The 57,671-nt window shown below is 37.0% G+C and carries 53 protein-coding genes (2 of these 53 cut by a window edge); 22 read left to right on the top strand and 31 right to left on the bottom strand.

From position 1 onward, the window contains the following. From pgaB to ACZ5QH_RS04575, 6 genes are all read right to left on the bottom strand, one after another. Positions 1-110, bottom strand: partial view of a poly-beta-1,6-N-acetyl-D-glucosamine N-deacetylase PgaB gene (gene pgaB, locus ACZ5QH_RS04600; RefSeq protein ID WP_004819455.1) — the 5' end (the start) only. The gene continues 1,924 nt to the left of window position 1, outside the view; only the first 110 of its 2,034 coding nucleotides appear in the window; the start codon lies at positions 108-110; its stop codon lies off the left edge, out of view. Positions 111-596: 486 nt separating this feature from the next. Continuing rightward, positions 597-935: an FKBP-type peptidyl-prolyl cis-trans isomerase gene (locus tag ACZ5QH_RS04595; RefSeq protein WP_004722677.1), complete on the bottom strand. Its 339-nt coding sequence runs from the start codon at positions 933-935 to the stop codon at positions 597-599. A 16-nt stretch (positions 936-951) separates the two neighbouring features. Next, positions 952-2,211 carry a DUF2252 domain-containing protein gene (locus ACZ5QH_RS04590; RefSeq protein ID WP_244015240.1) on the bottom strand — a complete coding sequence of 420 codons (1,260 nt, stop codon included), beginning with the start codon at positions 2,209-2,211 and terminating at the stop codon, positions 952-954. 101 nt (positions 2,212-2,312) lie between these two features. Next, the gene (locus ACZ5QH_RS04585) at positions 2,313-2,936 is read right to left on the bottom strand and encodes an MgtC/SapB family protein (RefSeq protein WP_004819450.1); all 624 of its coding nucleotides are present in this window, start codon (positions 2,934-2,936) and stop codon (positions 2,313-2,315) included. A gap of 107 nt (positions 2,937-3,043) precedes the next feature. Continuing rightward, complete coding sequence (locus ACZ5QH_RS04580; protein WP_004722682.1) at positions 3,044-3,574, bottom strand: YaeQ family protein; 531 nt, start codon at positions 3,572-3,574, stop codon at positions 3,044-3,046. Between the two features lie 56 nt (positions 3,575-3,630). Next, positions 3,631-4,644 carry a CobW family GTP-binding protein gene (locus ACZ5QH_RS04575; RefSeq protein ID WP_034610915.1) on the bottom strand — a complete coding sequence of 338 codons (1,014 nt, stop codon included), beginning with the start codon at positions 4,642-4,644 and terminating at the stop codon, positions 3,631-3,633. A 448-nt stretch (positions 4,645-5,092) separates the two neighbouring features. Between ACZ5QH_RS04575 and ACZ5QH_RS04570 the strand changes: the two genes are divergently transcribed. Further along, entirely contained in the window at positions 5,093-5,320 is a 228-nt protein-coding gene (locus tag ACZ5QH_RS04570) for a hypothetical protein (protein ID WP_004722685.1), read from the top strand. Positions 5,321-5,574: 254 nt separating this feature from the next. Here the strand turns inward: ACZ5QH_RS04570 and ACZ5QH_RS04565 are convergent, their stop codons facing one another. Next, positions 5,575-6,183 (bottom strand): glutathione S-transferase family protein, encoded by a 609-nt coding sequence (locus ACZ5QH_RS04565; RefSeq protein ID WP_034611110.1) that lies wholly within the window; start codon positions 6,181-6,183, stop codon positions 5,575-5,577. Between the two features lie 429 nt (positions 6,184-6,612). Between ACZ5QH_RS04565 and ACZ5QH_RS04560 the strand changes: the two genes are divergently transcribed. Continuing rightward, positions 6,613-6,954, top strand: coding sequence for a hypothetical protein (locus ACZ5QH_RS04560; protein WP_004819444.1), 342 nt, complete (start codon positions 6,613-6,615; stop codon positions 6,952-6,954). Positions 6,955-7,138: 184 nt separating this feature from the next. Here the strand turns inward: ACZ5QH_RS04560 and ACZ5QH_RS04555 are convergent, their stop codons facing one another. Then, positions 7,139-7,660 (bottom strand): acyl-CoA thioesterase, encoded by a 522-nt coding sequence (locus ACZ5QH_RS04555; protein ID WP_004722691.1) that lies wholly within the window; start codon positions 7,658-7,660, stop codon positions 7,139-7,141. A 434-nt stretch (positions 7,661-8,094) separates the two neighbouring features. Further along, on the bottom strand, positions 8,095-9,081 hold the full coding sequence (locus ACZ5QH_RS04550; protein WP_004819441.1) for a patatin-like phospholipase family protein: 987 nt from the start codon (positions 9,079-9,081) through the stop codon (positions 8,095-8,097). A gap of 137 nt (positions 9,082-9,218) precedes the next feature. Here ACZ5QH_RS04550 and chrA point away from each other — a divergent pair, with 137 nt between their 5' ends. Next, positions 9,219-10,427, top strand: a complete 1,209-nt coding sequence (chrA, locus tag ACZ5QH_RS04545) for a chromate efflux transporter (RefSeq protein ID WP_303577104.1) — start codon at positions 9,219-9,221, stop codon at positions 10,425-10,427. Positions 10,428-10,464: 37 nt separating this feature from the next. On the opposite strand, the gene gltS is transcribed toward chrA, so the two are convergent. Together gltS and ACZ5QH_RS04535 are read right to left on the bottom strand one after the other, a co-directional pair. Continuing rightward, positions 10,465-11,700, bottom strand: a complete 1,236-nt coding sequence (gene gltS, locus ACZ5QH_RS04540) for a sodium/glutamate symporter (protein ID WP_303577103.1) — start codon at positions 11,698-11,700, stop codon at positions 10,465-10,467. Between the two features lie 548 nt (positions 11,701-12,248). Next, positions 12,249-13,493: a DcaP family trimeric outer membrane transporter gene (locus ACZ5QH_RS04535; protein ID WP_244015231.1), complete on the bottom strand. Its 1,245-nt coding sequence runs from the start codon at positions 13,491-13,493 to the stop codon at positions 12,249-12,251. Positions 13,494-13,911: 418 nt separating this feature from the next. On the opposite strand from ACZ5QH_RS04535, the gene ACZ5QH_RS04530 reads away from it, so the two are divergent. The 3 genes from ACZ5QH_RS04530 to ACZ5QH_RS04520 all read left to right on the top strand — a co-directional run bounded on the left by ACZ5QH_RS04530 (position 13,912) and on the right by ACZ5QH_RS04520 (position 17,608). Next, on the top strand, positions 13,912-14,616 hold the full coding sequence (locus ACZ5QH_RS04530; protein WP_004819434.1) for a nitroreductase: 705 nt from the start codon (positions 13,912-13,914) through the stop codon (positions 14,614-14,616). A gap of 583 nt (positions 14,617-15,199) precedes the next feature. Beyond that, positions 15,200-16,093 carry a phosphoribosyltransferase family protein gene (locus tag ACZ5QH_RS04525; protein ID WP_303577102.1) on the top strand — a complete coding sequence of 298 codons (894 nt, stop codon included), beginning with the start codon at positions 15,200-15,202 and terminating at the stop codon, positions 16,091-16,093. Between the two features lie 18 nt (positions 16,094-16,111). Then, positions 16,112-17,608: a nicotinate phosphoribosyltransferase gene (locus ACZ5QH_RS04520; RefSeq protein ID WP_034610939.1), complete on the top strand. Its 1,497-nt coding sequence runs from the start codon at positions 16,112-16,114 to the stop codon at positions 17,606-17,608. A 50-nt stretch (positions 17,609-17,658) separates the two neighbouring features. Here ACZ5QH_RS04520 and ACZ5QH_RS04515 read toward each other — a convergent pair whose 3' ends face one another. After that, the gene (locus ACZ5QH_RS04515; protein ID WP_034610942.1) at positions 17,659-18,879 is read right to left on the bottom strand and encodes a hypothetical protein; all 1,221 of its coding nucleotides are present in this window, start codon (positions 18,877-18,879) and stop codon (positions 17,659-17,661) included. Positions 18,880-19,017: 138 nt separating this feature from the next. Between ACZ5QH_RS04515 and ntrR the strand changes: the two genes are divergently transcribed. Next, positions 19,018-19,758: an ADPR responsive transcriptional repressor NtrR gene (gene ntrR / locus ACZ5QH_RS04510; RefSeq protein WP_034610947.1), complete on the top strand. Its 741-nt coding sequence runs from the start codon at positions 19,018-19,020 to the stop codon at positions 19,756-19,758. A gap of 151 nt (positions 19,759-19,909) precedes the next feature. On the opposite strand, the gene ACZ5QH_RS04505 is transcribed toward ntrR, so the two are convergent. Next, positions 19,910-20,539 carry a hypothetical protein gene (locus ACZ5QH_RS04505; protein ID WP_303577101.1) on the bottom strand — a complete coding sequence of 210 codons (630 nt, stop codon included), beginning with the start codon at positions 20,537-20,539 and terminating at the stop codon, positions 19,910-19,912. A gap of 106 nt (positions 20,540-20,645) precedes the next feature. On the opposite strand from ACZ5QH_RS04505, the gene ACZ5QH_RS04500 reads away from it, so the two are divergent. The 3 genes from ACZ5QH_RS04500 to ACZ5QH_RS04490 all read left to right on the top strand — a co-directional run bounded on the left by ACZ5QH_RS04500 (position 20,646) and on the right by ACZ5QH_RS04490 (position 26,091). Next, on the top strand, positions 20,646-21,023 hold the full coding sequence (locus ACZ5QH_RS04500; RefSeq protein WP_303577100.1) for a VOC family protein: 378 nt from the start codon (positions 20,646-20,648) through the stop codon (positions 21,021-21,023). 208 nt (positions 21,024-21,231) lie between these two features. Continuing rightward, positions 21,232-22,485 carry an exonuclease SbcCD subunit D gene (locus tag ACZ5QH_RS04495; RefSeq protein WP_303577099.1) on the top strand — a complete coding sequence of 418 codons (1,254 nt, stop codon included), beginning with the start codon at positions 21,232-21,234 and terminating at the stop codon, positions 22,483-22,485. A gap of 9 nt (positions 22,486-22,494) precedes the next feature. Beyond that, on the top strand, positions 22,495-26,091 hold the full coding sequence (locus tag ACZ5QH_RS04490; RefSeq protein ID WP_303577098.1) for an AAA family ATPase: 3,597 nt from the start codon (positions 22,495-22,497) through the stop codon (positions 26,089-26,091). Positions 26,092-26,137: 46 nt separating this feature from the next. Here ACZ5QH_RS04490 and ACZ5QH_RS04485 read toward each other — a convergent pair whose 3' ends face one another. The 6 genes from ACZ5QH_RS04485 to ACZ5QH_RS04460 form a co-directional block, all read right to left on the bottom strand. Further along, positions 26,138-26,488, bottom strand: a complete 351-nt coding sequence (locus tag ACZ5QH_RS04485) for a hypothetical protein (protein ID WP_303577097.1) — start codon at positions 26,486-26,488, stop codon at positions 26,138-26,140. Between the two features lie 149 nt (positions 26,489-26,637). Beyond that, positions 26,638-27,393 carry a hypothetical protein gene (locus ACZ5QH_RS04480; RefSeq protein WP_270382692.1) on the bottom strand — a complete coding sequence of 252 codons (756 nt, stop codon included), beginning with the start codon at positions 27,391-27,393 and terminating at the stop codon, positions 26,638-26,640. Between the two features lie 167 nt (positions 27,394-27,560). Further along, a complete protein-coding gene (locus ACZ5QH_RS04475; RefSeq protein ID WP_303577096.1) occupies positions 27,561-28,352 on the bottom strand; it encodes a hypothetical protein in 792 nt (263 codons plus the stop codon). A gap of 295 nt (positions 28,353-28,647) precedes the next feature. After that, the gene (locus tag ACZ5QH_RS04470) at positions 28,648-29,451 is read right to left on the bottom strand and encodes a thioesterase family protein (protein WP_244015210.1); all 804 of its coding nucleotides are present in this window, start codon (positions 29,449-29,451) and stop codon (positions 28,648-28,650) included. Between the two features lie 204 nt (positions 29,452-29,655). Next, positions 29,656-30,489: an undecaprenyl-diphosphate phosphatase gene (locus ACZ5QH_RS04465; RefSeq protein WP_244015208.1), complete on the bottom strand. Its 834-nt coding sequence runs from the start codon at positions 30,487-30,489 to the stop codon at positions 29,656-29,658. Between the two features lie 122 nt (positions 30,490-30,611). Then, positions 30,612-31,304, bottom strand: coding sequence for a YggS family pyridoxal phosphate-dependent enzyme (locus ACZ5QH_RS04460; RefSeq protein ID WP_004819403.1), 693 nt, complete (start codon positions 31,302-31,304; stop codon positions 30,612-30,614). Between the two features lie 444 nt (positions 31,305-31,748). Here ACZ5QH_RS04460 and ACZ5QH_RS04455 point away from each other — a divergent pair, with 444 nt between their 5' ends. Together ACZ5QH_RS04455 and ACZ5QH_RS04450 are read left to right on the top strand one after the other, a co-directional pair. Beyond that, positions 31,749-32,786 (top strand): type IV pilus twitching motility protein PilT, encoded by a 1,038-nt coding sequence (locus tag ACZ5QH_RS04455; RefSeq protein WP_004722735.1) that lies wholly within the window; start codon positions 31,749-31,751, stop codon positions 32,784-32,786. Positions 32,787-32,811: 25 nt separating this feature from the next. Continuing rightward, positions 32,812-33,930 (top strand): PilT/PilU family type 4a pilus ATPase, encoded by a 1,119-nt coding sequence (locus ACZ5QH_RS04450; protein WP_004722736.1) that lies wholly within the window; start codon positions 32,812-32,814, stop codon positions 33,928-33,930. Between the two features lie 79 nt (positions 33,931-34,009). Here ACZ5QH_RS04450 and fur read toward each other — a convergent pair whose 3' ends face one another. Continuing rightward, entirely contained in the window at positions 34,010-34,447 is a 438-nt protein-coding gene (gene fur / locus ACZ5QH_RS04445; RefSeq protein ID WP_004722737.1) for a ferric iron uptake transcriptional regulator, read from the bottom strand. A gap of 112 nt (positions 34,448-34,559) precedes the next feature. Between fur and ACZ5QH_RS04440 the strand changes: the two genes are divergently transcribed. After that, positions 34,560-34,958 (top strand): outer membrane protein assembly factor BamE, encoded by a 399-nt coding sequence (locus tag ACZ5QH_RS04440; RefSeq protein WP_004722739.1) that lies wholly within the window; start codon positions 34,560-34,562, stop codon positions 34,956-34,958. A gap of 84 nt (positions 34,959-35,042) precedes the next feature. Here the strand turns inward: ACZ5QH_RS04440 and ACZ5QH_RS04435 are convergent, their stop codons facing one another. The 10 genes from ACZ5QH_RS04435 to ACZ5QH_RS04390 all read right to left on the bottom strand — a co-directional run bounded on the left by ACZ5QH_RS04435 (position 35,043) and on the right by ACZ5QH_RS04390 (position 46,518). Further along, a complete protein-coding gene (locus ACZ5QH_RS04435) occupies positions 35,043-35,363 on the bottom strand; it encodes an RnfH family protein (RefSeq protein WP_244015206.1) in 321 nt (106 codons plus the stop codon). A gap of 16 nt (positions 35,364-35,379) precedes the next feature. Continuing rightward, positions 35,380-36,462 (bottom strand): hypothetical protein, encoded by a 1,083-nt coding sequence (locus ACZ5QH_RS04430; protein WP_464016776.1) that lies wholly within the window; start codon positions 36,460-36,462, stop codon positions 35,380-35,382. A gap of 203 nt (positions 36,463-36,665) precedes the next feature. Beyond that, positions 36,666-37,121: a bacteriohemerythrin gene (locus ACZ5QH_RS04425; RefSeq protein ID WP_004819397.1), complete on the bottom strand. Its 456-nt coding sequence runs from the start codon at positions 37,119-37,121 to the stop codon at positions 36,666-36,668. Between the two features lie 1,072 nt (positions 37,122-38,193). After that, positions 38,194-39,042 carry a class II glutamine amidotransferase gene (locus tag ACZ5QH_RS04420; RefSeq protein WP_016539214.1) on the bottom strand — a complete coding sequence of 283 codons (849 nt, stop codon included), beginning with the start codon at positions 39,040-39,042 and terminating at the stop codon, positions 38,194-38,196. Positions 39,043-39,227: 185 nt separating this feature from the next. Continuing rightward, positions 39,228-40,013: a GNAT family N-acetyltransferase gene (locus ACZ5QH_RS04415; protein ID WP_004819394.1), complete on the bottom strand. Its 786-nt coding sequence runs from the start codon at positions 40,011-40,013 to the stop codon at positions 39,228-39,230. 175 nt (positions 40,014-40,188) lie between these two features. Beyond that, complete coding sequence (gene argB, locus ACZ5QH_RS04410; RefSeq protein ID WP_224964865.1) at positions 40,189-41,094, bottom strand: acetylglutamate kinase; 906 nt, start codon at positions 41,092-41,094, stop codon at positions 40,189-40,191. Positions 41,095-41,152: 58 nt separating this feature from the next. Further along, positions 41,153-42,592 (bottom strand): phosphomannomutase/phosphoglucomutase, encoded by a 1,440-nt coding sequence (locus ACZ5QH_RS04405; protein WP_303577094.1) that lies wholly within the window; start codon positions 42,590-42,592, stop codon positions 41,153-41,155. A gap of 230 nt (positions 42,593-42,822) precedes the next feature. Then, complete coding sequence (dut, locus tag ACZ5QH_RS04400; RefSeq protein WP_004722748.1) at positions 42,823-43,275, bottom strand: dUTP diphosphatase; 453 nt, start codon at positions 43,273-43,275, stop codon at positions 42,823-42,825. 101 nt (positions 43,276-43,376) lie between these two features. Continuing rightward, positions 43,377-45,416 carry a UvrD-helicase domain-containing protein gene (locus ACZ5QH_RS04395; RefSeq protein WP_004722749.1) on the bottom strand — a complete coding sequence of 680 codons (2,040 nt, stop codon included), beginning with the start codon at positions 45,414-45,416 and terminating at the stop codon, positions 43,377-43,379. A 451-nt stretch (positions 45,417-45,867) separates the two neighbouring features. After that, entirely contained in the window at positions 45,868-46,518 is a 651-nt protein-coding gene (locus tag ACZ5QH_RS04390) for a YiaD family glycine zipper/OmpA-like lipoprotein (protein WP_004722751.1), read from the bottom strand. 382 nt (positions 46,519-46,900) lie between these two features. On the opposite strand from ACZ5QH_RS04390, the gene ACZ5QH_RS04385 reads away from it, so the two are divergent. From ACZ5QH_RS04385 to ACZ5QH_RS04360, 6 genes are all read left to right on the top strand, one after another. Further along, a complete protein-coding gene (locus ACZ5QH_RS04385) occupies positions 46,901-47,818 on the top strand; it encodes an acyltransferase (protein WP_004722754.1) in 918 nt (305 codons plus the stop codon). 36 nt (positions 47,819-47,854) lie between these two features. Continuing rightward, on the top strand, positions 47,855-48,907 hold the full coding sequence (locus ACZ5QH_RS04380) for a hypothetical protein (RefSeq protein ID WP_004819389.1): 1,053 nt from the start codon (positions 47,855-47,857) through the stop codon (positions 48,905-48,907). A 140-nt stretch (positions 48,908-49,047) separates the two neighbouring features. After that, positions 49,048-49,767 carry a septum site-determining protein MinC gene (minC, locus tag ACZ5QH_RS04375; protein ID WP_004819387.1) on the top strand — a complete coding sequence of 240 codons (720 nt, stop codon included), beginning with the start codon at positions 49,048-49,050 and terminating at the stop codon, positions 49,765-49,767. A gap of 66 nt (positions 49,768-49,833) precedes the next feature. After that, the gene (minD, locus tag ACZ5QH_RS04370) at positions 49,834-50,646 is read left to right on the top strand and encodes a septum site-determining protein MinD (protein WP_004722761.1); all 813 of its coding nucleotides are present in this window, start codon (positions 49,834-49,836) and stop codon (positions 50,644-50,646) included. A gap of 2 nt (positions 50,647-50,648) precedes the next feature. Continuing rightward, a complete protein-coding gene (minE, locus tag ACZ5QH_RS04365; RefSeq protein WP_004722763.1) occupies positions 50,649-50,921 on the top strand; it encodes a cell division topological specificity factor MinE in 273 nt (90 codons plus the stop codon). Positions 50,922-51,143: 222 nt separating this feature from the next. After that, positions 51,144-51,431: a PA4642 family protein gene (locus tag ACZ5QH_RS04360; protein ID WP_004722766.1), complete on the top strand. Its 288-nt coding sequence runs from the start codon at positions 51,144-51,146 to the stop codon at positions 51,429-51,431. A 357-nt stretch (positions 51,432-51,788) separates the two neighbouring features. On the opposite strand, the gene ACZ5QH_RS04355 is transcribed toward ACZ5QH_RS04360, so the two are convergent. Further along, a complete protein-coding gene (locus ACZ5QH_RS04355; RefSeq protein ID WP_004722767.1) occupies positions 51,789-53,393 on the bottom strand; it encodes an isocitrate lyase in 1,605 nt (534 codons plus the stop codon). Between the two features lie 625 nt (positions 53,394-54,018). On the opposite strand from ACZ5QH_RS04355, the gene ACZ5QH_RS04350 reads away from it, so the two are divergent. The 3 genes from ACZ5QH_RS04350 to ACZ5QH_RS04340 all read left to right on the top strand — a co-directional run. Further along, positions 54,019-55,008 carry a LysR family transcriptional regulator gene (locus tag ACZ5QH_RS04350; RefSeq protein WP_004722769.1) on the top strand — a complete coding sequence of 330 codons (990 nt, stop codon included), beginning with the start codon at positions 54,019-54,021 and terminating at the stop codon, positions 55,006-55,008. Positions 55,009-55,136: 128 nt separating this feature from the next. Continuing rightward, entirely contained in the window at positions 55,137-56,465 is a 1,329-nt protein-coding gene (gene paeA, locus ACZ5QH_RS04345; RefSeq protein ID WP_303577093.1) for a polyamine export protein PaeA, read from the top strand. A gap of 395 nt (positions 56,466-56,860) precedes the next feature. Beyond that, positions 56,861-57,671: the 5' portion of a CitMHS family transporter gene (locus tag ACZ5QH_RS04340; RefSeq protein ID WP_034611001.1), read on the top strand. It continues 530 nt past the right edge of the window; 811 of the gene's 1,341 nt are visible here — the first part of the coding sequence; it begins with the start codon at positions 56,861-56,863; the stop codon falls past the right edge of the window.

The following is a 57,671-nucleotide window of genomic DNA, read 5'->3' as shown; positions in this document are numbered from 1 at the left end:
GGAGTTTCAGTAGCAACTTGGTCTACTTCTGCCATTGCACTATTATAAAAGGACGAAAACAATAGTGTTACGCATATCATCGCTGAAGGAGAAAAGTAACGGCTTAGCATATATTTAAATACTCGATCATCATTGTTTTAAATCTGAATCCGTCCGTAGTACATCAATATTGAAATACTAAAATCCTTTTTCAAGACGAATTGAGCCAGAGGTTTTACAACGATGATTTAAAAGAATAAAACTGAAACGAACCTTAAAAAATAACTCTGAGCAGAATTATTTATTTATGACATTTAAACACTTTTAAGACAAAAGTATTGTAGATGATTGTTAAGTATTGAGCAAATAATAAACAAAAAAATAAAACGATTGTGTTTAAAATCACACTATTAGCTAAATATTAAGCGCATAAAGTCGGATTCGAATGATACTTTTATCTGAGTAATATATACAGAAATCAAGAAGACTCTCTCAACATCACTAACATAAGACAGTGTAGTCAATAGATGCTTCATTAGACATAAAAAATAGAGATCAATTGATCTCTATTTTTGCGTCCATGTTGAGGGCTAAATTAGCTCAGACATTTCACAGATTTAATCACGTGTTTTGACATCAAAAAGTTCAATTTCAAAAATCAGATTAGAATTTGCTGGAATAATTTTGCCCATTTTACGCTCGCCATACGCCAAGTGTGCAGGAACGATCAATTTACGTTTACCGCCCACTTTCATCCCCATAATGCCTTGATCCCAGCCCTTGATTACACGCCCTGTTCCAATCACTGTTTCAAAGTAATTGCCACGATCAATTGAAGAATCGAATTTGGTTCCGTCTTCCAACCAGCCAGTATAATGAGTTGTAATCAAAGCACCTTTTACTGCTTCTTTACCTTCACCAACTTTTAAGTCGATAATTTCTAATTCATTTGACATACATTATTCCTATTCATCATTCGGGTTTGTGCAAAGCTTTACTCAGCACTGTCTTTTGTTCAGTACGATATTCGGCATAACTTTTACAAAAACTTTGATAATCTTGCTCAACTTGTTGGGCGTAATTATACGTGTATTTCAACAATTGCGTTTTCCAAAGTTCTGCTTGTTCTGCGAAATTGATTAATTCATCTGCTGTTGAAGAACCTTTACGCCCTGCCGAACGCAATTGAGCATAAGCAATTAATCGGGCCATGTTATAGCAGGCATCGGTAAATTTTTTAGGTTTATCTACACACTGTTTAAAATCAATTTTATCTTGTTCGGGTTGTAATGCTTTGACAATATACGCTTGTCCTTGAAAGTCTAGCCGTGATAACTGAGCCGGGATTTGGTACTGCATGAGTGTTTGGATGAATTGAATGCGTTGCGCTTGATCATCCCATTCTGGTTGCTCTATTTTTAGAAATGGAGACAAGCTTAGAGAGGAAGCTTGGGCCTGTTTCATATCGAATAACGTATAGGTTTTATTTTCACGATGATAAACTAAAAATACATAGCGATTTAAACCGATACTTCCTGTTCCCGCAATGCGTACTGCAACATCTAATACTTGAAAATTTGATTGATTTTTCGTATTGAGTTTTTGTAAATTCTCAGAAAATGTTTTTATCAGCGCCGTATATAAGCTTTTGGATTCTATTTTAAAATATTTTTTCTGATCAATCACCAAATAGCGTCGATCACTTGTTTTATCTAAAGAACAACGCGCTTCAATAAATGCCACAGGATCACGTTCAGAAACGGTTGCAATATATTTCTTTAAAATACCATCGACGGTTTCTTTTTCTACTGCATAAGCTTTCCCTATACGAAGTGCATTTAAATACTCATCTAGCAGTTGTGCTGCAATCGTTTTTAAATCATCGTTGCCGATATTCAGCTCTTTGCCAGCTAAAAATATACTACAAATAAAACGCGACACATCCCACGTTGGATGGGCCAAAATCGCCTCGTCGAAATCGTTTAAATCAAAATAAACCACCTGATGTCGACTACGATAACTGCCAAAATTTTCGACATGCAAATCACCACAAATCCAAGTGATGGTTTGATCTTTCCATGTTTGTTGGCTTGCCAAATCTTCATAATATAAATGACATGAACCACGGAAAAAACGGAAAGCACTACTCGCCATTAATTTATATTTGATTGCTAGAAATCGCTCATCTCGCGACTGATTAAAATGGATAACACGTTCATAAGGATCTCGCATCGGTTTACTCCAATACTTTATACAATTGCTTAGATTAAATCGTTAAGCTGAAAATTTGATGAATAAAAGATTGAATAAATCAACCACACTTTTTTCTTATTTTAGAAACTTAACTCTTTAATCTCTTGATCTAAAAGCAAATAGTTTGTGAGTTTTTTATGATTTTGTGCAGATCCAATTAACACCCAGCGCCCAACAATCTGTTTTTCAGTTTTATTTTGTACACCACGTAAAATTTTCATATTGTATTGCTTAAACAATTCTTCATATTTATCTAAGGTCTCTTGCTGATAATCACATAAAATCCTGTAATTACGAGCTTGATGAATCGCTTCAATTTTTTCTTGAAAATAGACGAGAAATACTAAAACAACCAGTACCAGTAGCGTTCCAACAAATGCTAAATATTCATAACCTGCACCAGCGGCCATACCTAATGCAGCCACCATCCAAATTGTTGTTGCAGTGGTAATCCCTGAAATTCGGTTATCATCTTTAAAAATAACCCCAGCACCTAAAAACCCCAAACCCGTCAGAATATTTGCTGCCAAACGATCAGGATTTTGTACCCCAATTTTAATTGAAAGTATGGTGAATAAGCAGGATGCTAAACTCACCATAATCATGGTACGTAACCCTGCGGACTTACTGCGATACTCACGCTCTGCACCAATAATCGCACCAATCGCTAAAGCCATCAGTAAATGGTAGATGTCATTATTCATTGATTTTCTACATAACTATTTTTATCCCTCTAGGTATACGAAATTTGAGCAAAAAAAAGCAAGCGATTCGCTTGCTTTTCTTGTCAATTTTTATTGAGCAACAATGATTACTGTAACTGAGTCCATTCAATCACAGCTTGAGCATCATCACCAATCAAGGTCCACTCACCATCCATAACATTTAATTGCAATTGCATGGTGCGTTGACATAAAGCTTGAATTGCAGTTGTCGTCGCCTCAGACAATTGCCATACCTGAACATTTGACAATGTTTTGAGTTTAGAACTTCTTTTATACCATTCTGCAACGGCTGAACCATAGGCGATGACAGCCACTTCTTTACAACGCGCTGCCGCTTTTTTAACTTTGTCTTCGTCAGGCAAACCAACTTCAATCCATTTAATCAACTGCCCGGTTAAATCCTTTTCCCATAAAGCAGGTTCATCAGTTTCAAATAAATCTTTGGTAAATTCCAAACGTTCATCTGCAAAACGAGCATATGCCAATACACGCACCATTAAGCGTTCAATCGTTTCAGACGGATGTAATGCCATCGTGAATTGATAATCACCATATTGATGCACATCCATATTGGCAATATTGAGATCAGCCTTATAAATTGTTGCTTTTAATGCCATGAAAGTTCCAAAAAGTTCTTAAATATGGCGCACAGTCTATAAGATTTTCAAAAGGATTACTGCGTTTTTTCCGCCTGATCAATTCGACAATTCAACAAAGCCGTTTCTAAACTTTCCCAATCACGATTGTGCTGGCTAATGAGTTCAATCCGATTATCCAAGCTTTCTTCACCCGATTTATAATTCAAATTTTCGGGATTAAAATTAAATGTCATCCAACCTTGATTGGTATTGAATATCCCTTTGATCCGCAACCAATCTTTTTGCTCACATAAGACATCTAACAAGTCATAAAAATCGAATTGCCAACGCTTTGAAAATTTCCAACCTGCCACAGTATATCCATTAGACGTTTCAACATAGTGATAAGGCAATTGTTTAACCACAGGCAGTACTTCATCGAGGTTAAATTGCTTTTGCACTTGAATCAGCGGTACAACTTTTCTCTCAACCCCTTGATGGGATAGATCCAGCTGTTGAATATCAAGATTACCCTGCTCTGCCAATACCCAAGTTTGAATATAAGCAAAGTAATCATTTTTAAACTGGTTTAATACCTCATGATCAGACGCAGACATACTATCTGCATGCGAAACCACAACAATTTGTGCAGCTTTTAACTGATCTTGATAAAGCTCTTGATTCACCCATTCAGAATCATGTAAGCGACTCCCATCAATTACTGTCACCAATGCACGCATATCAATTTGCGCTTGCCATTGTGGTTCAGTCAATTGTGCCAAAAGTTGAGCGGGATGACCTAAGCCTGTGGGTTCTATAAATAGTCGATCGGGTTGTTTATCATAAATCAATCGAGACAAGGCAATTTGCATAGGCAATTGTCCTGCACAACATAAACAACCACCGAGTAATTCTTTTACTTCATAGCCTGAGTCTTGTGGTAACAATTGCTGATCTACACCAATCTGTCCAAACTCATTCATCAGAACCGCCCACGTTTCATTTTCTGGCTTCTGTTGAAGCAAATGCTGTAATAAGGTGGTCTTTCCAGCCCCTAAAAAACCAGAAATAATATGAGTTTTGACTGTTTTTTGGCTTAAAATCTTCAAAGGATCGACTCAGCAGATTAAATGAAAGAAATTGACGGTTATCGCGGCGCTTCTTATTATTACTGAAAATGTGCCAATAATTTCAGGTTTTAAATCTATTTTTTAAATTAAAATTACAAAAACAATCCAAAACTCCAATACACCATTCATAAAGATTGCATCGTGAATGTTAATTGTAAGTAACAATGTAGTGTATTTTTTAATCAACTTTTCATATTTACATACATTTTTACCTATTGGTAAAAGTCAATGAGTCACAAAAAAGCAACATAATACAATGATTTGTTTTAAACATGTAAACCTGTCTGTTACGCTTTGTTGCTTAGGTTGCCCATTTTTTCATCTGCACTTAGCATGACACTACTCCCTGTGATCAGCAACGCATTTAACAACTGACGCTCTCACAGGTCGTTATACGATCAATTCAATGAATTAAGGATGCCAAAAAATGAAACTCGTTAAAACACTTTTAGCTACTACACTTGCTTTCACTGCTTTCTCAACTTTTGCTGCTACTGATACAGCTGCAACTGAAGCTGAACAAGTTGTTGTATCAACTCAAGAACAACCAGCTGCAGCTGAAGATACTCAAGCTGCTGGTCAACCTACAGCTCAACCTGCGACTGAAAGCGCTGCTGAAGCTCCAGCGACTTCTGCTCCTCAAGCAGGTCAATAAGATTTAATACTCCTCCCGAGTTAGCAATTGGGTTGTCTGAAAAGACGATCTGAATAAAAAGACTAGATCATGCTGCGATTTAGTCTTTTTATTTTTTCTGATATTATTAACTTAAGCTGATGATCATAAATGTATTTTTCAGCAGCTACTTTATCTGTAAAACAACCAATAATATTTAAATTGTCACTATTCTGAATCATCCAGATAAATTTAAAATCCATTTTTAAACCATATTCATCCTTGAACAAACTCCGCTAAACTGCCTGAATCCAAGCGACACCTTTTACGGTATCACGCTGTTGAATCAACTGAATAAACGGTTTAAATTCGTCTAGATATGGCACAATTTTAAAAGAGATGGCGAAGATCAGCCAGTATGCTAAAAACAAATCTGCCGCAGAAATTTGATGCCCCAGCAAATAAGGATTTGCTTGCTTTAGCCCAATTTTAATAAAGTTATAAATTGTTTCTTCTGTACCAAAGCCTAGACTTCTTCTCCGTTCCTGAATTTGTTCTGTTGAAATACCTAAGCTTTTAATATCCATAAACTCAGTCAAAGGTCCGTGGCAAAAGAATAACCATTTTAAATATTCTCCACGCTTAGGATCATTCAATGCGGGTGCGAAACCTTTCTCAATATATTTGTCTGCTAAATATGCAAAGATTGCAGGCGTCTCAGAAATGACAGAACCTTGATCCACTAAAAAAGGAATCTTAGCCATCGGATTCAGTACCAAATATTCAGGCTGATTCAAGTCTTTATAATCCACTTGAATAATTTCGACTTGATCTTCGATATCTAATTCTTTTAATAAAGGTAAAATGGTATTTCCACGAGAATGAGCATTGGTATAAAGTTTCATTGTTTTTAAATCCATTTTTATCGTGCTTTGAGTATAATCAAAATATCACTAAGAATGATTAATTTATATGCAAAAGCAAAGTGCTTCCTTTCTAAAAAAATAAATTCCATCCTTTCATAAAGGCTCTAAACTACAGAAAAGATTAAATGTGGTTTACCCACAGTATCGCGATTGATCCAAACCAATAATTTAGAATGTTTTTTATATAAATCGCACTTTTAAAAAAATTTAAAATCATCATAACAACATTATTTTTCTGAACTTTAACCTTTAAGATAACTCGTACATATGCCCATTATGCCCCCTGAGTGCTTTTCTAATTCGAATTATTGAATTATTCAGCTATACTATTTTGCACTTAAATCAGTTTGTAAAATTGATAAATTTATAATTAAAACCTGACATATCAAGACTAACGAGGAATTTAAAATGTTAAAAAAACTGATCGGTTTAGGCGTCATCAGCACCCTACTTGTTGCATGTAGCAAACCGTTACCGACAGATAAGCAAAACTACTCAGGCACATGGCAAAGTGAGGATGGCAGTGTAAATTTGATGATTACACCTGAAGGCCGCGTTGAATATAGCAATAAACAACCTAATTCAAGTTCATCTGTATCTGCCCCAATTTCTAAATTTGAAGGCAATAACTTTAGTGCTGGCATTGGACCACTTTCAACTGAGTTTAAAGTTTCTCAAGCACCGCAACAAACTGCCAATGGGACATGGAGCATGACTGTAGATGGACGTGTTCTTAACAAAGTCAATTAAAAGTACTGCTCTGTCTTTATCAAATTTTTATCGTTTGAATTTATGTTTAAGCGTCCATACATTAAGCTTAGTGCTGTCAAAAAGGTCGTATCACGCTGACTACATTTCATTTAAATTTTGAGACTATCTAATATTAATATCTACAACTCCCCCCTCATTGGCAACGAGGGGGCAATGCAATCAATTAACCATTTGAAGCTTTTTTATAGATACTGCAAGAAGGATGATGATTTTCTTGTAAACGTGCCACTTTACGTTGCTCAGCCGCTTCAAAACGACAGCGTTTCCAATCATTATCCAGATTTAAAGCTGGAATTTGCTGTGGCTTACCATTTTCATCTACGGCCACCATGGTGAAATAGCAACTGTTGGTATGGCGTACTGTACGTTTTTGGATATTTTGTGCTTCAACACGAATCCCGATTTCCATGGAGGTACGACCAACATGGTTGACACTGGCAAGGAAGCTGACCATTTCACCCACATGAATTGGCTCTTTGAAATTCACTTTATCGACTGAAAGTGTTACAACATAACTACCTGAATAACGACTTGCACATGCATAAGCGACTTGATCAAGCAACTTAAGGATGGTTCCACCGTGTACATTACCTGAAAAGTTTGCCATATCTGGGGTCATCAAAACGGACATGGTTAATTCTGACTGGTCATCTGTAGCTGGGATCATTTGATCTAATGGAGACATCGTATTCTAGACTCTATTTTGGCAGGAGATTTAAGTCTATTATTATATATCTTTTCAGCTAAAAAACATGTTTAATTCGGCAATTGACCATTCTCTCAATTTATGATTATGACTATAGTCATTTATTTGAGGTATATCTTATTGGTTTATCAATCATTTTCTATTTTTTACAATATTCGCGCTGCAATCTTGCCATATCTAAGTCTTTGCTGATCCGATAATTGGTGTTGAATTTGATAACAATGATCAATGTTTACAGGGATGATTCCAAAAATAGTATGGGATAGTGTCACAATTCTTACTTTTTACCCATAACAAATTTAATCATCATAGATTTAAATAAACAGATGACCGCTATAGCACATCATCCTTATTCAAATAATCATACAGTGATAAAAGTATAATATTTTTAAATGGATCTATTACGATTGATCTTAGTTTTGAACTTGATATTGCTGCTGAGCAGTTTCAAGACTTTTCTTACTGGCAATAACTACATCTAGATCATGCATACGTTGATTGGCAGCATCGATTCCGGCTTGCATGGTATCCTGACGGCCTTTTACATCAAAAATATGCGCTTTTTCGCGTAAGTCTGGCTGAATCACAATATCTGCATTTTTTAATTCTTCTGCTGCTAATCGATTTTGCATGATATTGATATTTTGGTTAAACAGCCCCCAGACATTCGTGGTTTCAGTATTAACAGGTTGTGCCAATATATCCACTGCAATCACGATATCTGCACCTAATTCTTTGGCGATATTCACGGGTACTGGGCTAACCAAGCCACCGTCAACATATTCCTTACCTTTAATTTTTGTGGGAATAAACATACTTGGAATAGATACAGAAGCTCTTACAGCTTGCCCAGTATTGCCATAATTAAAAATTGTTTTTTCACCATTTTGTAATTCTGTAGCAACCACATACATCGGGATCTTCATCTTTTCCAAAGGCATTTGATCGATTTGCTTATTGACATAATCCTCAACTTTTTGCCCGTCAAAAAAACCTTTCATCCCAATTTTAAAATCGCGTACATCACCCACTTTCATATTGAGTGCAATTTGACGTAATTGTTCAGGCGATTTCCCACTGGCATAAATTGAACCAACGATACTTCCCGCACTTGTTCCAACAATAAAATCAGGCTTAATACCATGTTGTTCCAGCACTTCGATTACACCAATGTGGGCATAACCACGCGCGCCCCCACTGCCTAAAACCAAAGCAATCACAGGCTTTTTCTTTGACAATTGTTTGTATTGATAAAAAGTATTGTCCAATCGTGAAGTGGCTTCTAAAACCTGTTGGGTTGCTAAGCTACTGGCTTGAGATTTTTTTTCGGGTGAATGTGCGCATGCAGTTAGCAATAAACCACAAAACAAAGCAGCTAAGGTTTTATTTAACAATGACATATACTCTCAGATCATGACACAATCTAAATTCGCATGTATCTAAGCATAATTTGCAATCATTTGCTGTTGTATTTATTTATTCTGTCATGATTTTCGATTAGATTATAAAAATCAGTGTCTAAAATAATCCTAAAAATATGCCCACACTTTTTGAAATTTTTTGGATTTTTTTAAAATTAGGCTGTAGCAGCTTTGGTGGTCCAGCCGCACATTTAGTGTACTTTAAACAGGTTTTTGTAAAGAAAAAGCATTGGTTAAATGAGCAGCAATATGCTCAACTGCTTGCACTTACCCAATTACTTCCAGGCCCAAGTAGTAGTCAAATGGGCATGGCTATCGGCTATTTACAACATCGACATTTAGGCGCAATTGTGGCTTGGATTGGGTTTACCCTTCCTTCAGCCTTGCTAATGTTTGGCTTAGCACGATTCATTCAGCAGCATCCAGTTTTTAATTTAGCCTTATTTTCAACAATCCACTCAATCATCTTGGCAATTATTGTCTTTGCTTTTTTACAGATGTTTAAAAGCTATTGTAAAACCAAACTACATTTTGCCTTAATGCTTGTTAGTACTGGGTTGCTCCTGCTGTTTTCCAATGCTTGGATACAACTTGTGATTATTCTCGGTACTGGTTGTTTAGCCGTTTTAATGACGCGATTTGTATATATTCAAAAGGATTCAAATGATCTTGCTATCGAAAAACAACATATAAATTTTAATACCTTACCAACCGCTCATCGTCTTCATTCAATCTGGTTGATTGGCTTTATTTTAATCTTTTTAGCCTTGTGCTTGGCAATGCTTTTTTCCAACAAGCTGTTCTTTCAAGCCAGTTTTAGTTTTTATAAAACAGGCGCTTTGGTCTTTGGTGGTGGCCATGTGGTTCTTCCTATGCTGCACCAAGACCTTGTCAATACAGGGCTAATCAGTAAACAAGATTTTGAATTAGGCTACACACTTGCGCAATTTATGCCAGGACCACTGTTTAGCTTTGCCAGTTATCTTGGTGCATATTTGCCCCTTACCACTTTTCCCATTGTTAATGCTGCCATAACAACACTGTTGATCTTTCTACCTTCTTTTTTCTTTGTTTTTTTAGCTTTGCCTTACTGGTCTAAGCAACTTGAAAACCGTTATATTGAAAATTCTGTAATGCTCATCAATGCCGCGGTTGTTGGATTTATCCTGTCTGTGATTGTCCCCATGCTACAAAAAACCATGGGCAATCCATTAGATATTCTCACAGCCTGTTTAATGCTATTGAGTTTAAAACTTAAAATTTCAATTTTTATCAGTATTCCTAGTCTTTTATTTATTCATTATGCTTTGCTGAATTTCATTTAAAAAGCCAGTGATATCACTGGCTTTTTAAATCTAAAGATTAAGCGATAAATTTTAGAATTAATTGAATCACTGTTGCATTAATTAAGTCGACAAAAAAAGCACCACAAAGCGGAACAATCAAAAATGCTTTATGTGAAGGACCGTACATATTGGTAATGGCCTGCATATTTGCAACAGCTGTTGGTGTTGCACCCATACCAAAACCACAATGCCCTGCAGCCAATACCGCTGCATCGTAATTTTTCCCCATTACACGGAATGTCACGAAAGCAGCATATAAAGCCATCGTTAATGTTTGTGCACTGAGAATAATCACCAATGGCCCGGCTAAATCTGCTAACTGCCAAAGTTTTAATGAAAGTAAAGCCATCGCTAGATAAAGTGACAGAGCTGCATTACCAAACACATCGATCGCACGATCAAACATTTTAACTCTTAAAATGCCTTCAAGCACATTTCGAAGAATAACACCGCCAGCGAGCGCCCAAACAAATGTTGGCAGCTCAAACCATTGTCCTTTAGTGTAACCTGTCATAAATTCAGCAAAAGCCAAACATGCTGCAAAAAGTCCCAATGTAGTAATCGCATTATCTGCAGTAATCAAACGGACTTGATGTGGATATTCAAAGGGAACATATTCACCAAGATCAGAAACGGCTTGCTGATTGGTCTCATCCACTTCTTTTTGTGTTTTTGGATTAGATAACTGATAACGGTTAATCAGTAGCTTGGCCAATGGACCACCGATGATTCCACCAATAATTAAACCAAAGGTTGCACTTGCCATACCCAATGCTAATGCACCTTGAATACCATGCTGGGTTTCTAAAATCTCACCCCAAGCACCTGCTGTACCATGTCCACCTGTGAGGGTAATTGAACCTGCAATCAAACCAATCAGCGGATCTAGACCCATGGCTGTTGCCAACCCAATCCCAACAAAGTCTTGTACGACAATAAATGAGGCAACACAAATTAAAAAAACGACTAAACCAAAACCGCCTTCTTTTAATTTTGCAAAGTTTGCACTTAAACCAATCGAAGCGAAAAATACCAACATGAAACTGGTTTGCAATTCACTACTTGTGGTAATGCTATAGCCCCAGAAATTATGGATGAGTAAAGACAAAATTGCGGCAACAAGTCCCCCAGCAACAGGTTCTGGAATATTATATTTACGGAGAAAATCAATCTTATTGACCAGGAAACGACCCAATAACAATACGATGACCGCTGCAATCAACGTATAGAAGGCATTAAAAGAAAATTCCATAAGTAATTGTCCATTCTTTGGCTAGATTTTTTGTTGTATAGATATAGAAATGCTATTCCATAGTAGCAGACTTAAAATCACTCAGATTTAGTGATTACCTAATTGCCTGATATATACAACAAAAAATTAAAATAAAACGCAGATTTTCAACATTGAAAATCAAAAAGGCTTATCGCGATAAATACATTAGCGATTAGATATAAACAGAATTGCAATGCTGCAAAAATTTAGAAAAGAAAATGGTCATGATGTTACTCCTATTATTGATAAAAGATCATTTCATCAAACAATGAGAAATACAGTCCTCATAAGTCATTCGCTTTACAAGAACAGGCCAAAACAGGTCATTTATCTATACGATAATATGAACATACAAAAAAAAGTGGGTTAATTATGCATTTTTTTAAGCAAATGTCTTATGTTTTTACAATATTATTCATTATTTGAAATGATATTGATTTGATGATTATTTTGACATGAATACTCAGGCATTAAAAAACCGAGGATCATTCCTCGGCTTTTTGGATCAATAAATTTCTAAGTTGGAATTAGAAATTGTATTTCGCCATTAAACCTACACGGTTATCTTTATAAGATTGACCCGCGAAAGTTTCACGCTTACCGTTGATATACTCGATACCTAAATCAATCGGTTTCGCTGGAGAATAAATCACGTTTAACCAAGCTTGTTGAATTTTTTCATTTGCAGTTTGGTTCTGTTTTGCGAAATCTGTACCGTTGTCAGCAAACAATGCACCATACGCTAAAGTTGAACGTAAGTTAGGTAAGATTTTATATGTCCCACCCACTTGAAGCGCAGTGAATTCATTCTGTTCAATATCACCATTTACCACAGAATATGCATTGTTACTTCCGTATAAGTAGTTGCTATTACCAACCACATAAGATGCATCAGCAAAAAGTTTTAAAGGATCAGCAACTTTAAAGTCTGTACCAACTGCAACACCCCAACCAGTCTTATCTTTGCCAACATTGTTATCTTTATAGTTTTCCACTAAAACACGTGCAGATGCATTACCGTTGCCATCAGCATATGATTGTGTAATTTTACCTGTTAACACAGGAAGACTATATTTAACTGCAGTACCTGTAACTCCAGTACTATTACCCTCTTCAGCAGCAACTAATAATTTTGTAGTCGGTGCCAAATTGTATGCATAACGTACTTGTGGAATACGTGTAGTACCGCCACCTGCGTTAGTTGCAAAGTCAATCATTTCTGGCGCATGGCTAGATAGGAAGTTAGATGTTGTTTGACCAAATAACCAGTTGTTATAAGTTAAATAAGCATGACGAATACGAAGGTTTTCATTTACACCATTACCAGCAAAGTCAACTTCAACTTTACCACCAACTTTAGCATCGCCTACTGGTGTATTAAAATCTAAACCGATACGTGTTGTTTTTGCTGTAGCACGGAGTTTATCTTTCGCTTCGCCATTGGTTGAACTGATTTTGTTGAAGTCGTCATCACCGCCTTCAATGATATAGTTCGCATCACCACGAACAAAACCATAAATATTGATATCTGCACCAGACTTAGACTTTAAGCCAACTGAAGAAGAAGATGGCGCTGCTTGAACTTTAGATTCAACTAATCTTACTTGCTGTTGTTGCTGTTGAAGAAGTGCTTTTAATTCTTGAACTTCATTGCGTAATTGTTGAATCTCTTGACTGTCAGTAGCAGCTTGAGCTGTATTTACCATCAAAGCTGTTACTGTTAATGCTAAACTTTTGACGATCAATGACTTACGATTTGTGAATAGACTCATGAAATACTCCTAGCCTTATTTATGATGTGCATCCGTACAATTTGATCTTTTAACCCCAATACTTTGCTAAAAAATCAATTTTTCTTGTTTTCTTCAGTAGTTTCTCAAACACCACATAAAAAAAACTTTGCACATATATGCTTGCTATTAAATTATGAAAGCGTTGAAACTAAGTTAAAACCCAAAAGTAACAATTTGTGTATAATTCTTACACCTTTGTAATCTAGCGTAACTCAACCCCTTTATTAAATCAGTTTTATCGAATAATACTTTAATTTCAATTCTTTTTTCAGATTAGTATTTCTATAATCATTATATAATCTAGGGCTTAGCTAAAGTTTCAAAAAATGAATATTACGCCTCTACGACTATCGTATATAGTCTATTTGATGAAAAATTAGACCAATAAAGGACTTTTATGTTTTTAGAACAGGTTCAAGTGATAGATCAAGCAATTACAAGCCGTCATTCAGTACGTGCATTTTTGGATAAACCTATCGATTTATCTATTATTAAAGATATTTTAAAAGTTGCCTGTCGTGCGCCATCAGGAGCAAATACCCAGCCGTGGAAAGTATATGTCGTCACGGGTAACAAACGGCAAGAAATGATTGACCGTGTATGTGCTGCTCAAATCGAATTATTTACCCGACCAGAACTTGCCGAACAGCATACAGCGAGCTTTTCATACTACCCAACCACTTGGATTTCACCATTTATTGATCGTCGTCGCGAAAATGGTTGGGGGCTGTATGGACTTTTGGCGATTCAAAAAAGCGAAAAAGAAAAAATGGCGGCACAACATTTAAGAAATTATCAGCTTTTTGATGCACCTGTTGTGCTGTATTTTACTGTAAATAAAATCATGGGAACTGGCGCTAAAATGGACATTTCCATGATGGTGCAAAACGTCATGATTGCAGCCAAAGCACGAGGTATAGACAGTTGTCCTCAAGCTGCATGGAATCATTTTCATCGTATTGTCTTAGAGGTACTCAATGCGCCTGATGATGAGGAGTTAGTCTGTGCGGTTGTATTGGGCTATGCCGATCCAGATCATATTGTAAATACATTTATTACCCCGCGTGAACCTGTTGAAAGCTTTACCGTGTTCTTGGATTAGAACGACTTTATTTAACTGCCTTCAATAATTTAAGTCATTTTAAAATATTTTTATTCGGCTTCTTTCAAAAGCCCTTTTTAAAACTGAGTTCAACATAAAAGTTCCTCATTCTAACCTTCTCGAAAGGTGGAGAAGGAACTTTCAATACCAATATGATTTAATCCACAGGAGCATTTTTTGATTTTTAAAAGATCTATTGTTCTGTATCAGTTGAACATGAATATTTCAACGAATGAATCATCCCCCCTGCCTTGTTAAAGTACATATTTTCTTATAGTAATGGCTTTTTATCGTAGCTGTCTTTATATAGCTATCGTCTTTTAGTGATCCCCTGCTTTTTCTTACATAATAAATGTCTAAGGATTAAAGCCTGTGAAATCTCGAATAATAGACAGCATTAAAAAATTAGCACGCTCTCACGCACTAAATATTACAAAATAAAACAATAACTTAAATAAAAATCCAATCAAAAAGCATCTAAGACTCAGGTTTGTAATCTTTTGTAAAGTAATATTGATAATTAAATAGGCTTTATGACACTATATATGTATTGGCAATAAGCCACCTTATAGGTATAAGCAACATGTCTATCCAAGTCAAAGATTCAAACAACAATATTATCCCTATTCAAAATATTCAGTTTGCGGGTGGTGAACGACATGTTCAAATTTCAGCAGATACGTTAAAAACGTTGAAAGGGCAAATTCAGATTCAAGCCAAAATCAGTAACACACAAGATTTGATGGATTATTTGTTAATTGAAAATGTATTACTCAATCAAGGTTTAGAAATTAATTTAGAAATCCCCTATTTTCCATACGCACGCCAAGATCGAATCTGTGCGATGGGACAGGCATTCTCATTAGAACTTATGACAAAATTATTAAATATCAATACTGAACAATTCCCACAACAACGTAAATCAATCAAAGTTTGGGATGCACATAGTTGCGTTACTGAAAAGCTTTTAAATGAAAACACCCATTTTTTTGAAATTGAGAATGTTCAACCAAGTGATATCATTCTGCAAAATTCAAAGTTACAAGACATTTTAATTGCTCAAGACACCGTTTTAATCTGTCCAGATGCAGGTGCAAAACAACGGACTAAAACGATTGCCAAGGTCATCAATAGCTTAAGAGATCACGAAATCGAAATGGTCTACTGTGAAAAAAACCGTGATGCCATCACAGGAAAAATTCAGAATGCTCAAGTCAATGCAACTGATTTAACTGGAAAAACAGCTGTGATCACAGACGATATTTGTGATGGTGGTGCAACTTTTATTGGTATTGCACAAGAGTTAAAAAAATTAAATTGCCAACATGTGATTTTGTATGTAACTCACGGGATCTTTAGTAAAGGTATGCATGTATTTGAAGGATTGGTTGATCAAATTTTTACTACGACGAGCTTTCCACAAACTGAACATCCAAATCTAAACGTCATTTCATTTAGTCGTTTCAATTCATTTTAATTATTTTGGAGAATAAGAATGAGCTTAAAAATCAATCCACTGAATGCAATTGACTTTTATAAAGCAGATCACAGACGTCAGTATCCTGTTGGCACAGAATATGTTTATGCCAATTTCACGCCACGCTCTTCTCGTTTAGCAAAAATGTTGCCTGATTTCGACGATAAAATCGTGTTCTTTGGCTTACAAGGCTTTATCAAACACTTTTTGATTGAGACTTGGAATGAAGGTTTTTTCCAACAAGATAAGGCAAAAGTGATTGCTAGATATAAACGTAGAATGGATAACGCATTGGGTGACGGCGCAGTACCAGTCGATCATATCGAAGCTTTATATGACTTAGGCTATTTACCAATCCGAATCAAGGCGCTAGAAGAAGGCAGCCGTGTCAATATAAAAGTACCTGTACTCACTATTGTAAATACCCTACCTGAGTTCTTTTGGTTAACCAACTACTTAGAAACAGTACTCAGTGCTGAATTATGGAAAAGTTGTACGACAGCAACGATTGCATTTGAATACAAACGCTTACTGACAGCATATGCGATTAAAACAGGTGCACCTTTAGACTTCGTTGCTGTACAAGGCCATGATTTTAGTAGTCGCGGCATGAGTGGGATTTATGATGCCACACAAAATGGTGTAGGACATTTAACCAGCTTTATCGGTACAGACGCGGTTTCAGCAATTGATTATGCAGAAGAATATTACGATGCAGACGGCATTGTAGGTGTTTCGGTTCCAGCAACTGAACATAGTGTGATGTGTATGGGCAGTGAAGACAACGAAATTGAAACTTTTAGACGTTTAATCACTGAGCTTTATCCATCAGGTGTGGTCAGTATCGTATCGGATACTTGGGATTTTTGGCGAGTGATTACAGAATTTACTGTGGAGTTAAAAGACGAAATTCTAGCTCGCCAGCCAAATGCCTTAGGTTTGGCTAAATTGGTTTTCCGTCCTGACTCTGGTGATCCTGTAAAAATCATTTGCGGTGACCCTGAAGCTGAAATGGGCAGTCCAGCTTATAAAGGCGCTGTGCAATGTTTATGGGAAATCTTTGGCGGAACCGAAACAGATCAAGGCTATAAAGTTTTAAATGAGCGTGTTGGTTTGATTTATGGTGACTCGATTACTTTGGAACGTGCTTTAAATATTGTTCAAGGGCTGGAAGCGAAGGGCTATGCTTCAAATAATCTGGTCTTTGGTATCGGTAGTTATACTTATAACTATTTAACACGTGACACATTTGGTTTTGCAGTTAAAGCCACTTGGGGACAAGTCAACGGTGTTCCACGTGAATTATTTAAAGATCCGATCACTGATTCTGGTATAAAGAAATCTGCCAAAGGTTTACTTCGTGTAGAAAAAACTGAAGATGGATTTGTGTTATTTGATCAGCAAACCATGGAACAAGAGCAACAAGGTGAGTTAAAAACGGTGTTTGAAAATGGGCAATTGATTCGAGCGTGTCGTTTGAATGAAATTCGGGAGCGATTGGCATGCAAATTATAATCTAAAAGTAAGCATTCAGCTTTGGATAAAGCTGAATGCGAAAACAAAAATTATTGAAAAACACCAGCAAAATAGAAATTTCCATTGATGGTATCTGATCCTATTTTCACATTATCAAAAGTAAAGTTTTGTTTTAGATTATCTACACTTAACCCTTTACAACTTGTATTTCGGTCTCCACATGAAATTGTATCTTCACCCTGCATATAGGTTAAGCTTAAGTGTCCTTTAAACTCTTGATTAATCTGAAAGGTTTCATTATTTTTAAAAGACATTTGATATATTTTTTGATCGTTTATTGTTTGAACATATGCATTCTTTTGAATTGGTACTAGTTGAATTGACTGATTTAAAGTTAAATTATATTGGTCAAATGGCACATATACATTTGAACTTAAAATTTTAGTTTTCTCAGTATAACTTTTTAAAATAAGATTATCTAAATTTAGTTCGAACCCTTCGTTAGAATTAGACCAAATCTCACTTACTAAATTTGAAATAGTATAAGTATCTGCATCATCTGACACTGTGATCGAAATTGCATTTTCAGAATAAGTATTATTATATTTTCTTATTGATAGATAGATCGTTTTATCTTCATTTTTTAAAACTAATTTCTTATCAGTCCAATATAGTTTACCTTCCAAGAAGGTATCAAATTCTCCATAACTTTCAACATAATATTCTTCGCTATCATAGATCACTTTACCTCGAACTTTTAAAATCGGAAAGCGATTACTTTGAAAAATTGGCCAATTGCTTTGGGCAAAATAATTTAATTCTCCTGCGATTAAAACAGATTTAAGATTATTAAAACCTGTTAATTCTGAAGCATCTCCACGATAATATTGGTTTGGCGCATCTTTTAAAATGACTTGGATCTGTTTTTGATGGTTCAAATCTTTAATTGAATAAATTGTATTTGATGAGCAATCATAGGGAGGAAAACAAAAAACAAATTTTACATCTTTTGTACCAGTGTCTTTAAACAGCATAGCGAGTTTAGCTTTGTTACCGCTATTCAATTCAACGACAGAAGAGTCAGAACCATCTTTATTAGCAAAACTAACAGTTGTAATTGGTTGATTTCCTACCGCTGAAATTTTATAAGTGAGTTGCGAATCATCAAATTTTAGGGTTTCATTTACACCATCACCTTTGATTGTTATATAACTAGACCGATTTTCATTCCGAATAGAATTAGAATTATCACCACCACAACCTGATAGCAACAACAAACTCATTGTTGAAAAAATCGCTATTTTTTTCATAATTCACCTTTTATACAGATTTTTTGTTTTTAAACTTTTTATAAACAATCTTATATCACTTATTTTGCTTGGCTAATATCCTATACCCTGCAATAATTCTATTTACCTTTGACTTCATAAAAGCAAGTGAGCCTTACAGTGACCTTTAACTCTGAACAGGAATTTCTCTCTAACTATAATAAAAAGGACTATGAATCCCCATTACTTACAGTGGATATGGCGATTTTTTCTGTTGATGCGGGTCAACTACAGGTTTTATTGATTAAACGTTCTAATTTCCCACAAAAAGATAAATGGGCACTCCCAGGTGGTTTTGTCGATTTGTCTAAAGATCAAGATTTGATGGCAACAGCACATCGTAAATTGGTTGAAAAAACTGGGCTTCAATCACCGCATTTGGAACAAGTTGCAACGGTTGGCAATGCAACACGTGATCCTCGTGGATGGGCTGTAACAGCTTTATATTTTGCCCTGATTGATTTCAAAGCGTTTCAACAGATTGCCTCTGAACAAAATGAATATAGCGAGTGGGTTTCAATTGCTGAGGCAAAAAAATTAGACTTGGCTTTTGATCATTTACAGCTTTTAGATATAGCTGTTGACCGTTTAAGTAGTAAGGCACGTTATACAGCCTTACCCGTCAGTTTGATGCCTAAACTGTTTACTTTGACTGAGCTACAGCAGATTTATGAAATTATTTTGGGACAAAGCTTAGAGAAGAAGTCATTTAGACGGCGTATGATTGAAGCTGGCGCAGTTGAGGAAACAAACCAAACTAAAATTGCGGGCAAACGTCCTGCTCAATTGTATAAGTTTGCGCTACAAAGTTATGATTTCCATTTTCCTCGAATTTTAGAGTACCCGAGGGAAACCACTTAAGCGCTTTGTATTATTTGGATAACAGCAAACAATGAAAACTTTAGAAAGATTAATCAAAGGGATTTACGCAATAAGCTTAAAAGCTTTGTCTTAACTTATCAACATAACTAAATCACTTCACATCGACTTCTAACTGCCGTTTCAATTTCATTTATTGATTTCCAAAAATAACGACATAAGTTCCTATTTTTATTTTATTCTCTAAACAACAAACCAGTTTTTCTAAAAAACTAATCACTTTGCTCTCGTTAAAATGCAGATTTTTAATTTTTAAGATAATGTCTTGTATGGCATTTTGATCAAAATAGTTATCTGAACAAGGATCAAAACTACACTCAAATTCATTTCTCAGTGGGCTAAACAACGGAAATAAAGATCTAAATATTTTAATGACATAAGCAAAATCATCTTGCGGAATAAAATAAGTTCTATTGCCTTTATTTTGTATCCTCTCTAAGTTTTCATCTTCTGCCCAAATAAAGAAACCCACTTTATCAACATATTTTGGATTTTCATCTATGCTCAATTTGATTATGCGTTGATTAAATTCATTAATTTTTTGAATGATTTTTTCAAGATTGTGATGATATCTAGGATCATCATAATACTCTTGAGCAAGCTCCGCCTCACAATCTGTTGCTGCACAAATTTTTTCAATATTCTGCTGATGATAGACTTGTATGCAATGTTCTATCTCATCATATTGTTTTAATAAAACGCAAGCATCTGCGATTGAAATGGTAATTTTTGTGCGTAATTCATGCAATTTTTCTTTATCCATAACACATCACTTTTAATTGCCTCATTCTTTCATTTTCAATATTTATACATCACAACTTTACAAACTCTATTATCTTAATCAAAACATTTAAAATTGGACAATAACAATGAATGCACTAAGCTACTTTGAAATTCAGTCTTCAAACCCTGAACGTGAAGTTAAATTTTATCATGAAGTTTTCGGTTGGAAATTTAGTAAAGTTGAAGGTCTACCCATTCAATATTTTCAAATTGAAACAGCCAACATACATGGTGGCTTATTGGAGCGTCCAGCTCAAACACCACCCCCCCATTGCGGAACCAATGCTTTTACCTGTTCCTTTGAAGTTGAAGATTTTGATACAACTGCTGAAAAGATTTTAGCTTTGGGTGGGCAAGTAGCAATGGAGAAATTTGCTATTCCCAATAAATGTTGGCAAGGTTATTTTTTAGATGCAGATCATAATACCTTTGGATTAGTCCAAGTTGATCCCAATGCAAAATAAGCTTGATTGATTAAAAATCTAAATAAATGTTTGAGAAAACCAGTCTATATTCGGCTGCATGAAACAGTTGAGATTAAAAGATAGCGAATATTTTTTAAGAATTTTTATAAAAAATACAGATCATATTAAGTGATTAAGGCCTTACAGCTGATTTAAGCATTCAATTTGTGCTACCTTAATTTTAAATTCTGTAAGGCTTATCCAACTAATGACTGTACGCTTTCTTCATACTTCAGACTGGCATCTGGGACAATTCTTCTATAACCATTCTCGCCAGTATGAACATGAGCAATTTTTAGCGTGGTTATTAGCTCAAATCAAGGAAAAGCAACCCCATGCCCTATTGATTGCAGGCGATATATTCGATGTCATCAATCCTGCATCTGCTGCGCAAAAACAGCTCTATCAATTCCTAGCCAATGCACATCAGCTTGCTCCACATATGCAAACCTTAATGATTGCAGGTAATCATGATTCAGGTTATCGCATTGAACAAGTTGAGCCCCTGCTTGAAAAATATCACGCCAAAACAGTCGGTGTGATTCATAAAAATGAGCTTGGTCAAATTGATTTAGATCGTTTACTGATTCCAATTTATGATGCACAAAAAAATATTATTGCTTGGTGCCTAAGCTTACCGTTTCTGCGCCCAGCCGAAATCACTGGCTTTAATGAACAAACCAATAACAGTCAAAATGCCATTGCCTATTTACATCAACAGGTGATTTCTGAAGCACGAAAAAGAAAGACAGATAATCAAGCACTCATTCTAATGTCACATGCCCATATGCAAGGTGGAGAAACCTCTGATTCTGAACGGCCTATTATCATTGGCAATGAGGAAGCACTTTCTACCACATTGTTTGAAGATAGCATTGATTATGTTGCACTCGGGCATTTACATAAACCGCAAAAAGTTGGTCAGGAACATATCCGTTATAGTGGTTCACCTATCCCTTTATCCTTTAGTGAAATCAACTATAAACACCAAATTGTAGACGTTAATATTGATCCGCTTAAAACAGATGAGTCACGGGTTTCATTTGAAAGTGTATTTATTCCCCGTAGTGTACAACTGCATAAAATTAAAGGGGAATTGAACGAAGTTTTAGCCAAATTAAAGGCATTAGCAAGTGGTGAAATTGAAAATATTGATCAGCGTGAATATGTCGATATTGAATACCATACCGATGTTCCACCTCCGCCCAATTTGCGCCAACAATTTGAAGATGCCTTACCCAAAAGTCGTTACCGCTTAGTACGCATTTCAAGACAATACTTCGCATCAGAAAAAAATAACGATGAAATTACTTCAATCAATTTAGAACCACCGACACCAGAAAAACTCTTTCAACAGCTTTGGGAAAAAAATGGCTATACGAATGATGATGCAGTCTTGAAAGACTTTTTAAGCTTATTACAAGAAGCCGAAAAAACGCTTGAAAATCAACATGACGCATAGGAGTTTGCTGTGAAAATTTTATCTATACGACTCAAAAATCTCGCGTCTCTTTCGGGTGAACATTTTATAGATTTTGAATCTGAACCATTAGCTTCAGCAGGTTTAGTGGCGATTGTTGGAAAAACAGGGGCAGGAAAATCAACCATTTTGGATGCCATGTGCCTTGCTCTGTTTAATAAAATCCCACGTTTAAAAGACAGTGATGGTAAATTACAGGATGTTGATGGCTCTGAACTTTTAACCAACTCACCACTGACTGTACTACGCCGTGGTACCGCACACGGCTTTGCTGAATTATGTTTTGTGGCACAAGACCAAAAGCATTATTTGGCACGCTGGGAACTTAAACGTTCCCGTGAAAAAGCAGATGGAAAACTACAAAGTGTCCAACGCTATTTAAAATGCTTAACTGATGGAACAGTAATAGCAGATAAAGCCAAAGCCGTTGAATCAGCAATTTATAAAATTACCCAACTGAGTTTTGAGCAATTTACCCGTGCAGTTCTTTTGGCACAGTCCGAAGTTACAGCCTTTTTAAAAGCACGTGACAATGAACGTGGTGAATTACTTGAGTATTTAACCAATTCATCCATTTTTGGAAAAGTCGGCCAATTGGCCTATGAAAAAACCAAATTGGTGGCATCAAAACGTAAGGAATTGGAAAATCTTCTCGGCCATATTGAACTTCTCTCTGAGGAAGATGCCGCTGAATTACACATACAATTCCAACACATCAATCGAGACTATAAAAAGCTTGAAGATGAAAAATCGCAACTTGAAAAACAGCAGCAATGGTTTGAGCGTAAACAAAAACTGAATGATGAAATTGTCGTTAAGCAACAGTTGCTTGATACACAATTACAGACGCAACAAAGCTTAATCCCTGAGCGTGAACGTTTAAATCGTTTAGAAATATTCTCAGAGATTCGCTCTAGTATTTTTCAAAAGCAACAACTGATAAAAACCGAACAACAACTCGCACCACAAATTCAAAAACAACAACAGCTTTTTGATACATTACAAGTTCAATTTGACACTGAACAGACCCGTTTTCTCCAAACTGAAAGTGCTTTAACTGTTCAGCAGAATTTTGAAAATACCCATCGTGAGTCTTTGAGTGAAGTACGAAAATGTATTCAGGAGCGGGATTTTATTGGAGTCGAGTTTAAGAAAATTCAGACCAGATTAAATGATTTAGAATCGTCTAAAACCCCACTACTCAATCAACAACAACAACTTGAACATCATATTCAGCAGATTACAGAAAAACGAAATCTTTTAAATCAGCAACTTGCACACACTCAACAGTTCTCAAGTTTGGATAAAGGTTTAACTGCACATGTGCAACAGTTAACTCAATTTATTCAGCACTATCAATCTATTGAAAATCAATTAGGGAACCTGTCCCAGGCTGAAACGAAATTAATTGAGCAAAAAACACAATTACAAGACTCAATTCAACAATTTGGAACTGCGGAGCAACTTGAAACTCAGCTTGAACAAACGCGCCAACAACGTGAATTTAAACTGAGCCAACTCAACCAATTGGCGACGTTACAACAAAAATTAGCCCAGTTTTTTGAATTAAAGATTGAATCTCAGCAGCTTAATGACCGATTGAAACGTTGCTCAGCGCAATTTCAACAACTTGAAAAAACCACAATACAGACTGAACAAGATTTCCAAACAGCTAAACAAGCTCGCTTAAAACTGCAAGAGGTTTTACAACAACAACGCTTATTACATGCTGAAAATGTAGAACATTTAAGAGCTGAATTAGTAGATGGTCAAGCTTGTGTTGTTTGTGGAAGCACAACTCATCCCTATCACCGTGATGATTCTGCTGTATCTAAAGCACTATTTGAGCTACAACAGCAACAGGAACAACAAGCCACGCTCAAGGAACAAGAAACCTTTAACCTTTGGCAAGCGGCTCAACAAGACTTGACCAAATTGAGTGTCGAACAGCAACAACTTAAGACCACTCTTCAAAATGTGACTGAAAAAATAACCGTCATACAACAGCTGTGTATTGAACAAGGTCAATCAGCCCAAATCCCGCTGAACTTAACTCAGACACAATCTGAAATTAAGCAACAATTGGAGCAACTTACCCAGCAATATCAGTTTGATATTCAACAATTGGAAGCACAATCTAAGCAATGGATTCAAAGCATCAAAATTCAGCAACAATTAACTCAAAGCATTCAACACACTGAACATCTATTGCAAAATGCCAATAACCTACACAATCAAGTGCAGCATATTGTCAGTTGCTTAGCTGAGCGTGAAAAAAATGCATGGCAACAGTACAGTATCACCACAGCACAACATATCTTGAGCCAATTAAATACGCGTACACAACAGCTTGAACAGCTTGAGTTATTGTCGAAACAGCATGATCAATATCTACAGCAACTCAATACAGCTCAACTCAATATAGCGAATGCAACCAAACAGATTTCTGAAACGGCTCACAGCTTGAACGAGATAAAACTAAAAGGGCAACAAAACACAGAATTGGCAAATCGACTCATTCATAGCATGACAGGATTAACAGAGGTTAAACCGAATGAATGGTTAACTCAGTATGACCATGAATATCAGAAAACCCAGACGCTTTACCAACAACAAAAGCAAAGTTTTAACCAATTACGCAATCAATTTGAGCAGGAAAAAAGTCAGCTCGAACAACTCACAGCCCAGCAACAACAAAATGAGAATAGCCTCAATCAAGTGAATCAGGATATTCAGCAATGGCTTGCTCAACATCCTGATTTTCAGGTTAATGATTTAGAATACTTGGCTCAAATCACTGCGGTACAAGAACAACAGATTCGCCAACAACTGCAACACGCAGAACGAATGTTGAATGAGGCCAACTCAGCACTTAACACCATACAAGAGCAATTAATCGAACATAAGCTCCATCAACCCGAAATTGATTTTGAACAGCTACAGCAATTGATTTTGGATAATGTGAATACGCTAAAAACCCAATTTGAAATCCGCGATCAGTTAAAACTCAAACTTGAATTACATCAACAAAATCTTGCTAAGCAAAAGCAATTTGCTGATCAGATTCAACAAGTACAACAGGAAGAACATCGTTGGGGCAAAATTTCAGGCTTGATGGGAGATGCGACCGGTAAGAAATTCCGTGATTATGCACAACAGTATAATCTGGATATTTTACTCGAACACGCCAACCAACAATTGGCGATGTTGTCTCAACGTTATACCTTAAAGCGGTTAGATAACTCACTTAGTCTTGCCATCATTGACCATGATATGGATGGTGAAACCCGTTCTGTTGCCTCACTTTCAGGGGGTGAGTCATTCTTGACTGCCCTTGCCTTGTCTTTGGCAATTGCCAATATGGCATCAGGTTCAATGAAAATTGAATCTCTCTTTATCGATGAAGGTTTTGGAACATTGGATGCATCTTCCTTACATATGGTCATGAATGCTTTAGATCAATTGCAGAATCAAGGGCGTAAAGTTGTATTGATTTCACATATACAGGAAATGCATGAACGTATTCCTGTGCAAATTCAGGTACGTCCTTTAGGGGCGGGTGCAAGTATGATTGAAGTAGTGAGTTAAAATAAATGAGGAGGAGCTCCTCCTCTAAAACCTAAATTCAACGCATTTATTTATGTTCTAAATACGCTTGCTTAGCTTGATCACAAATTTCTTTTTTATCACTTAAGCCTTGTGTGGCTTCTGCTAAAGTTTCATCAAATGTCGTATCAAACTGTTTATAGTCACGATCATATTGAGTCTTATATTTTTGATTATTTTTCATAGCAGTGATCGAGCTTTGTATCGCGACACACATAGGATAAAGCTCAGATTTGTCCTGTATTTGAGTTACGTGTTCCGTTATTTCTTCAATTTTACCAAGGATCGTATCAAAGTTTTCTTGAAATTTGGCATAACTGGGCTGAGGTGTAATAAGGGTTTTATATTGATCTTCAATAGGATTTGCAAATACTTGCATAGATACCATGCCCATTAAGATTACAGTGCATATTTTAAGTAATTTCATTGTATTAAAACTCTTTATAGTTTTCATTTAATTTCATTAAGTTTAAAAATAATAGGCATTCTTTATTTTAAGAATGCCTATTCTCATTACAAATGAATAAACTAACGATCTGCGGGAAATGCATTTGGTGGAGGTGCATATTTATTCACGGGTTTAGCCTCATCTTCTGGTGCTTCCAACTCATATAAAACCGTACCAATTACACCAGCATTCTGAATGGAACCATTCTCTGAGTTCGCAGCATACGCATCTTTAGGCTTACTAAAAGTAAAGGAAGCAACAGCAGATTCACTCTTACGGAAACCTTCAATTTTCAAAGAATCATGTGCATGTAAGACATAACCAGAATTACTTCGGGATGCCTCACTGCCATCAATGACATCTACACCATCAACACTGGCAACCACTTCAAAGGTTTTCGCTGTGTTATTTTCATACTGAAGTTGATAGCTTTGCCCTTCACGCCCTGACAAATAGTAGCTTTGTCCAACACGATACATTGGAATTCGGTTTCCATGATCATCTATAACAGAAAAACTCACTTTTCCTGCGGCAATAGAAATTGAATTGACCGTTTTACCTTTATAGTTCTTATCTGCATATTGCACGATAGTTTCAGCAAGAGGTGAATCAGATTTACGCTTTAACTGCACTTCAGTCACATGGGAATCAATTTCATCACCCCACTTTGTGCCTAACTTTTCATCAGCTGCAACTTGATTGTTGGCTGCTTCAGCGGCTGCATCTGCACTGGTCGCTTCGGTTTGGGATTGTGATGCGCTTTCATCTGATTTTTTCGAACATGCAGCTAGAAAAATACACAACAAAAGGCAGAGAAATATATTTATATTTTTCATTATAAAACCTATTTTAAAGTTTATAAGTTACGTAGATTATTATCAAAGTCATAATATCGTAGCTGTTTTGACTGCGCTATTTTTAAATTATTGCAATTATGTAACATTATAACATCTCAAAAAATAAGAGGGATAATGTGATCCCTCTCACTTCTTAATATTTTTAATTAATCCGCAGGAAAGGCATTTGGTGCAGGCGCATAAGTATCATTAGATTTTTTGGGTAGATCGTATTTAGGGGCTTTTAACTCATACACCACTGTACCAATCACACCAGTATTTTGAATAGAACCACTGGCAGAGTTGGCGGCATAGGCATCATTCGGCTTACTAAAAATAAATGAAGCTACAGATGAGTTACTTTTTCTAAAACCTTCAATCGCAAATGAGCTATAAGGTCTTAACACATAACCATTATTTGAACGTGAAGCTTTACTTCCATTGAGAACATCTAGGCCATCGACACTTGCAACAACTTCAAAGGTTTGGCTACTGGTATTGGCATAACGCAATTGATAGCTTTGTCCATCACGGGCAGAGAGATAATAACGCTCGCCATCGCGATATAGCGGTAAAATTCGCCCACGATCATCCACAACAGAAAAGCTAATTTTTCCAGCAGCTAAAGAAATGCTGTTAATACTGCGTCCTGAAAATTGCTTACTGGCATAACGAATTTGGGTTTCGTCAATAGGATGACTACTCAAACGTTTTAAATCAACTTGAGTCACATATGAACTTACGTCATCTCCCCATTTCGTTCCCAAACGCTCTTCTGACTTTACTCGATTTTGATTGGAAATAGGCGCTGGTGCAGCTTTAGCTGTTGCTGAGGTAGGTGATGGTGCAGATTCGATTTCTTGTGAAGTAGCATCCTGCGTTGAAGAATATTTTGCAGTACTACAAGCGCTGATTAAAGCACAAAGACATAACCATAATAATAGCTTGGATTTATACATATTCTATTTCCAGTTTTTAAATCTTATTCGAATCAGTATAGTCAAATTGACGATCATATTACATCTAGAATTGTTGAGTATATTTTAAAAAAGTTAACTGAATAGTTTGCCTTAAAGTAAATTCCAAATGCTTAAACGGATACTCATCAGCTTCATTTTACCTGTACATAGAATTGTTTTTATAGTGATTTATCTTAGCTAATGTGAAAAATATACTTATTTCTTAAAAGAATAAATATCAACACAAATCAAAAAACTGTATGTAGAAATACAGTTTTTGATTTCATACCAGCAACTACTCAGCGTGTACAGGTCTTAGAGTTAAAATCTGTTCACTACGTCCGAATGGTCCATAAATATCATGTAAGACGGAACTGGTTAAACCAATACCATCTTCACCATACTGCTGTACGGTTTCTAAACCTAACCATTGACCTTGGGGCAAACGATATAAATGAATTTGTAAATCTAAGTTTGGAAAGCCCCAATTAAAAGGTGCTGTTTGTCTCGCCACGACACCATTTGCAGTATCGACCATTCCCATTAACTTCACAAATGCCGATGTCGGTTGACTTTCAACCATATCCAAAGTATTGCTAAGCCATACAATACCAGCTCCCTGTCGACGTTGCTCAGTCCTTGCTTCAATCGAATGAATATATCCACCAGGCCACTGACGTATTTCATGCCAAATCGGTAACTGTTCAGGCGTTCCAATAGATTGATCCTCTAAACCTGCAACACTTTGACTATTATTGGTCATCATGCGCCAAGTTCTCGCCACAATACTTACTTTACCTTGTGTGACCATTTCGGATTCAATCAGTTCAATGGTCTTGCCAGCACGAATTACTTTTGTCCGAATATAAAATTCGCCACCCGCGATTAATCCAAGAATATCTAAACTTATTCGACCAATTCGAACATCATTTCGAGGTGAAAATTGCTCTAATTCAGCACAAATAACCCCTGTCGCTGGTGCCATATGTTGCTCATGCGCATTCCAAGCCCCTTGAGCATGATGTGTCGATTGATAATGTGCAGTCACTACACCCTGTTTATCGATATGACGCTGAATCAATTGATAATATGCAGACATAAACTTCCCTATCACTCTTAAAAATCATTCGCTATACATATAATCCCGCATTATTTTTGTACTCGACTTAAGCAAAGAAGTCTAATACTAATAGGAAAAATGACCCTTAGCGTTCAATATTTTACACAGGATTAAACGCTTAGATTTAAAGTGAGATATTGAAAAGAGTAACATATTGAAAAGTCAGTGTTTGAAAGCCGAGATTTAACCAATGAGTAAAACGACGCCAGAGAAAATCAGACAATAAATACCAAAGAAATGCCAACGACCATGTTCAAGCCAACTCGATAGCCATTTTAAAGCAACAAGACCTGCAATAAAGCTAAACAGCATCCCAAACATACTGGGTAAAAGCAGTTGAGCTAAATGGATATTTTGAAAATTCTCGGCATGTAGCAATCGATAAAGCTCTTTTACAATCACCGCTGGGGTCAACACCACAGCCAAGGCAAAACTAAACTCTTCCGCTTTTTGGCGAGCAACACCTAAAAATAATCCTGTTGAAATTGTTGCACCTGAACGTGAAAAACCACGGAACGGCAAGCATAAAGCCTGAACAGCGCCAATCCATGCCGCACTTTTCATCGTCACATCACCAACCTGTCCACGATCTAATCGAGAGGATAAAATAATCAATACACCAGCAGAAGCTAAAGCAGCAGCCATTAATTTTGAGTTGCTAAACAATTGCTCGATTTCAAAGTGGCTTGCCCCAGCAAAAAAAACATGTTTGATCATCGATTGCAGTGCCAATCCGAGTACGCCCGTGATGCCTGTTGCAACAATCACAAACCATGCTTGTTTTTTAAAGCGATCCCATGACGAAAAATAGGTTGTGCGCCAAGACTTCCAAAAATACACAATGACCGCAAACATGGTTCCTGTATGTAGCATCACCAATAAAAACGTCATATCAGGCGCTGATGGGTCAAAACCCATCAATTTTTCAGCCACAATCACATGCGCTGAACTGGATACCGGCAGCAGTTCTGCAAACCCTTGTATGATGGCAAGAATAAGTACATGAAAAATAGTCATCAACAATCTCAATGGATTAGAATTATTGATGTCTTATACGTTTACAGCATTAAATCTAAATTAAATTAAACTTAAACCCAGCGAAAATTAACACAGCCTTCTCGCCAATTTCACTACAACCTTTAACGCTGATTTGAATAATCTCGTGCACCAAACAAAGCTGTCCCAATACGTACCATGGTTGACCCTGCGGCAATGGCTTCCACCATATCTCCAGACATCCCCATGCTTAACGTATCCCAATCCTCAGCATGCGCATGATGAACTTTAACCTGATCAAACAATTGCTTTGCATCACTAAATGCTTGCGGATGATCAGGTGCAGGAATCACCATTAAACCACGCAACTTTAAATTCTTTAATTGACTGATTTGTTTCACCAGATCTGCAACTTCATCAGGCTGACAACCGTCTTTACTGTCTTGTGCATCAATATTGACTTGCAAACAAATATTTAATGGCGTTTGAGTCGCTTCTCGTTGATTTGAGAGACGCTCTGCAATGATAAAACGATCAACACCATGCACCCACGCAAACTTTTCAGCAAGATGCTTGGTTTTATTGCGCTGCACATGACCAATAAAATGCCATTCGATCTCTAAATCTTTTAAATCTTCAATTTTTTCCAGCGCTTCTTGTAAATAATTCTCGCCAAAAGCACGCTGCCCCGTAGCATACATTTCTTTTAATAACGTACTTGGATGTGTTTTGGAAACTGCCAACAACTGTACCTGACTCACATCTCGATTTGCAGCCAAACAGGCCTGCTGAATTTGCGCGAGTACATGATTTCGGGCTTGATTTAGATCATTCATTGACAAGGTTCTCATTTCATAAAAATTTCAGCTTCCAAGCAATGAAATTGTTGGTTATGCTGAGTGAAAGGCCTTATTATTCTACAAAATAATGAGGGTGTGTTGATCGTTCATAAATAGCTTGCGTTGTAGGCTAAAATTGAGCAAACAAGGAATGGAATGTAGAGAATAGCAAGACTATTTTCAAATTTCATAACGCAGTTTGAGATAATTTTAGCCACAACCTGAGCAAGAACAAAGTATTGCTTTGTTCTTAGCGCAAGGCGAAGCTAAGTTTTTTACTGTTTTTTTATTGCGTGTTACCTTGCGAAACGATGTTTCTCATCATTTAGAATAACTAAATTTCGTACTTCGCGCCTAGTAACCCTAAAAAACAGGCTTAGTCGCAAGCATAGATGAATAATCTACACCCCCTAGGCAAATAGGTTTTTATTCGGGGACATTATGGATATTACAGAATTATTGGCGTTTTCCGTCAAAAACGGTGCATCTGACTTACACCTTTCAGCAGGTATGCCACCGATGATTCGTGTCGATGGTGAGGTCCGTCGTATCAATTTACCAGCACTGGAACATAAAGAAGTTCACAGATTGGTTTATGACATCATGAATGATAAACAGCGTCGTGATTTTGAAGAACAATTAGAAACTGACTTCTCATTTGAAGTTCCAGGTATTGCCCGTTTCCGTGTCAACGCATTCAACCAAAACCGTGGTGCGGGTGCCGTATTTCGTACCATTCCTTCTAAAGTATTGACCATGGAAGATTTAGGTTTAGGACAAATCTTTAAAGATCTTTGTGAATTACCCCGTGGTTTGATCCTTGTAACAGGTCCAACAGGTTCCGGTAAATCAACCACATTGGCCTCTATGATTGACTTTATTAATGACAGTCGCTATGACCATATTTTAACGGTCGAAGATCCAATCGAATTTGTACACCAATCTAAAAAGTGTCTCATCAACCAGCGTGAAGTGCATCGTGATACACATGGCTTTAATGAAGCACTGCGTTCTGCGTTACGTGAAGACCCTGACATTATCTTGGTTGGTGAGATGCGTGACCTTGAAACCATTCGCCTTGCTTTAACAGCAGCAGAAACAGGTCACTTGGTTTTCGGTACACTACACACCACATCAGCGGCAAAAACCATTGACCGTGTGATTGACGTATTCCCTGCTGAAGAAAAAGACATGGTCCGTGCCATGTTATCAGAATCATTACAAGCGGTTATTTCACAAACCCTACTGAAAAAGAATGGTGGCGGACGAGTTGCAGCACACGAAATCATGATTGGTATTCCTGCGATTCGTAACTTAATCCGTGAAAACAAAGTTGCACAGATGTATTCAGCAATTCAGACCGGTGCAAACTATGGTATGACCACATTGGATCAGAGTTTAAAAACGCTGGTCGCCAAAGGTGTTATTAGTCCTCAAGTTGCAAGAAATGTAGCAAAACAACCAGAATCATTCTTATAAAATGGATTATTGAGGTTTAAAAAAGATGGACTTTAATGACTTGCTCAACATGATGATTGAGCAAAAAGCATCAGACTTATTTATTACCGCGGATGTTGAACCATCAATGAAAATTAATGGTCAAATTGTTCCTGTGGTAAAAACCAAGTTAAACGGCGAAATTATTATGCAATTGCTTAACTCTATTATGAGTGAAAAGCAGCGTAAAGAATTTGCTGAGACCCGTGAATGTAACTTTGCCATTACCAATCGCGATAAAACTGCGCGTTTCCGTGTCAGCGCTTTTCAACAACGTGATATGCCTGGAATGGTTTTGCGTCGTATTGAAACTCAAATTCCGACTATGGATGAGCTTAAATTACCGCCTATTCTTAAAGATCTCGCAATGACCAAACGTGGGATCATTATCTTTGTTGGTGCAACAGGGACAGGTAAATCAACTTCGCTTGCATCCATCATTGGTTATCGCAATCAAAATTCTAAAGGTCATATCATCACCATTGAAGACCCAATTGAATTTGTACACGAACATGCGGGATGTATTATTACCCAACGTGAAGTGGGAATTGATACAGATTCTTTTGAAATTGCGCTTAAAAATACTTTGCGTCAAGCACCAGATGTAATCTTGATTGGTGAGATCCGTTCTCGTGAAACCATGGACTATGCCATCGCTTTTGCTGAAACAGGTCACTTAGTCTTTGCCACACTGCATGCCAACAACGCCAACCAAGCAATTGACCGGATTATCCATTTCTTTGAGTCTGACCGTCATAGCCAGTTGTTTATGGATCTATCACTTAACCTCAAGGCCATGGTTGCACAACAATTGATTCCAACACCAGACGGTAATTCTCGTCGTGCTGCAATTGAAATTCTCATCAACTCACCCTTAGTTTCAGACTTAATCCGTAAAGGTGATGTACATGAAATTAAGGATTTGATGAAGCGCTCTCGTGAATTGGGTATGCAGACATTCGACCAAGCTTTATTTGACCTCTATAAAGCAGGACAAATTACCTATAAAGACGCACTTAAACATGCGGACTCTCCAAATGATTTACGTCTACAGATCAAATTGGATGAAGAAGGTGGTGCACAGCTACTCAATTCAAATAGCAAACTCACCTTTGATGGACAGTAGTTCAAAAGTAAAAAATAAGCTGATATAAAAAGAGGGGGCTTGGTTAAGCCCCCTCTTCATTTGTTGTATTTATGTGATTCTAGCGCTTACGATAAGCTTCCTGACATGCAGGTTCATCACAATAACCGTACAGATTCAAAGAATGTCCAGTCAATTGAAAGCCGTGTTTCTCAGCTACCGAATGTTGCTCATGCTCGATGGTTTCATTAGTAAATTCAACGACTTTATTACAATTTTGACAAACCAAATGATCATGATGATCTTCTTGCATAATTTCAAAAACAGAATGATTGTTTTCGAAATGATGGCGCTGGATAATTCCAGCAGCTTCAAATTGTGTTAACACACGATATACGGTCGCTAGACCGACATCTTCACCTTGTTCGAGTAATGTTTTATAAATGTCTTCCGCGCTCAAGTGGTGTTGTCTTGAATTTTCTAATAATTCCAAAATCTTGATTCGTGGTAGGGTAACTTTAAGTCCAGCTTTGCGTAAATCTTGATTTGAAATAGGCATATAAAAAGGTCTCTCAACAAATTTTAAGTTGGAATATGCAACAGAGTTGAGATGCAGTATGATCTATCCTTGGATCAATTGCATCATAATTAATTTGGGATAGTGTAGCAAAATGCAAAAAATCATGCTGACGTTATTCGTCGCTTCTTTACTTGGTGGTTGTTCTGTATTTGGAGTATACAAAGTCGATATTCCTCAGGGAACACCGTTAACCCAAGCTCAAGCTTCAAAAATTCAAGTCGGTATGACCTACCAACAAGTACAGTTCTTGTTGGGTAGCCCAACAGTCTCAGATCCATTGAATCCAGGACGATGGGATTACATTTACAACTATATCCCAGGAACTTACGCGAAAAAAGCGAAGATTCCCGCAGCACATGGCCAACATTTAAAGGTTTATTTTGATCAATCAGGTGTCGTAAACAAAATTGAAGGTTTAGAAACCATTCCTGAGTCTCAACCTGGTTTACCTGCTTCTAAAGAAGCAATATTGAATGCGCCCCCACTATAGACACTTTGCGATAAAAAGAAACCCCTCAATGAGGGGTTTTTCATATGCATTCAATTGTTTAAAGCGATTATTGTAAATAACGCCTTATTTAAATAACAATTGTTGATAGCGATTGCCACGGCAGTAACGTCCGACAGGATTTGCTTTTGCGCGATTGCGACGAATATCTTTTGGATTAATCGTTAAACCTCTATAAATTTCAACACGATCACCTGCTTGTAGCAAATGCGATTGCGCTTTTATTTTTACTCCAAAAATACCAAAACTAAAATTTTCAGGCAATTCTACTTGTTGCGCCAATCCACTTTGCGCAATTGCATCGGCAATCGTCATGCCTTGAGAAAATTGTAACTCAATGTGAAATTGTTGCTTTTCGGCAGCATATGCCACCCAAATCTTTGCCACGAGAATCACCTGACCCTTAAATTAACTGCCCAATATAGGATACCAATGCCAACACAATACTCAAAGGTAAAACAATTCGTACCGCAATACGCCAAATATTATAAAACGCTTCTGAACTAAAATTGATTGCTTTACGTAGATGGCTGATTTTCATGATCCAACCCACAAAGATCGAATAAATCAAGCAAATGACCAAGCCCCAAATCATCAGCAATGGATTAAACAGCATTGCAATGTTTGGAATTGCCCAAATGAACAATGCCACCAACAACACTACAAATTGAATAAGTATTGCGACTTGGCGTTGAGCTAACTGTTCTTTGCCTAGTTGTAATAATAACGCGGCTGAAATGACTGCAGTAAATAATAAAGTATAGGCAGGGATTTGTGCTGAAGCCGCAAAAAAACCAAAGGCAATCACAGCAACCAGTTGCGCAATCCAAATCGGTAAAGCTGTTTTAGATGCCTCATTATTCTGTTGAACATTCAACAAGCTGGTTTGCCAATACAAGCCTAAACCGAGACCTGTGGCCACAAGGGCTAAAATCGTTGCATTGCCCCACTCTTTAAACTCTACAGGAGTAACATGCCAAGCGGATAAGTGTGTACCGAAAACCTGTGCAAGGATTAAAGAAAGCAGTACGCCTATCGTGATCAAACCCACTAAAATTTGACGAGGCGCAAAAGACAAAGCAAAAGCCACTACAGCGGCACCTGCAAATAACAAATGACCTTCTATCGGTAAATTCGCAATCTGCACAGCACTTTGGCTGATATTCGATAAAATCCCACCCGCTAAGAATGGAATAAAGATAACAGCCAGCCAACCCACAATACGCCACGATTGAGATGCGTCAGCATCACGAGTTAAGCTAGACAAGGCATTGAGTGCAGTTGTTTTAGAACGCTTTGCTAAAGCAACTTCTAAATAAGTAATCGGCAATGCCAACACCAGCATTGACACTAACCACAATATCCAAAAATCAATTTGTCGATCAATTTGAATACCTAGGCTTGGAGCCAAACCTGCGATAATTATAAATGATAAACAAAATGCCATGAGCGGCGATAACCATCGTGACATAGAATAATCCTGCATGAGGTGTTTCGTAAAAAGTTCTGCTATTTTGCCTTTGTCGATGCTGAAAATCAAAGCTTAAAAGAAAAAAGCAAATCACCCCTCGATGATTTGCTGCGCTAGATCTTGTTATAATCTTTGTTATTTCTTTTTATCCCCTCTGAATTTTTTTAGTTAGAGAGCTGGTGATTCCCATAATTTCACAATCATAAAATGCCTGTAAACTATGAAAAAAATCTTGCAAACCAATTTTTACCTTTTTTCTTTTCGTTTTCTTTAATGATCCCCATCATATTTAATTTTACAGCCCCTACATAATCTGCATCATCATGTTGAATATGATTAATTAACCATTTAGACAACACCTCATGCAATTCTTTTTCTATAGAATGCCCTTCTTCAAAACTGGTACGATAACTTTCGATACGTTTAATAAATAAGTCATGTACACGTTTATGAGGAACACGGTATTTATAACCCGCTTCTTCTTGTAAGCTTTCTTCAAAGGTGAAATGGGATTGTGTATAGTCAATAATATTATCAAGAATTTGCTTAATACGAGCGCGATCCGTTGCCATACCGATTTCATCAATTTCATTGATGTAATCCAAAATCCGTTTATGTTGATCGTCGATCACATCGATACCCGTATTATATTCTGGAATCCATCTCATCTTCATACGATCACCTTAAAATAATGTCTTGACCTTCAGCAACCATATTAACGGCTATCTCTCCAAATAAAAATAAACTGTATTAGTCGGGATTCATTAAAAAAACTATGAAATAAATTAAGTTATTGTTTATACTTGGATAATATTTTAATCCGCACTAAAAGAGTAAGATATTTTTTAACCAATTATTAAGTTTAAATAATTTTATTGATTGTCTATATTTATTATTTTGAATGAATAAATGATTATTCGTGTGTAATCTAAAAATTTAAAACAACCACCTCAAATGATATTTTTATTTGCTCTTTTCCATACGATTACTCGTGATAAAACTACTCAATCATTTTTGCAAAATAAGAAAAAATATTCTTTTGTGATTTTGTTATATTTTTAAATACTTTCTTTATTCAAGTGAAATTTATTTTATATGTGCTATTTTTATTCCACTTATTTCATGATCCTATTTTAAAAGAGTTAAAATATAAATTTTATCATGACAATTTTATATAATAGACTTCTTTCATAAGTCCTTTTTAAAACCATAAATCAACATAAAAGCGCCCTCATCCTAGCCTTCTCCCAAAGGGAGAAAGAACTTTCAATCCCATTATGATTCACGCCACATCATCATTTTTTGATTTATGAAAGATCTTTAATATTTAAACAATTATAACGATATTATTACTCATTTTTTTCAATAAAACATAATTAAACATTATTATTTCATTATCTTCTCTTTGCTTTAACAACATCAAAATATTCCGTTAAGTCTCAAAGATGACCATCCTATACAATTGAATATGAGACTTTGATCATTCAAAATAATGCGATTTACAATAAATAATCCGAAGTAATTTTTACAGGATATCGTGAAAAAGCCTGCAAACGAATGATAAGGAAATTGCTATCAATCTAAGATAATTCTTGCATCTATAGTTGGTGCAAAAGCACCTATAAAAACCTGAATGGGCTAGATAAATTGAATTATTTTTTATTTTCACAATGATTTATATTTAAAAAAACATGGAGTTAGCGAATAACGCCTCCCCCAATCTCATATAAATTCATTCAGATCAAACTAATATTGATCTGCCTTGGTGACTCTAACCAAACTTGGATCAGCAGCCTCACGAGCAAGTCTTTCGACATGTGTTGTTGCTGTTTTTATCACTTGACCATCTTTAAATAAAATCATCTCACCAGGCTGGTATGCGGTCCAAACTTCATTTTGAGTTAATGGCTCTGTTGTAATCACGGCAACACGATCTTCTTTTGTTGTAAATTGACTAAAATCAATATCAACATCAATATCGACTAAGCGTGCATATGTAAATGGATACTCACGTACAATCCAATGCAGCTTCGTTGTCGCATAACTAAACAATGCTTGTCCATTGGAGAGGCAAAAATTAAAAGTGCCATATTCTGCAATTTTAGGTGAAATTTCTTCAAGCAAAGCAAATACATCATTTAAACTCGGTTCAAAATAACCAAATCTTAAAACCAGTTGTTCAAGCAAATAACAAAATGCCAGCTCACTGTCAGTACTGCCTACAGGGGTAAAACGCCCCGACAAATGTGGGTGAAAGTTATGTAAATCACCATTGTGCGCAAAAATCCACTGTCTGCCCCATAACTCACGAATAAAGGGGTGGGAGTTTTCTAAGGTAATTTTACCTTGAGTTGCTTTGCGAATATGCGCAATGACATTCCGTGATTTGATTGGATAGTTACGTACCAGTTCAGCAATCGGTGACAAGACTGCAGATTGATTGTCGACAAATAAACGACATGCTTTATCTTCAAAAAAGGCAATACCAAACCCATCAGAATGATCAGAGGTTATTCCTGCACGTTGAGAAAACCCACGAAACGAGAAAGTAATATCAGTGGGAGCAGCGCAGTTCATTCCAAGCAATTGGCACATAGTGTATTCATACAGCATTTTATTTATAAGAATATTGTGCATGACTACGCATCTGCTTGCAAATCTCAATAACTGAAAATAACTGCAAACAGATGCATATTAGACCAATGACTTAACATAGATCAGCAGAATAATTGGGTACTTATTCGCGGATCAAACTCTAAGTCCCCTTATTTTTCGGACACTCAGCGATTAACCATTTTGTTTAAAACAAAATTTTTGGCAATTTCATTGACATCTAAAAAGACAAAATAATCTAAACAATTAAATGCTTCATCGTGATATGCCTGTTTCGATAAACGCGCATTCATTTTCAAATAGACATCAAACAACTTTGGAATTCGTTCATCTTGTGGAAAGCTATACTCTGGATGACTTGGTTCAAAAGCGAGATTTGCCTTTATATCAATTGACTGTTTGGCAGTCATTTTCTTCAAATGCTGATGTGTATAGTAAGCACGTGCCTTATTGTCTTCCAAACGAATGCTGACACATCCCATTAAGTGTTTTGCCTTCATTTTCCACAGTACTGTCGGAACCAAATTTAACCACAACATCGACAATGCACGTCCATTACGATAACGCGGATGTACACAAGTACGGCCTATTTCCACAATATTGGATAGATGTGAAAGTTGAGAAACATCAAATTCTTGTGCGCTATAACTACGTGCAAGCTCATGCCCCTGAATCAACTTCAGGCGTGTATAGGCAACAATCTCATTGCTCCATTTATCACGTAATACCGCATGCTCACAATCAAGGTCATATAAATCTTGATCTAATCCATTTTCAAATGTAATTCCAAACTGATCTGCGAATTGTACTGCACGAAATTTTTGTACTTCTTTGAGTTGTTTCAGGTCTTCAACCCATTCAAATTTATATTGTGATTGTGCTTTTTTAGGTTTTGGTAAGGGTAAATTTAAGTTCTGGAAGTTCTGACGATACTGATTTAATTTTGCGAACATATTTTCGACTCCTTGAGCTTTTACTTACACTAGGCAATCCCGATGACACTTATATGACGAAAAAATGACCGTTTAAAAACACGCTATGAATGGTGAATTTGAAATAAAATCGGCAAAATAAAAAAGCCAATGTTTTCACACTGGCATTTTAAAAAAATAATGTACTGATTAAAAATTATTTCTGAGGCTTGGCCCGATTGGTAATTAAGGTTCCTACACCATGATCGGTAAAGATTTCTAAGAGTGTTGCATGAGGTACCCGCCCATCTACAATGTGCGCACTCACAACCCCACCTTTAACCGCATCTAAGGCACAACCCACTTTAGGAATCATGCCCCCGTAAATCACCCCAGTTTCAATGAGACGATCGACTTCTTGAGTACTAAGACCAGTCAGGAGGTTTTTATTTTCATCTAAAACACCTGATATATTGGTCAATAGAATCAATTTTTCCGCGCCCAAAGCTTCTGCCACTTTACCTGCGACCAAGTCTGCATTGATATTATAAGTTTGACCGTCTTCATCTACACCTAAAGGCGCAATCACAGGAATAAAATCACTTTGGGTAAACATTTCTAAAACGTCAGTTTTAACCCCAGTCACTTCCCCAACTAGACCTAAGTCAATTTGCGTGACTGTACCATCTGCAAGTGTCTTTTCCATCAAGAGCTTTTGAGCACGCAATAAATTACCGTCTTTACCCGTTAAACCAATGGCACGTCCACCATGCTGATTAATCAGATTAACGATAGATTTATTGACGCTGCCGCCTAAAACCATCTCGACCACTTCCATGGTTGCAGGATCCGTTACCCGCATTCCATCAATACGATCAGACTCACGGCCCAACTGTTTAAGCAATGAATCTACTTGTGGACCACCACCATGTACGACAATCGGATTTAAACCTACAGTTTTGAGTAAAACGATATCGCGAGCAAATGAGCTTTCCAAATCAGGATCAGTCATTGCATTGCCACCATATTTTACAACGAGTGTTTTACCTGAAAATCGTTGAATATATGGCAAAGCCTCTGTCAATATTTGCGCTTTGTCGATGCCAGTATGCTGATGTGGCATTCGCCTCTCCTTAGTGAGCTGTAGGAATTAGACTGATGAATATGGATGATGCAAGAAATCAGTGTGCCTGTAGAATATCTTGGGCGATCATAGGATAACGATCACTGAGCATAGACGCAAATGTCTGACGAATTTCATTTAAACAATTTGGACAATCTGCATCAAAACGTACGGTAAAATATTCACCTGTATTTGATGCCCGAATAATGCCAAAACCATGCTCAAAATCAAGGCGAACACCATCAATTTTACTCAGCTCGGCACCAAATTGTTGACTGAGCTCTTCAATCTCATTCAAAACAATTTTCGGATCAGTTCGATGGGTACTGATATAAGTATCTTCAGTATAAAAACGGTCAGGATAACAGGCTAAGATTTCAGACAATGTTGCTTGAGGAAAACAACATAAGTATTCCATCACACGTAAAGCCGCATATAGACCATCGTCATAACCAAGTCCACGCCCATCATTAAATACATAATGACCTGCGTACTCACCACCAAAGACAGCTTGGCCTTTTGATTGCGACATGTATTTGCGTAAAAAACTACTACCAGTCCGAATCATCTTGGCTCGACCGCCCAAACGTTCAACCACTTGACGTACCATAGATGAACATTTCACATCAAATACAATTTCATGCTGTGGATGATCTTTTAAACACATTTGGGCAAACAATGCTAAAAGCCGATCCGCTGAAATAATATGGGCATTTTCATCCAATAGAACCACACGATCGCCATCACCATCTAAAGCAATACCAATGTCTGCCTGATGATTAACTACATTTTGTCGTAATAATTCTAAATGTGTGGCTTGTGAAGGATCCGGTGCATGGTCGGGGAAGTTTCCATCAGCATTACAGCGTAATGCAACCACCTCACAACCCAATTTTTTTAAAACAAGATTGGCACAATAGCCTGCTGAACCATTTAAGCCATCAATCACGACTTTGAGTGGTCGGGTTAACTGAATATCTTTTAATAACGCAGACTGATAGGACAGACAAAATTCAGATTTAATTTGATGAGTCGCGCTTGGAATCACAGATTCTGCATCAATCCATGACAACTGTTCACTTTGCAGATAATTTTTTGCTTGAATGCCTATGTTTTGAATCATTTCAGGAGACGGTGGCTCAAACTGCATAATCCATTTAATACCATTGTCGGTTTTTGGATTATGACTGGCTGTGACCATGATGCCATTGCCCTGCGTATTTCTTGCGGCAAAGTACAATTGTGGTGTAGCACAACAACCTATTTCAGTGACTTCAATGTCTTTATTTTGAAATACCTGTTTGATAATTTGAGCATACGCAGGACTGCTTAATCGAGCATCGTATCCCAAGGTAATTTTTGATTGACCCTTTTCAATCAGTTGATCAACTAAAGCATATGCGATTGCCTGAATCAATTCAGGTGGCATCATTTCAACTTTTCCACGAATATCATAAGCGCGGAAAATTTGAAAAGGAAAATCATTCATCTTTTTCATAAGCAAAACTTCTATTTGCTTAACCCTTTATTTCGTCAGCTTTATCGCTCTAATGATAAGCAAGCAATTCATTTATATGAGAATATTTATATCGGGTCAAATGCAATATACTAAAAAACTCTTGATAATATATTCAATTTTATATACAGCGTTATACATACTTTTTGTTACAATTCAATATAACATTAAAAAAGCCTGATAAATCAGGCTTTAAAAATGATGAGAAAAACTTAGTTCTTCCCAGTGTGACCAAAACCACCAGCACCACGTTCAGTCGCTTCAAATTCACTTACAATATCAAATTGCGCTTGAACTACAGGCACCAATACATACTGAGCTAAACGCTCACCTGGTTCTAAAGTAAAGGTGGTTTGACCACGATTCCAAACTGAAACCATCAATTCGCCTTGATAATCTGAATCAATTAAGCCCACCAAGTTGCCCAATACGATCCCATGCTTATGGCCCAAGCCCGAACGTGGTAAAACCAGACCAGCAAAATTAGTATCTTCAATATAAATGGCCATACCTGTTTTAACCAACACAGTTTGACCAGGTTCAATTTGAATCGCTTCTTCTACACATGCACGTAAGTCCAAACCCGCTGAACCTGTTGTTGCATATGTTGGCATTGGCCATTCTTGACCTAAACGTTGATCAAGTACTTTTACTTGAACTTTCATATTGAAATCCTTGATTAAATAAAGCTGTTAAAGGTTCTTCTATGTCTTTCGATCTGTTTAAAAGCAAATCGAAAGAAAAATAAAAGAACTGATTTAAAAAATTAACGTTTTAATAACGCTTTTAAGTTTTGTAAATATTGCTGTGCCTGTTGTTTAGGATCAACATTTTCAGCTAATTTTTTCTTACGCCCTAACCAATCCAACTCATCTTGTGGTAATTCATCTAAGAAGCGGCTTGGGGTCATTTGTTTCATTTGCCCACCATTTTTACGCTGCTCAGCCAAAGTTAAGGTTAAGCCTTGTTGTGCACGGGTAATACCCACATACATTAAACGGCGTTCTTCTTCGATCGTTTCAGCGGCAATGGAGTTCTTATGTGGCAGAAGCTCTTCTTCTAAGCCCATAATATAAACAAATGGAAATTCCAGACCTTTAGATGCATGTAATGTCAGCAGGTTGACCTTATCGGTGTCTTCATCTTCCTGCTGTTGCTCAAGCATATCCAGCAACACCATTTTACGAATCACACTTTCAATGTTCTTTTCATCTACATCTTCAGCACGATTGATTAAGCTTTGAATACTGGTATAGAGCATCTCCACATTATCAATCTTGGTTTTTTCTTGTGCAGGCGTTGCCGCAGTTTCACGTAAATAATCGATATAGCCTGCATCATTCATCATTTGACGAATTTTAGGAACAGGTTCATCGTCATCTAACAATTCACGAGTGAAATCATTGATAAAGCCAGCAAACTCAGCCAATTGTGTGGTGGCCTTTTTCGGCATTACCATAGTTAAGCGTTGATCACTTGCCGCAGCCAACAGTGATAAATGATTTTCTTGGGCAAAAAGACCTAACTTTTCAAGTGTTACAGGGCCAATTGCACGTTTAGGCGTATTGATAATACGAAGGAAAGCACTGTCATCTTCAGGGTTGATGATGATACGCAAATAGCTCATCACATCTTTAATTTCTGCACGACCAAAGAAAGATTGACCACCAGAGAGCTTGTATGGAATCTGCATTTGACGTAGCTGAGTTTCCAATACACGTGCTTGGAAATTTCCGCGATACAACACCGCATAATCTTTCCAGTTTTTACCATTCATCAATTTATGCGTGAGCAGGTCTTTTACTACGCGTTCAGATTCATCATCATCATTACGACAGGTGATGATTCGAATGACTTCACCATGGCCTTTATCACTCCACAACTTTTTATCAAAAATGTGTGGGTTATTTTCAATGACATGGTTCGCGGCTTTTAAAATACGACTGGTAGAGCGGTAGTTTTGCTCCAGCTTAATCACTTTTAAATTACGAAAATCTTCTTTGAGCAATGCCATATTTTCAGGCTTTGCACCACGCCATGCATAAATGGATTGGTCATCATCGCCTACAGCGGTGAACTGCCCCATCACACCGACCAATAATTTTACCAAAATATATTGCGCGGTATTGGTATCTTGATACTCATCCACAAGTAGATAGCGAACCCGGTTTTGCCAGCGATCACGAACTTCAGCATTGTCTTGTAAGAGACGTGTTGGCATTACGATCAGATCATCAAAATCTACAGCATTATAAGCCCGTAAATTTCGCTCATATAATTGATACAAGTGGGCAAACTGCACATCTTCTGGTGTTTCACAAGTCGTATGTGCTTGCTCAGGCACAATCAAATCATTTTTCCAATCTGAAATCTTTTTCATGGCTTTAGCAATCAATTCTTTGCTTTCAGCACCCGATAAATTATCACGATGCATCAAGTCCATAAGAATACGCTTACAGTCATCGGCATCAAGGATTGAGAAATTATTTTTAAGTGGGGTATTTTTCAGCTCAATTCTTAATAAATTTAAACCAAAGGTATGGAAGGTTGAAACCGAAAGCCCTTTGCCCTCTTCTTTGCCCAATAGCTTACCGACACGTTCTTTCATTTCACGTGCAGCTTTATTGGTAAAGGTCATTGCGGTAATTCGATGCGCAGGAATCCCACACTGCTGGACCAAATACGCAATTTTTCTTGTAATTACTGAGGTTTTACCTGAACCCGCCCCTGCAAGTACTAACAAGGGTCCTTGAGTATATTTCATGGCTTCAAGTTGCTTGTCATTCAGTTGACTTGCTTTCGACATTGTTCATCCTCTAAAAACTTCGAGCTCGATTATAGTCATCTAAAGTAGAGTTGCAAAATGCTTAATTTGAATTTTTCCAATATAAAAACCAGATAAAAATAATTTCAGTTAAATTCTGCTTTAGTTTCAAACCTTCTTATTTCAATACTCTATTTTGTTATGAGTTGTTGTTATTCAGTTGGCTGGTGATCAAGTGGCGAAAGCATAACCAAAAGCCATCATAACGGCTAGCAAATAGCAGCAAGAAGAGAGACCTTTATAGCATCAACGCTGGTTTTAATGATAAAAAATCTGAAACGCAACCTTGAACTGGTTGATGCGGTTTAAATAAAAATTTGGAGCATAAAAAAAGGAATCATAGCGAACCATGACTCCTTTTCAATGCTTTAAACTCAATACCTTCAACTAAGAAATGCGTTACTCTTGTTACGATTTCTTAGTTTGTCGGATATTAGTTTGCTGCATAAATGCTGATTTCAACACGACGGTTCTGTTCACGACCCGCAGCAGTTGAGTTATCTGCGATTGGGTTTTGTGAGCCATAACCTTGAGTATCAATACGGCTCGCTACACCTTTACCTTTAAGGTAGTTTGCAACTGAATACGCACGGTTTTGAGACAATGGAATATTGATTGAATCATTACCCGTATTATCTGTATAACCCGTAACAAGAATTACACTCTTGTTATCTTCCATTAAAGTTTGAGCAACTTTATTTAAAGTACCGTAGAAGTTCGGCTTAATTGTTGATTTGTTAGTATCAAACGTAATGCTACCAGGCATAATTAACGCAACAGAACCATCTGGATTACGGTTAACTTCTACACCAGTACCCTGCATTTGTTGGCGTAATTTCTTTTCTTTATTGTCTAAATAAAGACCAGTACCCGCACCTAAAAGCGCACCAATTGCTGCTGCACGATTGTTTTGTGCAGATGAGTTTGCATTACCACGAGACAAACCATAGCCCGCTGCTGCACCGATCAAACCACCAATAGCAGATTTGTCGTACTCCATACCACCGATGTTATTACCAGTTGTTTGACAGCCAGAAAGTACTAAAGCCCCTGCTGTAAGTGTTGTAATTAATAGTGCACGCATTGCATGCCTCCAAGTTGTGTTTTTTGTTAGCTTAATTTTGGTATAAAAAACAAAGCACCACTATAGGCGTTTTGTTAACAATCACGTATTTTTTTACATTTTGTAATATTTACAATGAAATTTACAAAAGTGATCATCATAATTTATACATAGTCATTAAATGTGTCTTTTTAAATTGCATTGTAACGACTATATTTAGAGTCTGTGGACAATTCGTCTATGTTTACAACGATGTATATTTTTGAGCGAATACGAGGCAGCAAATCCGAAATCTAGTTATGCTAAATCAAGACTAACATGATTTTCCAAGGCCGCAACGTGATAGTAAAAAATATCCTAGTCGCTTGAACTGGCACTCACAATAAATCATTAGGACTGTTCTATGTCATCTCAACAGCAGAAGCAACCTATTTTAAAAAAAATTACGAAAGGTTTAACCGTTGGCTCAGTGATTACTGGTAGTACTTTTTTTCACGGCCCGCCTGTTTTAGCTTTAGGCTTGACCAAATTATTTAAAAAGTCAAAAAAGGTGGATGAAACCAATATCAACATCACCAATAGTTGGTTAAGCGTCAATAATTGGTTGATTGATCATGTTCTTCCAGAAACACAATGGGACATTACCGTTGATGAAAACTTGGATTTAAATATGCAAGGTCGTTATTTAATGACCTGTAATCATCAAAGTTGGGTCGATACCACCGTAAACCAATATTTTGGCCTAACACGCATGCCTCTCACCCGCTTTTTCACCAAATGGGAACTGATCTTTATACCGTTTGTCGGGCAAGCCTTTAAGATTCTGGGCTTTCCGATGATGAAACGCCATACAAAAGAGCAGATTGCAAAAAATCCTGAACTCAAAACACGTGATATGGAAGAAGCACGTAAAGCCTGTGAGCAGTTATTAAGCCAGCCTTTTACGCTACTCAACTATCTTGAAGGAACTCGCTTTACCCCAGAAAAACATGCTCAACAACAATCACCTTTTACCAATTTACTTAAACCTAAGGCTGGTGGACTCGCACTCGCTTTAAGTATCTTAGGTGATAAGATTGATGCACTGGTGGATATGACCATTGTGTATCCAGATGGTGCACCTGGTTATGGCGAGTTTTGGTTAGGCGAAGTCCCTCGAATTGCAGTCAATATGCGTAAAATTGAGATTCCTGAATGGGTACTGGGCGGCAATTATGAAGATGATGCAGAATATCGCGAACGCTTTCAAAACTGGGTTGATGATTTATGGACTGAAAAAGATCAACTGATTAGCACCATAAAACAAAAATATAACCACTAACTTTCAATTGAAGAAAAACCACAGAATAGGATGGATATGACAGAGCAAGTTCCACCACTCGAAAATAGTACAGAAACGAAAAACGATATGTCACGAGGATGGTGGATCGCTTTTGGTTATGACATCTTTATGATGTTTATTATCATCTTTAACTTATTCTGTTTATGTGCCAATGCTTTTTTAATGAGTAATTTTGGTGATTGGCTTTTCAATGAAATTCATTTACCGCAAGTTTTACAATATTACAAAACCGATCTGCACCCTTGGGTGATTAAAACCGAAAGCTGGTTTATTACCTTTTTGATTGTTGAATTGGGCATTCGCTGGCTCATCGCAATCATCAACAAACACCATGCGCGTTGGTTTTTCTTTCCATTTATTCACTGGTATGAAATTTTAGCAATTATTCCTTATTTACGTTTTTTACGTTTAATTCGGGTCGGTATTATTGCTTACCATTTTCATGAGTTAGGTTATAAGGTCATTCCCGACAACATTCTAAAACGTGTGCTGTTTTATTATCGGGTGGTAATGGAAGAATTGTCTGACCGCGTGGTTATTACAGTCATTGACGGAATCAAACATGAATTAGACACCAGTTCAAGTCATAAGAAAATCATTCATGATTTGATTGACCATCATAGAGAGCGTTTTGCACAAACCTTAGCGGAAGTCTTACAAGAGTCTTTAGCCACTGAATTAAAAGCACAAAGTCATGTGATTAGCCATAATGTTGGACAGATTGTACGTCAAGCCATTGAAGACACTCCGCAATTGACTCAATTATTGCGCATGATCCCAATTGCAGGCAGTATGATTGAAAATCAGATTCAAAATATTGGGCAACAGTTAGGTGAGAATATTACCCAAGGATTGGTGGAACCTTTCACTGAAGGCAATTTACACAATCCAAACGCGACCTATCAACTGATTTCAACCAAATTAAGCCAGTTAAATATTGAAAATCAGAAGCTTGAAGAACTAGTTGAATCTGTAGTCTATGAAAGTTTAGAATCGTTAAGGAAGCAAGTGAAAGTAAAACAATGGCAGCTTGAATTAGAAAAAAATGATCAAGTAAAAGATGAGTGATTCAAAGAATAAGCAATTCATTGAAAATATTTGTATCTTTGCTAGAGAAATCATTCAATATGTTCTAGCATTTGCCCTATTTCACAATTTTTGACGCTTAGATAGAAAAATTTAGGTCACACGCCTTTTAAGGAATAATTATGGCTGATATACGGATTACAGGCAGAATGGTTAATTTTACCCGATTAACCTTCGATACTAATGATCATGATGCCATCCGCCAGCAATTAACGTCAATGATGAGTGAAACCTCTTATCAAGGGGCTTTGGTCATTATTGATACCACAGTTGAACAAGAGCTTATTGCCCTGATTCAACTCATTATCAGTCTAGATTTACAGCCTATGGCTGTGATTGATGGTTTATTGGGTGATCAAGCACGTGCAATTCAATTCCCAGTCTTGCCTGCCGATCGTCCTTTGCAACGGATTAAACCGACGAAAGAACAAGTGGTTGAAACACCAGTAAAAGCACCCGCTGTAGCAACACCAAATGCAAGCGTAGATGCGCCTAAAACATTGAGTCATGTAACCTCATATCATGATGAAATTTTAAGAACTGGACAATGTCTGGTTCAAGATCATGGGGACATCATACTGAATGCTGGTATTAACAGTGGTTCGGAAGTGATTGCTTCAGGAAATATACATATCTATGGCAGTGTTCGTGGTAGAGTCATTGCAGGTGCAGGTGGTAACACCATTGCAAGAATTTTTTGTCATTCACTAGAAGCCGAATTGGTTTCTATTGCAGGAACATATTGTGTGGCAGATGACATTCCTCAAGATGTCATTAAAAAGGCTGTACATATTTACTTGAATGACCAGCAAGAGCTAGTGTTTGAAGCTTTGCAATTTTAAGGTATAAATTAACACCATATAAAACTCGTTTAATCGGGTAAAATGACCATAACAGGAGTGGATTCGGTGGCCAAAATTGTTGTCGTTACATCAGGCAAAGGTGGCGTAGGTAAAACTACGACGAGTGCATCTTTTGCAACAGGATTAGCCCTACGTGGTCATAAAACTGTTGTGATTGATTTCGATGTGGGTTTGCGTAATTTAGATTTGATCATGGGCTGTGAACGCCGCGTGGTGTATGATTTTGTTAATGTCATTAATAACGAAGCACGCTTACAACAAGCCTTGATTCGTGATAAAGATATTGAAAATCTTTATATTTTACCTGCATCACAAACCCGTGATAAAGATGCGTTGAGCGATGATGGTGTTGCTCGTGTAATCGATGAGCTTTCGCAAGAGTTCGATTATATTATTTGTGACTCACCTGCGGGGATTGAGCGTGGCGCGATTTTAGCCATGTATCATGCAGATGAAGCAATTATTGTAACAAACCCAGAAATCTCTTCTGTTCGAGATTCAGACCGTATTATTGGTATGCTCGACAGCAAGACGAAAAAAGTAGAAAACAACGAAGGGCGTGTTCGTAAGCATTTATGTATTACGCGTTTTAACCCTGAACGTGCCGATAAACAAGAAATGTTGACCATTGATGATATCTCAAAAGATATCTTACGTGTACCAACTTTAGGCGTCATTCCAGAGTGCCCTAGCGTACTTCAGGCATCGAATGAAGGTAAACCTGTCATTCTTTACCAAGAAGCATCTGCTGGGCAAGCATATGATGATTTAGTTGCGCGTTTCTTGGGTGAGGAACGTCCTTATCGACATATTACAGTGAAACCTAAGGGTTGGTTAGCACGGTTATTTGGAGCGTAGAAATGGCAGGATTTTGGAGTAAACTTTTTAGCAATGATGACAAACCATCTAGCGCCCAAACTGCTAAAGACCGCTTAAAAGTTATTGTTGCTTCTGAAAACGGTTTGGGCAAACGTTTAAGCCAAGACAAGATTGACCAAATGAAGAAAGAAATCATGCAAGTGGTTAATCGTTATGTCCGTGGTGTGGATGAACAGCATATTCAAATGCAAGTTCGTTCTGAAGCCAACATTGAAATGTTGGAAATGAATATCAATTTACCTGAAGAACGATAATTTCATTATTGATTAGTCAAGTGAATTGATTCAGGGCAAAATATAGGGCAGAGTCAAAAAGCATTGCTTTTACTCATGCAATATATTTTGCCCTTTTTATTTTAGATTTTTTTCAGCTAAATATTGTATTTATCCTTATTAAACAAAAGCTCAATAAGGTTTATATAATGCTGCAAATCAATCATTTGATTTAGAATTATTTTATTTTGAGGAGATGCTGTTATGGCACTTTCACAGCCAGCAACGTTCAATGAAGAATGGTCAGACGAGCGTGTATTTGCCTACTTAGATCAACTTCCTCCTGAAGGTACCAATACAGATTTTCATGTACTTTACCACGCATTTAAACATATGCGCCCATTTGACTATGAGCGTTTGTTGACCAAGTTTGTTGCTGATGGCCGAGACATCAATGCAACCAATCCTGAAGGTCAACGTATTCATGATGTGATCGCAGAATATCCGCGTCAAAAAGAAGGTTTCTTAGACGTATTGGCAAAGTTTGCTTAACGACTAAAATACGCGAATAACACGATACAACTCAATATTGTTAATCAGTAAATGCCTGATGAATTTCATTGGGCATTTTTATTTTATATAACCCTCTTTTTCTCAATGTATATCTCAAGGCTCTCTAACGTAGAGTCATCACTATTGAATACAATGGTTTAAATACTTATACACATCAACATGAATAAACTTTTCTAAAATCCGCTATGTGATTCAGTCTTTAACGATGTTTTAACATCATCCAATCTCGATTTAATTCAAACAACAATATGCTGTGTAAACTAAATCCTACAGTTAACTTATCAACTGCCATAAAAAAACCCAGCTTACGCTGGGTTCTTCGAATCAAGTCAGTGCTTAGTGAGCAGCGAATTGGTTCATTGTGTTTTTAGCATCATCATGCGCTTTAAGTGCATTGTCACCAGAGAAGATTTCTTTGTGATCATCACCGATGTCAGAACCCGCCATTGCTTGGTGTTTAACACAAGCGATACCACCACGGATTTCTTTACGTTGTACGCCAGCAACATAAGCCAACATACCTTCAGTACCGAAGTAACCTTGTGCAAGCTCATGAGTAGAAAGCGCAGCAGTATGGTAAGTCGGAAGTGTAATCAAGTGATGGAATACACCAGCTTCACGAGAAGCATCTGCTTGGAATGTACGGATTTTCGAGTCAGCATCAGCAGCCAATTCAGAAGCATCGTACTCAGCGCTCATTAATTTAGCACGGTCATAAGCAGAAACGTCTTTACCTTCAGCAACCCAACGATCGTAAGCTTGTTGACGGAAGTTTAAAGTCCAGTTGAATGATGGGCTGTTGTTATAAACAAGCTTCGCATTTGGAACTGTTTCACGTACACGGTTAACCATGTGTGCAATTTCTTCAACGTTTGGAGTCGCAGTTTCGATCCAAAGAAGATCTGCACCGTTTTGTAAGCTAGACACGCAGTCAAGTACAACACGGTCAATTTGAGTACCTTCACGGAACTGATATAAGCCAGAAGCTAAACGCTTAGGACGGTGTAATTTACCATCACGTTTAATCAAGATTTCATCTTCTTGAGCATCAGCAATATCAATTTCAGTTGTGTCTAAGTAGCTGATATATTGAGAAGCAATATCACCTGGCTCTTTAACCACTGGGATTTTTTGAGTCAAGTCAGCGCCTTCAGAGTCAGTACGTGCAACGATGATACCGTCATCAAGACCCATTTCTAAGAATGCATAACGTAATGCATGGATTTTAGAGATAAAGTCTTCATGTGGAACTGTTACTTTACCAGCTTGGTGACCACATTGTTTAGCATCAGATACTTGGTTTTCGATTTGTAGTGCACAAGCACCAGCTTCGATCATCTTACGTGCAAGTAAATAAGTCGCTTCTTCGTTACCGAAACCAGCATCGATGTCCGCAATAATTGGCACAACGTGAGTTTGGAAACCGTCGATTTGAGCAGTGATTTCAGCAGCTTTAGCAGTATCACCAGCTTCGTTTGCTTTTTTAAGTGCACGGAATAAATCGTTAAGTTCTTTCGCATCAGCTTGACGTAAGAATGTATAGATTTCAGCGATTAAAGCAGGTACAGAAGTTTTTTCGTGCATAGATTGGTCAGGAAGTGGACCGAATTCTGAACGAAGTGCAGCAACCATCCAACCAGAAAGGTAGATATAACGTTTGCTTGTAGTACCGAAATATTTTTTGTTCGCAATCATTTTTTGTTGTGCAATGAAACCATGCCAGCAACCTAAAGATTGAGTGTATTTACTAGAGTCAGCATCATATTCAGCCATATCACGACGCATGATCGCAGCTGTATATTTAGCGATATCTAAACCAGTTTTGAATTGGTTTTGCATTTGCATACGCGCAGCATCTTCTGGGCTAATATCGCGCCATGTGCTTCCGAATTTTGCTTTTAATTCACGGATTGCATCAATCGCTGTTTGGTATGTAGTCATGATATGTTCCTGTAATAATATTAGGATTTCATCAATCGAAGAGCTAAATCCACTCGGTATTTGTTTGTACAGATTTAGAACACTTCGTTGTTATGGTCTTAGCTTAGATTGACTCCTCAAATTAATCCAATATTCTGAGTTAATTTTCAGTATTTATTTAAAAAATATGTAGATCAAAGTCGTATTATAATTATATAAGAAATCTCTAAACCTTTAATTTATAAAATCTTATACAAAATCCACTCATCTATTTTTTGCTTAAATAGCAGACAATTTACTGATTTTATCGCTATTAGACTTAAGTCTGAGCTTGTAACAAAAAAACCAGAACTGGATTTTTTTGATATAAAAACACCCTAAATGATCAATAATCACACAAAGTATAATCGCCGAATTCATCCATTGAGAAACAATGCTGTTGCTCAAAAATCTGCTGGTCTTGAGGTATAATGAGGAGATTAGGATTTATTCAAGCATGCATCTCAATTTAAAACCAAGACAATAAATCTTGATCCTTCTATAACAATAAATCGCCTGCTGTTTTTTTATCTACTTTTTACACAAAAGCATTTCCTTATGGCATAATCCCCTGTGATTTCTAAATTTTATTTTCGGTATTTTTTTTATGAATCTGGAGCGGGTCGATCTCAACCTCTTAATTTACCTTGACGTTCTTTTACGTGAAAAAAATGTGACTCGTGCTGCTGAACAGCTTGGTGTTACCCAACCCGCAATGAGTAATATTTTACGTCGTCTTCGTAATTTATTTAATGACCCTCTTTTAATTCGTTCTTCTGAAGGTATGACACCAACAGAACGTGCTTTAGAATTACAACCCCGCATCCGTGACGCACTGTCTGATTTATCGATGATTTTGGAACCTCGTACTGAGTTCCGACCTTATACTTCAAACCGTGTATTCCGTATTATGACCTCTGATTATGCCGAAGCGACACTTGTTCCTCGTCTAGTCAAAGCGTTGCGCTCAGAAGCACCGAATGTTGTACTCGACTTTTTAACACCAAGTGACGTGTCATATCGTGACATGGAACAAGGTAAAGTTGATTTAGCCATTAACCGTTTTAATGAAATCCCACAAAGCTTTCACCAAGTTTTGGTATGGCGTGACAGTTTCTCTTGCCTACTCAATAACAAACATCCCGCTTCGAGTAATTTAAATCTTAAAAGTTATTTAGATGCGCAACATATCTGGGTATCAAAAACAGGTATGGGGGTCGGTTTTGGTGTGAATCCTGAGAAACAAGCAGGATTGGGTTGGATTGATCAAGCTTTAGAGCGAATTGGTCAAAAGCGTAAAATTTCAGTCTTTACTCGTCATTATCAAATGCCAGCATTGTTGGCTTCAAATGTCGATTTGATTGCAACATTACCAACCCGTATCGCCCGTTTACAAGCCAAAAGCCAAAATTTACTCATTAAAGATCCGCCTTTTTATATTCCAGAATTTGAATTAAAAATGGCATGGTGCCCGTTACTTCATCATCATCCTGCACATCGTTGGTTACGCCAATTGATTCTTTATGTTGCACGTCAAATGATTGAAGAAGAAAATCGTGAATTTATGCAAAATAATTCGCATTTTTCTCAATATTAATAGGAATTTTCTTAAATTCTTATCATTTCAAGCTTATACTAATTCCAGATCGGTAGTGTGTTACTCACTACCACCCCCTTTTATGTGTTAAAAATATCTCATAATAATGATGATCCATAGGTGGATTCGTGAGCCTGTTCCAGAATATCCTAATCATCGCTGTCCTCATCGCAGGAGCTGGTTTTTTATCTTTAACTGAAATCGCCCTTGCAGGTGCGCGTAAAGTTAAACTGAAAATTCTTGCCGAATCTGGCGATGAGCGAGCACAAAAAGTCCTAGACTTACAGCAAAACTCTGCCGATTTCTTTGCCGCATCCCAAATCGGTTTAAATGCTGTTGCTATTCTTGGCGGTATTTTAGGTGAAGGTGCCTTTCGCCCTTATTTTCTTGAATTTGTCTCGCGTTTCTATGTCGGAAATTGGACGGAAACCATTAGCTTTGTCCTCTCATTTACTTTAGTCACTTCACTGTTTATTCTTTTTGCCGATTTAATGCCAAAACGTATGGCAATGATTGCACCGGAAAAAATTGCGGTTTCAGTCATTAATCCCATCCAGATCTTTATCGTGGTTTGTAAACCTTTAGCTTGGTTTATCAATGCGGTGGCTAATTTGTTGTTCCGCTTGTTTAAAGTCAATACAACACGTGAAGACAACATTACCTTTGATGATATTTCAGCGGTGATGGATGCAGGTGCTCAGGCAGGTGTTTTACAAAAGCAAGAACATCACTTTATTGAAAATGTATTTGAACTTGAAGAACGTAATGTTCCATCTAGTATGACCCCACGTGAAAATGTGGTGTTTTTTACTTTAAAAGAACCAGAAGAAAGTATCCGCCAAAAACTGGCTGAATACCCTTATTCTAAGTTCCTGGTTTGTAACGAAACCATTGACCAAGTGATTGGCTATGTAGATGCCAAAGATATTTTGGTACGGATTCTCAATAATCAAAAAATTAATCAGCTGCACGAATCAACTATTCGTACAGTATTAACCATTCCTGACTCATTGACCCTTTCTGAACTTCTTGACCGCTTCCGCTCAAGCAAAGAAAAATTTGCGGTGGTATTTAATGAATACGCGCTTGTGGTTGGTGTTATTACCCTGTCAGATATCATGATCACTGTGATGGGCGACTGGGTTACACCAATGGATGAAGAGCTACAAATCATTAAACGGGATAACAACTCATGGTTGATCGATGGGAGTACCCCAATTGAAGACATGAAGCATGCCTTAGCCATTGATGAAATGCCAGATGAAGAAAACTATGAAACACTGGCGGGTTTTATGATGTATCAGTTAAGAAAAATTCCCAAACCAGCTGACACGGTGATTTTTGGTGGTTATAAATTTGAAGTGGTCGATGTAGATCATTTTAAAATTGACCAGCTACTAGTCACTCGATTACTTGAAAAAGCAGAACCATTGAGCTCAGAAGATTCTTCACAGTAAGTTTCTTTAGCGTATTTAAAGCTTAGCAATCACCTTGCTAAGCTTTTTTTATGCAAAGCAGTACTTCAATATTAAAAGTCCCAGAGCGTCTTTGATTAGATTATGGGCTTTTGATTTATAAATTTTAAAAATATGAAAATTAACATGAACTCAATTTTTAAAAACCAAAAAAATAATATATTTAAAAATCAATATCTTATATTTTGCAACCATTTTGGTGCAAAAATAATATTCATTTTTAAATATCTGTTTTGAATACTCTATTTATTTAAAAAATAGTACTGAATTCAGTATTTCTACAAGGATATTTTAATTTAATCAAATAACTATTAGCATGCTTCTGCTTAAAAAACTAAAAGACTTCTGTTAAAAAAGTCTCATTCAAGGATCGAACTATGCTAACCGTATTAGGTTTGGGCATGATTTTGTGCTTTATGTACTTAATCATGTCTAGACGAATGACTGCGCTTGCAGCACTCACACTTATTCCAATTTTATTTGCATTAATCGCTTACGGTCTTAGCTTCTATTTCGATAGCCTTGGGCATTTAGAAATCAAACAGCTCGGTGAAATGATGCTTGACGGTGTGAAAAAACTTGCACCAACAGGCGTAATGCTACTTTTTGCAATTCTCTATTTTGCCATCATGATTGACACGGGATTGTTTGATCCTTCTGTAAAGTTCATCTTAAAGCTGGTCAAAGGTGATCCACTTAAAGTCGTAATTGGTACCATTACCCTGACACTCATCGTCTCTCTTGATGGTGATGGTTCAACCACCTACATGATTTGTGTGGCAGCAATGCTTCCGCTCTATAAAAAATTAGGTATGAGCCCGCTGATTATGGCGTGTTTAATGATGCTGGCAAGTGGGATCATGAACCTTACCCCTTGGGGTGGACCAACGGCACGTGCTGCAAGTGCGCTGCATGTAGAGGCGAGTGAAATCTTTGTGCCTATGGTTCTACCAATGTTGGTTGCTATTCTTTGGCTATACTTTGTCGGTTTTATGTATGGCCGTATGGAACGTAAACGCTTAGGTATTATTGAACTTGATGTTAGTCATGGTGATGACATTCAAATTTCAACGAACCCAGAAGCAAATCGTGCACATTTAAGATGGTTCAATGGCTTATTAACCGTTGTACTGATGATCTGTTTGGTGAAAGGTGTGTTGCCTTTACCGATCTTATTTATGATCGCGC

The organism is Acinetobacter sp. Ac8, from assembly GCF_055392545.1.
The sequence above is the reverse complement of the archived record's forward strand: the minus strand, read 5'-3'. Positions and strand labels throughout refer to the sequence as shown.

What these genes read in the sequence shown, in the direction of transcription:
- ACZ5QH_RS04570 (WP_004722685.1), top strand. Translation starts at nt 5,093, where the DNA reads ATGAAACTCGTTAAAACACTTTTAGCTACTACACTTGCTTTCACTGCT.
- fur (WP_004722737.1), bottom strand. Translation starts at nt 34,447, where the DNA reads ATGCCTATTTCAAATCAAGATTTACGCAAAGCTGGACTTAAAGTTACC.
- dut (WP_004722748.1), bottom strand. Translation starts at nt 43,275, where the DNA reads ATGAAAGTTCAAGTAAAAGTACTTGATCAACGTTTAGGTCAAGAATGG.
- ACZ5QH_RS04480 (WP_270382692.1), bottom strand. Translation starts at nt 27,393, where the DNA reads ATGAAAAATATAAATATATTTCTCTGCCTTTTGTTGTGTATTTTTCTA.
- ACZ5QH_RS04455 (WP_004722735.1), top strand. Translation starts at nt 31,749, where the DNA reads ATGGATATTACAGAATTATTGGCGTTTTCCGTCAAAAACGGTGCATCT.
- ACZ5QH_RS04565 (WP_034611110.1), bottom strand. Translation starts at nt 6,183, where the DNA reads ATGAAACTTTATACCAATGCTCATTCTCGTGGAAATACCATTTTACCT.
- ACZ5QH_RS04390 (WP_004722751.1), bottom strand. Translation starts at nt 46,518, where the DNA reads ATGCGTGCACTATTAATTACAACACTTACAGCAGGGGCTTTAGTACTT.
- ACZ5QH_RS04580 (WP_004722682.1), bottom strand. Translation starts at nt 3,574, where the DNA reads ATGGCATTAAAAGCAACAATTTATAAGGCTGATCTCAATATTGCCAAT.
- ACZ5QH_RS04430 (WP_464016776.1), bottom strand. Translation starts at nt 36,462, where the DNA reads ATGCAGGATTATTCTATGTCACGATGGTTATCGCCGCTCATGGCATTT.
- ACZ5QH_RS04550 (WP_004819441.1), bottom strand. Translation starts at nt 9,081, where the DNA reads ATGTCATTGTTAAATAAAACCTTAGCTGCTTTGTTTTGTGGTTTATTG.
- gltS (WP_303577103.1), bottom strand. Translation starts at nt 11,700, where the DNA reads ATGGAATTTTCTTTTAATGCCTTCTATACGTTGATTGCAGCGGTCATC.
- ACZ5QH_RS04440 (WP_004722739.1), top strand. Translation starts at nt 34,560, where the DNA reads ATGCAAAAAATCATGCTGACGTTATTCGTCGCTTCTTTACTTGGTGGT.
- ACZ5QH_RS04515 (WP_034610942.1), bottom strand. Translation starts at nt 18,879, where the DNA reads ATGAAAAAAATAGCGATTTTTTCAACAATGAGTTTGTTGTTGCTATCA.
- ACZ5QH_RS04555 (WP_004722691.1), bottom strand. Translation starts at nt 7,660, where the DNA reads ATGTCTCCATTAGATCAAATGATCCCAGCTACAGATGACCAGTCAGAA.
- ACZ5QH_RS04505 (WP_303577101.1), bottom strand. Translation starts at nt 20,539, where the DNA reads ATGGATAAAGAAAAATTGCATGAATTACGCACAAAAATTACCATTTCA.
- ACZ5QH_RS04500 (WP_303577100.1), top strand. Translation starts at nt 20,646, where the DNA reads ATGAATGCACTAAGCTACTTTGAAATTCAGTCTTCAAACCCTGAACGT.
- ACZ5QH_RS04560 (WP_004819444.1), top strand. Translation starts at nt 6,613, where the DNA reads ATGTTAAAAAAACTGATCGGTTTAGGCGTCATCAGCACCCTACTTGTT.
- ACZ5QH_RS04395 (WP_004722749.1), bottom strand. Translation starts at nt 45,416, where the DNA reads ATGTCGAAAGCAAGTCAACTGAATGACAAGCAACTTGAAGCCATGAAA.
- ACZ5QH_RS04465 (WP_244015208.1), bottom strand. Translation starts at nt 30,489, where the DNA reads ATGACTATTTTTCATGTACTTATTCTTGCCATCATACAAGGGTTTGCA.
- ACZ5QH_RS04460 (WP_004819403.1), bottom strand. Translation starts at nt 31,304, where the DNA reads ATGAATGATCTAAATCAAGCCCGAAATCATGTACTCGCGCAAATTCAG.
- minC (WP_004819387.1), top strand. Translation starts at nt 49,048, where the DNA reads ATGGCTGATATACGGATTACAGGCAGAATGGTTAATTTTACCCGATTA.
- minE (WP_004722763.1), top strand. Translation starts at nt 50,649, where the DNA reads ATGGCAGGATTTTGGAGTAAACTTTTTAGCAATGATGACAAACCATCT.
- ACZ5QH_RS04585 (WP_004819450.1), bottom strand. Translation starts at nt 2,936, where the DNA reads ATGAATAATGACATCTACCATTTACTGATGGCTTTAGCGATTGGTGCG.
- ACZ5QH_RS04450 (WP_004722736.1), top strand. Translation starts at nt 32,812, where the DNA reads ATGGACTTTAATGACTTGCTCAACATGATGATTGAGCAAAAAGCATCA.
- ACZ5QH_RS04355 (WP_004722767.1), bottom strand. Translation starts at nt 53,393, where the DNA reads ATGACTACATACCAAACAGCGATTGATGCAATCCGTGAATTAAAAGCA.
- ACZ5QH_RS04425 (WP_004819397.1), bottom strand. Translation starts at nt 37,121, where the DNA reads ATGAAGATGAGATGGATTCCAGAATATAATACGGGTATCGATGTGATC.
- ACZ5QH_RS04360 (WP_004722766.1), top strand. Translation starts at nt 51,144, where the DNA reads ATGGCACTTTCACAGCCAGCAACGTTCAATGAAGAATGGTCAGACGAG.
- ACZ5QH_RS04525 (WP_303577102.1), top strand. Translation starts at nt 15,200, where the DNA reads ATGTCTATCCAAGTCAAAGATTCAAACAACAATATTATCCCTATTCAA.
- ACZ5QH_RS04595 (WP_004722677.1), bottom strand. Translation starts at nt 935, where the DNA reads ATGTCAAATGAATTAGAAATTATCGACTTAAAAGTTGGTGAAGGTAAA.
- ACZ5QH_RS04415 (WP_004819394.1), bottom strand. Translation starts at nt 40,013, where the DNA reads ATGTTCGCAAAATTAAATCAGTATCGTCAGAACTTCCAGAACTTAAAT.
- ACZ5QH_RS04520 (WP_034610939.1), top strand. Translation starts at nt 16,112, where the DNA reads ATGAGCTTAAAAATCAATCCACTGAATGCAATTGACTTTTATAAAGCA.
- ACZ5QH_RS04485 (WP_303577097.1), bottom strand. Translation starts at nt 26,488, where the DNA reads ATGCAAGTATTTGCAAATCCTATTGAAGATCAATATAAAACCCTTATT.
- ACZ5QH_RS04530 (WP_004819434.1), top strand. Translation starts at nt 13,912, where the DNA reads ATGTTTTTAGAACAGGTTCAAGTGATAGATCAAGCAATTACAAGCCGT.
- ACZ5QH_RS04495 (WP_303577099.1), top strand. Translation starts at nt 21,232, where the DNA reads ATGACTGTACGCTTTCTTCATACTTCAGACTGGCATCTGGGACAATTC.
- ACZ5QH_RS04350 (WP_004722769.1), top strand. Translation starts at nt 54,019, where the DNA reads ATGAATCTGGAGCGGGTCGATCTCAACCTCTTAATTTACCTTGACGTT.
- ACZ5QH_RS04420 (WP_016539214.1), bottom strand. Translation starts at nt 39,042, where the DNA reads ATGTGCCAATTGCTTGGAATGAACTGCGCTGCTCCCACTGATATTACT.
- ACZ5QH_RS04590 (WP_244015240.1), bottom strand. Translation starts at nt 2,211, where the DNA reads ATGCGAGATCCTTATGAACGTGTTATCCATTTTAATCAGTCGCGAGAT.
- ACZ5QH_RS04475 (WP_303577096.1), bottom strand. Translation starts at nt 28,352, where the DNA reads ATGTATAAATCCAAGCTATTATTATGGTTATGTCTTTGTGCTTTAATC.
- ACZ5QH_RS04380 (WP_004819389.1), top strand. Translation starts at nt 47,855, where the DNA reads ATGACAGAGCAAGTTCCACCACTCGAAAATAGTACAGAAACGAAAAAC.
- ACZ5QH_RS04535 (WP_244015231.1), bottom strand. Translation starts at nt 13,493, where the DNA reads ATGAGTCTATTCACAAATCGTAAGTCATTGATCGTCAAAAGTTTAGCA.
- ACZ5QH_RS04405 (WP_303577094.1), bottom strand. Translation starts at nt 42,592, where the DNA reads ATGAAAAAGATGAATGATTTTCCTTTTCAAATTTTCCGCGCTTATGAT.
- ACZ5QH_RS04470 (WP_244015210.1), bottom strand. Translation starts at nt 29,451, where the DNA reads ATGTCTGCATATTATCAATTGATTCAGCGTCATATCGATAAACAGGGT.
- argB (WP_224964865.1), bottom strand. Translation starts at nt 41,094, where the DNA reads ATGCCACATCAGCATACTGGCATCGACAAAGCGCAAATATTGACAGAG.
- chrA (WP_303577104.1), top strand. Translation starts at nt 9,219, where the DNA reads ATGCCCACACTTTTTGAAATTTTTTGGATTTTTTTAAAATTAGGCTGT.
- ACZ5QH_RS04385 (WP_004722754.1), top strand. Translation starts at nt 46,901, where the DNA reads ATGTCATCTCAACAGCAGAAGCAACCTATTTTAAAAAAAATTACGAAA.